The 43,097-nt window shown below is 66.4% G+C and carries 45 protein-coding genes, 1 tRNA gene and 1 pseudogene; 22 read left to right on the forward strand and 25 right to left on the reverse strand.

Annotated features, from left to right (window positions below; all coding sequences use genetic code 11):
- Positions 1-381: 381 nt before the first annotated feature.
- Together HUV06_RS01760 and HUV06_RS16560 are read right to left on the reverse strand one after the other, a co-directional pair.
- Positions 382-999 (reverse strand): hypothetical protein, encoded by a 618-nt coding sequence (locus HUV06_RS01760; RefSeq protein ID WP_174299552.1) that lies wholly within the window; start codon positions 997-999, stop codon positions 382-384.
- A 3-nt stretch (positions 1,000-1,002) separates the two neighbouring features.
- Entirely contained in the window at positions 1,003-1,302 is a 300-nt protein-coding gene (locus tag HUV06_RS16560; RefSeq protein WP_371810951.1) for a DUF2188 domain-containing protein, read from the reverse strand.
- A 1,288-nt stretch (positions 1,303-2,590) separates the two neighbouring features.
- On the opposite strand from HUV06_RS16560, the pseudogene HUV06_RS16500 reads away from it, so the two are divergent.
- From HUV06_RS16500 to HUV06_RS01790, 5 genes and pseudogenes are all read left to right on the forward strand, one after another.
- A pseudogene (locus HUV06_RS16500) lies at positions 2,591-3,382 on the forward strand (IS5 family transposase); the annotation flags it as partial.
- Positions 3,383-3,794: 412 nt separating this feature from the next.
- Entirely contained in the window at positions 3,795-4,178 is a 384-nt protein-coding gene (locus tag HUV06_RS01775) for a hypothetical protein (RefSeq protein WP_174299554.1), read from the forward strand.
- 47 nt (positions 4,179-4,225) lie between these two features.
- Positions 4,226-5,098, forward strand: a complete 873-nt coding sequence (locus HUV06_RS01780; RefSeq protein WP_174299555.1) for a heavy metal-binding domain-containing protein — start codon at positions 4,226-4,228, stop codon at positions 5,096-5,098.
- A complete protein-coding gene (locus HUV06_RS01785; RefSeq protein WP_174299556.1) occupies positions 5,098-5,922 on the forward strand; it encodes a heavy metal-binding domain-containing protein in 825 nt (274 codons plus the stop codon). The genes HUV06_RS01780 and HUV06_RS01785 overlap by 1 nt, the downstream gene beginning before the upstream one ends.
- A gap of 13 nt (positions 5,923-5,935) precedes the next feature.
- Positions 5,936-6,688 (forward strand): PspA/IM30 family protein, encoded by a 753-nt coding sequence (locus HUV06_RS01790; RefSeq protein WP_174299557.1) that lies wholly within the window; start codon positions 5,936-5,938, stop codon positions 6,686-6,688.
- Positions 6,689-7,142: 454 nt separating this feature from the next.
- On the opposite strand, the gene HUV06_RS01795 is transcribed toward HUV06_RS01790, so the two are convergent.
- From HUV06_RS01795 to HUV06_RS01800, 3 genes are all read right to left on the reverse strand, one after another.
- A complete protein-coding gene (locus HUV06_RS01795; RefSeq protein ID WP_174299558.1) occupies positions 7,143-8,525 on the reverse strand; it encodes a hypothetical protein in 1,383 nt (460 codons plus the stop codon).
- Positions 8,526-8,730: 205 nt separating this feature from the next.
- On the reverse strand, positions 8,731-8,892 hold the full coding sequence (locus tag HUV06_RS16565) for a DUF6880 family protein (protein ID WP_371810954.1): 162 nt from the start codon (positions 8,890-8,892) through the stop codon (positions 8,731-8,733).
- 383 nt (positions 8,893-9,275) lie between these two features.
- Positions 9,276-9,737 carry an MltR family transcriptional regulator gene (locus HUV06_RS01800; RefSeq protein WP_174299559.1) on the reverse strand — a complete coding sequence of 154 codons (462 nt, stop codon included), beginning with the start codon at positions 9,735-9,737 and terminating at the stop codon, positions 9,276-9,278.
- A gap of 781 nt (positions 9,738-10,518) precedes the next feature.
- Here HUV06_RS01800 and HUV06_RS01805 point away from each other — a divergent pair.
- Positions 10,519-10,689 (forward strand): superinfection immunity protein, encoded by a 171-nt coding sequence (locus HUV06_RS01805; RefSeq protein WP_174299560.1) that lies wholly within the window; start codon positions 10,519-10,521, stop codon positions 10,687-10,689.
- On the opposite strand, the gene HUV06_RS01810 is transcribed toward HUV06_RS01805, so the two are convergent.
- The 3 genes from HUV06_RS01810 to HUV06_RS01820 are packed head-to-tail and all read right to left on the reverse strand — an operon-like array spanning position 10,686 to position 12,560.
- Positions 10,686-11,636: an IS1595 family transposase gene (locus HUV06_RS01810; protein ID WP_174299561.1), complete on the reverse strand. Its 951-nt coding sequence runs from the start codon at positions 11,634-11,636 to the stop codon at positions 10,686-10,688. The two genes, HUV06_RS01805 and HUV06_RS01810, sit on opposite strands and share 4 nt — an antisense overlap.
- Complete coding sequence (locus HUV06_RS01815) at positions 11,590-11,919, reverse strand: hypothetical protein (protein WP_174299562.1); 330 nt, start codon at positions 11,917-11,919, stop codon at positions 11,590-11,592. The genes HUV06_RS01810 and HUV06_RS01815 overlap by 47 nt, the downstream gene beginning before the upstream one ends.
- 8 nt (positions 11,920-11,927) lie before the next feature.
- Positions 11,928-12,560, reverse strand: coding sequence for a hypothetical protein (locus HUV06_RS01820; RefSeq protein ID WP_174299563.1), 633 nt, complete (start codon positions 12,558-12,560; stop codon positions 11,928-11,930).
- 170 nt (positions 12,561-12,730) lie between these two features.
- Between HUV06_RS01820 and HUV06_RS01825 the strand changes: the two genes are divergently transcribed.
- Genes HUV06_RS01825 through HUV06_RS01835 form a run of 3 tightly spaced genes read left to right on the forward strand, consistent with a single transcriptional unit; the run spans position 12,731 to position 14,642 of the window.
- A complete protein-coding gene (locus tag HUV06_RS01825; RefSeq protein WP_174299564.1) occupies positions 12,731-12,919 on the forward strand; it encodes a hypothetical protein in 189 nt (62 codons plus the stop codon).
- A 2-nt stretch (positions 12,920-12,921) separates the two neighbouring features.
- Entirely contained in the window at positions 12,922-13,344 is a 423-nt protein-coding gene (locus tag HUV06_RS01830; protein WP_174299565.1) for a DUF2924 domain-containing protein, read from the forward strand.
- A complete protein-coding gene (locus HUV06_RS01835; RefSeq protein ID WP_174299566.1) occupies positions 13,344-14,642 on the forward strand; it encodes a recombinase family protein in 1,299 nt (432 codons plus the stop codon). The genes HUV06_RS01830 and HUV06_RS01835 overlap by 1 nt, the downstream gene beginning before the upstream one ends.
- A gap of 252 nt (positions 14,643-14,894) precedes the next feature.
- Here the strand turns inward: HUV06_RS01835 and HUV06_RS01840 are convergent.
- Positions 14,895-14,984 (reverse strand) — tRNA-Ser (locus HUV06_RS01840).
- 169 nt (positions 14,985-15,153) lie between these two features.
- Here HUV06_RS01840 and msrA point away from each other — a divergent pair.
- Both msrA and HUV06_RS01850 read left to right on the forward strand, forming a co-directional pair.
- Positions 15,154-15,807: a peptide-methionine (S)-S-oxide reductase MsrA gene (gene msrA, locus HUV06_RS01845; protein WP_174299567.1), complete on the forward strand. Its 654-nt coding sequence runs from the start codon at positions 15,154-15,156 to the stop codon at positions 15,805-15,807.
- A 98-nt stretch (positions 15,808-15,905) separates the two neighbouring features.
- The gene (locus HUV06_RS01850) at positions 15,906-17,183 is read left to right on the forward strand and encodes a class I SAM-dependent methyltransferase (protein WP_174299568.1); all 1,278 of its coding nucleotides are present in this window, start codon (positions 15,906-15,908) and stop codon (positions 17,181-17,183) included.
- Here the strand turns inward: HUV06_RS01850 and wrbA are convergent.
- Positions 17,161-17,763, reverse strand: coding sequence for an NAD(P)H:quinone oxidoreductase (gene wrbA, locus HUV06_RS01855; RefSeq protein ID WP_174299569.1), 603 nt, complete (start codon positions 17,761-17,763; stop codon positions 17,161-17,163). The genes HUV06_RS01850 and wrbA overlap by 23 nt on opposite strands.
- Before the next feature lie 131 nt (positions 17,764-17,894).
- Here wrbA and HUV06_RS01860 point away from each other — a divergent pair, with 131 nt between their 5' ends.
- From HUV06_RS01860 to HUV06_RS01870, 3 genes are all read left to right on the forward strand, one after another.
- Positions 17,895-18,173 carry a DUF3253 domain-containing protein gene (locus HUV06_RS01860; RefSeq protein ID WP_254600828.1) on the forward strand — a complete coding sequence of 93 codons (279 nt, stop codon included), beginning with the start codon at positions 17,895-17,897 and terminating at the stop codon, positions 18,171-18,173.
- On the forward strand, positions 18,160-19,224 hold the full coding sequence (locus HUV06_RS01865; RefSeq protein ID WP_174299570.1) for an alpha/beta fold hydrolase: 1,065 nt from the start codon (positions 18,160-18,162) through the stop codon (positions 19,222-19,224). Before HUV06_RS01860 ends, HUV06_RS01865 begins: the two co-directional genes overlap by 14 nt.
- A 66-nt stretch (positions 19,225-19,290) precedes the next feature.
- The gene (locus tag HUV06_RS01870; protein WP_174299571.1) at positions 19,291-20,352 is read left to right on the forward strand and encodes a Glu/Leu/Phe/Val dehydrogenase; all 1,062 of its coding nucleotides are present in this window, start codon (positions 19,291-19,293) and stop codon (positions 20,350-20,352) included.
- Positions 20,353-20,418: 66 nt separating this feature from the next.
- On the opposite strand, the gene HUV06_RS01875 is transcribed toward HUV06_RS01870, so the two are convergent.
- A complete protein-coding gene (locus HUV06_RS01875; protein ID WP_174299572.1) occupies positions 20,419-21,192 on the reverse strand; it encodes a hypothetical protein in 774 nt (257 codons plus the stop codon).
- Between the two features lie 352 nt (positions 21,193-21,544).
- On the opposite strand from HUV06_RS01875, the gene HUV06_RS01880 reads away from it, so the two are divergent.
- A complete protein-coding gene (locus HUV06_RS01880) occupies positions 21,545-21,745 on the forward strand; it encodes a NepR family anti-sigma factor (protein WP_174299573.1) in 201 nt (66 codons plus the stop codon).
- Between the two features lie 4 nt (positions 21,746-21,749).
- On the opposite strand, the gene HUV06_RS01885 is transcribed toward HUV06_RS01880, so the two are convergent.
- Entirely contained in the window at positions 21,750-22,373 is a 624-nt protein-coding gene (locus HUV06_RS01885) for a sigma-70 family RNA polymerase sigma factor (protein WP_254600829.1), read from the reverse strand.
- Between the two features lie 104 nt (positions 22,374-22,477).
- Between HUV06_RS01885 and egtB the strand changes: the two genes are divergently transcribed.
- Positions 22,478-23,764, forward strand: coding sequence for an ergothioneine biosynthesis protein EgtB (egtB, locus tag HUV06_RS01890; RefSeq protein WP_174299574.1), 1,287 nt, complete (start codon positions 22,478-22,480; stop codon positions 23,762-23,764).
- 36 nt (positions 23,765-23,800) lie between these two features.
- Here the strand turns inward: egtB and HUV06_RS16570 are convergent, their stop codons facing one another.
- Together HUV06_RS16570 and HUV06_RS16415 are read right to left on the reverse strand one after the other, a co-directional pair.
- Positions 23,801-24,148, reverse strand: coding sequence for a general stress protein (locus tag HUV06_RS16570; protein WP_371810952.1), 348 nt, complete (start codon positions 24,146-24,148; stop codon positions 23,801-23,803).
- On the reverse strand, positions 24,096-24,224 hold the full coding sequence (locus HUV06_RS16415; protein WP_256429987.1) for a hypothetical protein: 129 nt from the start codon (positions 24,222-24,224) through the stop codon (positions 24,096-24,098). The genes HUV06_RS16570 and HUV06_RS16415 overlap by 53 nt, the downstream gene beginning before the upstream one ends.
- Before the next feature lie 279 nt (positions 24,225-24,503).
- On the opposite strand from HUV06_RS16415, the gene HUV06_RS01900 reads away from it, so the two are divergent.
- Both HUV06_RS01900 and HUV06_RS01905 read left to right on the forward strand, forming a co-directional pair.
- Positions 24,504-25,286: a response regulator gene (locus HUV06_RS01900; RefSeq protein ID WP_174299576.1), complete on the forward strand. Its 783-nt coding sequence runs from the start codon at positions 24,504-24,506 to the stop codon at positions 25,284-25,286.
- Positions 25,287-25,339: 53 nt separating this feature from the next.
- Positions 25,340-25,645 (forward strand): hypothetical protein, encoded by a 306-nt coding sequence (locus HUV06_RS01905; protein WP_217433590.1) that lies wholly within the window; start codon positions 25,340-25,342, stop codon positions 25,643-25,645.
- A 16-nt stretch (positions 25,646-25,661) separates the two neighbouring features.
- On the opposite strand, the gene HUV06_RS01910 is transcribed toward HUV06_RS01905, so the two are convergent.
- The 4 genes from HUV06_RS01910 to HUV06_RS01925 form a co-directional block, all read right to left on the reverse strand.
- A complete protein-coding gene (locus HUV06_RS01910) occupies positions 25,662-26,453 on the reverse strand; it encodes a hypothetical protein (RefSeq protein ID WP_174299577.1) in 792 nt (263 codons plus the stop codon).
- 65 nt (positions 26,454-26,518) lie between these two features.
- Positions 26,519-27,790 (reverse strand): ATP-binding protein, encoded by a 1,272-nt coding sequence (locus HUV06_RS01915; protein WP_254600830.1) that lies wholly within the window; start codon positions 27,788-27,790, stop codon positions 26,519-26,521.
- 77 nt (positions 27,791-27,867) lie between these two features.
- Positions 27,868-28,617 carry a response regulator gene (locus HUV06_RS01920; protein WP_174299578.1) on the reverse strand — a complete coding sequence of 250 codons (750 nt, stop codon included), beginning with the start codon at positions 28,615-28,617 and terminating at the stop codon, positions 27,868-27,870.
- A 75-nt stretch (positions 28,618-28,692) separates the two neighbouring features.
- The gene (locus HUV06_RS01925; protein ID WP_174299579.1) at positions 28,693-30,342 is read right to left on the reverse strand and encodes an amino acid permease; all 1,650 of its coding nucleotides are present in this window, start codon (positions 30,340-30,342) and stop codon (positions 28,693-28,695) included.
- 124 nt (positions 30,343-30,466) lie between these two features.
- On the opposite strand from HUV06_RS01925, the gene hrpB reads away from it, so the two are divergent.
- Both hrpB and HUV06_RS01935 read left to right on the forward strand, forming a co-directional pair.
- Positions 30,467-32,926 (forward strand): ATP-dependent helicase HrpB, encoded by a 2,460-nt coding sequence (hrpB, locus tag HUV06_RS01930; protein ID WP_174299580.1) that lies wholly within the window; start codon positions 30,467-30,469, stop codon positions 32,924-32,926.
- 148 nt (positions 32,927-33,074) lie between these two features.
- Positions 33,075-33,833, forward strand: coding sequence for an SDR family NAD(P)-dependent oxidoreductase (locus HUV06_RS01935; protein WP_174299581.1), 759 nt, complete (start codon positions 33,075-33,077; stop codon positions 33,831-33,833).
- A gap of 107 nt (positions 33,834-33,940) precedes the next feature.
- On the opposite strand, the gene HUV06_RS01940 is transcribed toward HUV06_RS01935, so the two are convergent.
- From HUV06_RS01940 to HUV06_RS01955, 4 genes are all read right to left on the reverse strand, one after another.
- A complete protein-coding gene (locus tag HUV06_RS01940) occupies positions 33,941-34,429 on the reverse strand; it encodes a flavin reductase family protein (protein ID WP_174299582.1) in 489 nt (162 codons plus the stop codon).
- Between the two features lie 329 nt (positions 34,430-34,758).
- Positions 34,759-35,541, reverse strand: a complete 783-nt coding sequence (trpC, locus tag HUV06_RS01945; protein WP_174299583.1) for an indole-3-glycerol phosphate synthase TrpC — start codon at positions 35,539-35,541, stop codon at positions 34,759-34,761.
- Positions 35,538-36,566 (reverse strand): anthranilate phosphoribosyltransferase, encoded by a 1,029-nt coding sequence (gene trpD, locus HUV06_RS01950; RefSeq protein WP_174299584.1) that lies wholly within the window; start codon positions 36,564-36,566, stop codon positions 35,538-35,540. Before trpD ends, trpC begins: the two co-directional genes overlap by 4 nt.
- The gene (locus HUV06_RS01955; protein WP_174299585.1) at positions 36,563-37,159 is read right to left on the reverse strand and encodes an aminodeoxychorismate/anthranilate synthase component II; all 597 of its coding nucleotides are present in this window, start codon (positions 37,157-37,159) and stop codon (positions 36,563-36,565) included. The genes trpD and HUV06_RS01955 overlap by 4 nt, the downstream gene beginning before the upstream one ends.
- A 399-nt stretch (positions 37,160-37,558) precedes the next feature.
- Here HUV06_RS01955 and HUV06_RS01960 point away from each other — a divergent pair, with 399 nt between their 5' ends.
- Positions 37,559-39,136, forward strand: a complete 1,578-nt coding sequence (locus tag HUV06_RS01960; RefSeq protein WP_174299586.1) for an asparagine synthetase B — start codon at positions 37,559-37,561, stop codon at positions 39,134-39,136.
- A 9-nt stretch (positions 39,137-39,145) separates the two neighbouring features.
- Here HUV06_RS01960 and HUV06_RS01965 read toward each other — a convergent pair whose 3' ends face one another.
- Together HUV06_RS01965 and HUV06_RS15950 are read right to left on the reverse strand one after the other, a co-directional pair.
- Positions 39,146-40,084, reverse strand: a complete 939-nt coding sequence (locus HUV06_RS01965; RefSeq protein WP_174299587.1) for a Gfo/Idh/MocA family protein — start codon at positions 40,082-40,084, stop codon at positions 39,146-39,148.
- A gap of 78 nt (positions 40,085-40,162) precedes the next feature.
- Entirely contained in the window at positions 40,163-40,642 is a 480-nt protein-coding gene (locus tag HUV06_RS15950; protein WP_217433591.1) for a hypothetical protein, read from the reverse strand.
- Between the two features lie 182 nt (positions 40,643-40,824).
- Between HUV06_RS15950 and HUV06_RS01975 the strand changes: the two genes are divergently transcribed.
- Positions 40,825-42,735, forward strand: a complete 1,911-nt coding sequence (locus HUV06_RS01975; protein WP_174299588.1) for a M61 family metallopeptidase — start codon at positions 40,825-40,827, stop codon at positions 42,733-42,735.
- A gap of 79 nt (positions 42,736-42,814) precedes the next feature.
- On the opposite strand, the gene HUV06_RS01980 is transcribed toward HUV06_RS01975, so the two are convergent.
- The gene (locus tag HUV06_RS01980) at positions 42,815-43,033 is read right to left on the reverse strand and encodes a cold-shock protein (RefSeq protein ID WP_174299593.1); all 219 of its coding nucleotides are present in this window, start codon (positions 43,031-43,033) and stop codon (positions 42,815-42,817) included.
- Positions 43,034-43,097 lie beyond the last annotated feature (64 nt).

The following is a 43,097-nucleotide window of genomic DNA, read 5'->3' on the forward strand; positions in this document are numbered from 1 at the left end:
TCCTCGTTCACCACCTTGAATCAACCCGAGCCGACCCCCGCAAGCCCTCTCGAGTCACGCCCTCGGAGAACCGGTATCAGTGGGCTTTTGAGTCAGGTTCTAACGCGATCTCATCACGACCAGCTAAATTGCCGCTCTGACAAGCGCCCATGCATGGGCGATCCGTCTGGCAAAGGTTGACCGCCAAATCATCTTAACCGGGTGCTCAGGTCTCCTTCAGCCGTGTAGCGAGATGTATGGCCAATTTCCACCCTCGCTACCGTTCAGAAGGTCAGCTCTGCGGCAGGATACCTCAGCCGCAGCGAACGGTGAGTTTCCGGCCGAAGATCAGCGCGGAAGAACGACCCATGTCGGACATCCGTGCCTACCCCTTCGCGGCTTTCAGACTGCCAGTGCTCCCAGCCAATCTCGCATCGCCACAATCAGCTCTCTGACGGGCTGCTTCTCGATTTCGGCGGGCGACCAGCGAGCTGCCGTCAGGCGTAGAAAGTTCGCCGCGTTGAAATCAGTAAATCTAGCCCAGATCAGAGATGGAGGAATTACATCACCGGTCATGAACTGGGCAAGCCAGTTTCTTACCAGAACGGGAACTTGAGATGGATCATTATTGTGAGGCTCAACATCACTTGCGTTTAGGTCAGACAGCGCCTTCTTCAACTCGTGGGCGTCGTCCTCAAGAATCAAAATGCGCTTAGCATCCCAAGGTGGCCCCTTGTACATTCGACAAGCATAATCAATCCCCAACTCGAATGGCATGTTGAGGCGATAGTATTCGCCGACTGATGTGGCTTGCAGCCTCGAAAGGTCGTGGATTCCGAATCGACTTTCTTCAATAAGCTCTACGATTTTTTCGATCCGCACTTCCGCGCCATCAGCGCGTTCTGACGCAATCCTCGGCTCGTAGCCAAGCGCTAGAATAGAGAACAGAAGTGGACGCATCATATCAAGGTAGCCCGGATCGAATGGGCAATTTATGAATACGTTGCGCTCGAAGGCCAAGGCCTACTTGTTGTACGTCTTATGGGATTGGATCATCCCATTAGCACCATGAACGAAAATATCGGCCCGATCTTTCTGCGCATGATCTTTGCCGTACTTTTCAGCCTCCATCTTTGTCTCAAACGTCTTAGACGCGCGCGCCGCACCTTGCTTGCGCACACTCCAGCCGCCCGAAGTGCTGGGCACGACATGTCGTGTGTTCTTTGCCACCGGGCCTCCACGCAGTACGCGCGATCCCACAAATCCGCCAGCGCTCGAAGGACAATGTGCGTCGAGCGAAGCCCTCCTGCAAGCCGGGTTCACTTGCGTTCCAGGAAAAACTTACAGGGTGCATCCTGCCCTCACAACCACCTTTGCCGCTTGGACAAACCCCAGCCCTTGTAAGGTGGCTCAGGCCACCGGCCGAGACCCACCCTTCGCCCGCATTCGGAGCGTCCGCTCCTAGGGCGAAAAGGCTGGGCGGGAGGTGCCGAAGGGTGAGTTTCTGGAGCCGCGCTCATACGTGCTCGCGACCGAGGCCGTGTAAAAACGCGTTGGTGGACGTCGTAGGGCGCGGGTTTAAGGATCAGATCTCGCCTTCCATGCGCGACAGGCTTGATTTCGGTGTTTTCAGCGCAACCAGGACTTTCATCCGAGACGCCCCAAAAGGCCCATTCGGAGTTTTTACACAGCCTGGACCCGTTGCGGACCCTCGGGCTCCGCCGTAGCTTCCTCTATCATGTCGGCCGAACCGCTACCTCGCATCTTCTTCGACACGAACGAGGGCTCCCACGATGGGGGTTACTGGCTGATCCTGGACCGTTCCCGGGCGGATTTGAGGGCGCTAGGCCCCGCGCTCCGAGACGGGCAGGAGGTCCTTATTTGGATGCCAGATGAACTCGAAATGTTGGCGAAGCTGCGCTTCGAGAACGTCGATGACCCTTGGGGGCCTCGCTGGGTGGCCGACCCGATACCTGGCACGATGACATACCTGGATCGGGCTTAATCATCATGCCGGAGGAAGTAGAAGGGTGGGTAGAGCCAGACACTATTCTGGTTGCGCTCGTTCACTTTCGTTCGTCATCCCAGAGCGCGATCAAAGGTCCGCTTCGAACAGTCATGAGGTGTCCCTGCTTCCCCGATGACCAACCTGGGACCGGAGGCTTCTCGGCTGTGTTCGGCTTTGAAGGAGATGTTTGGCCTGGAGAACAAGCTAAAGAGATTTTGCAGTTCCTGAGTCGGAACGCGGTAGAAACACTCAGTCGTTCAGATGACTTCTACCTGGGAAAGCGTGGATACGTCGGGTGAGCTCGTATCCTACGTGACGAGCCCGTCCTCCGCCTGCGTAAGGGATGGGCTCGGCCACCGGCCTGAGGCTAAAGGTTTACCTTTAACCCGCATCGAGGGCGTCCGCTTCCGGGCTGCGACGCTGGTGTCAGAAGGAACGACGATTTGCTGGAGCAAGCCACGCCTGCGCTTTCGACCCGCTGCGGAAGTTCGGGAGGTCCGCTTTTGGGCTGCAGACGGGCGCACCCGTTTCCATGTCCCCCGCCTAGGTCCTGTTGACATAGTGGATTCCAGCGGGGCTCGAACTCTGATTCAAGGCTTCCTTTTGGAGGCTGGCCTTGGCGCGGGGCGATCTGACGGAGCGGGAGTGGGCGATCATCGGGGCGCTGCTGCCGCCTGAACGTGGGCGCAAAGCGCGGCCGGCGCACGACAACCGCTTGTTCCTGAACGGGATGCTGTACGTGTTGCGGGTCGGCTGCCCCTGGCGCGACATGCACGAGCGTTACGGCAAGTGGAACTCGGTCTATGTGCGGTTCCGGCGCTGGGCGCAGCAGGGCGTCTGGGACGCGGTGCTGGAGACGCTGGTCGAGCTTGGGCTCACCGACGACTGGAAGCACATGATCGACAGCACCACCATCCGCGGCCACAGTCAGGCCGCCGGCGCTAAAGGGGGACCTGCAAGGAAGGCTTTGGTCGAAGCCGCGGCGGCTTTACGAGCAAGATCCACGCCCGTGCAGACGGTCAGGGCCGCCCTCTTGGCTTCGTCCTGACGGGCGGCGAGGTCTCCGACCATAAGGCCGTGGGTGAACTCTTCGCGCTCGCGGTCAAGAAGCCGAGGATGATGATGGCCGACAAAGGTTATGATGGCGACAACGTCCGGATCGCCCTGCTTATGAAGGGCGTGCTTCCTGTTATTCCGCCAAAGAGCAACCGTAGAGAGCAGATCGCCTGCGACTTCCACGCCTACAAAGACCGCAACCGCATCGAGCGCATGTTCAACCGCCTGAAGCAGGCGCGTCGCATCGCCACCCGCTACGACAAGACCGCCATATCCTTCCTCGGCTTCCTCAACATCGCTGGCTCACGCCTGTGGCTGAAGCACTATGTCAGCAGGACCTAGCTCAGAGTCTCGCGCGCCTGGGAGATCTCTCCGTCGTTTCGGGCCTGTTGCTGCCCGCCCGTTCCCTTCCACCCGAGTGCTTTCCTGCGGTTCCGCTCGGCCTGTCCGTCCGGCCTGTAGGGTGATGTAGTTGGCCAGGAGCGGAAAGGCTGTCGGCACTCACACTCGGTCAGCGCCACTTGCCGCTCCCGCCTCCCGCCGGTCCCTAATCGGTTTGCTTGACGCGCTGGATCGTAGGCAATCGGTCCTCCTGCAGGGGCTACGCCTACCGACGACCGTCGCAGCCCCTCCGCTCTCCAAATGAAAATTTTTCCGACGCGCTTGCCGCATTGGCAGAGGCTGGGCCACAGTGGTGTCGGACTGACAAGGGAACGCCTTCGATCATGCTTCTGACGCGCCGACGGCCTCTATGAGCGTTGAGCTTGATCCCTTCGACCTGGACGCCGCAGGGGTCCGCCGGGCTCTAAATGACTTTCGGGCCTTTATGGAGGCGCTGGCGGCGCGGTTGCAAGGCGCCCTGCCTGACCGGGTGACTGTAGAACGGCGGCGCGATGGCCTGCTCTCTCGCACCAGCCACGTGCACGAGATCGCGCTCAGAAGCGACGGGGCCGAGTACCGGCTGCGCTTCGACAAGGGGACGCTCACGGCGACAAAGGCCAAGGCAGTGCGCGGCGTGACGATCAGCACCAGCGAGGAGCCCGTGCCGCAGTGGCTGGGCGAGGTGCGCGCGGAAGTGGCCGCCCTGGCCGGGACCATGGGCTCGGCCAGCGACGTGCTGCACGACTTCCTGTGAGGACCCGTTAGATGCCGACGACGCTGCAGGGACCGAGCGGGGGCCCGTTGCCGACCGAAGCTCAAGCGGCTGCACGGGGAGCGGCTTGGGAGAGCGCGCTGGCGGGTGGCCAACTGCCAGAGTTCGTGGTGGAGCGGCTGCAGGCCGCGGCCCAGGGCCGTCTGCCCTGGCTGTCGACCATGACGCCGGCGGAGCTTCGTCTGGCGCGCAGTCACGGGATCAAGCCGATTGCAACCGTGAGCGGCACCTGCTGGTACCAGTACGGACGCAGCTGGACGGAGGGCCACGCGGCGGGGTGGCGCGCCGCGCTGCAGCGCCTGCGCGCCGAGGCCATCGTCTGCGGCGCCAACGCTGTAGTCGACGTGAAGATGAGGACCGTCCACACCGACCTGGGCGCCAGCATGGACTACACCCTGCTTGGTACCGCGGTGCGCATGGAGGGGCTGCCCGCAAGCCCCGATCCCGTGGTCGCCACCGTCCCGGCGCTGGAGTTCGTGCGCCTGCTCGAGATGGGGATTGTGCCTGTCGGTATCGCTGTGGGCGCACGTTACCAGTGGCTGACGGGCTATCTGGGTTACAATGACTTAAGCACTCGACCCCTCCCAACGCTTGGGGAATTCTGGGAGTCAGTCCGCCGACACGCGCACGCCGAACTGCGTGCGGACGCGGCTAGGCAGGGGACTGGCGTACTTGCGCACACCCAATTCAGCCAACTTCTTCGACAGGAAGTGGACAAACAACCGCCCAATTATCTTGGCCGTCATATCGTCATCGGCACGGTAGTGGAGACCCGCCGGGGCGACGGTGTACCCCACCATCTTCAGACCGTGGTGGACATGCGCGACGACGTCTCCCCGCTTCTGAACAAGGCTCGCGGTCCCGCCGCCAACAACCTGCACGACAAAGAGGGAGGCATCTGATGGCCGACACCCAAGACCCCATCCCCCAGCACGCCCTTGAGCGGATGAAGGGCCTGCGCAGCCAAAACAACCGCGGCGGCGTCTTCACCTCCGACTTCTCGGTCAACGAGTTCCTGCTGGTGCGGAAGGCGGGCTTCGAGCCGGTTGGCCTATGCGTGGGCTCCTGCATCTACCACGTAGGCGTCCAGTACGGCGGTTGGTCCAAGAACCAGGAAATGACCGTGCTCTCCCAGGCCATGTACCAGGCCCGCGAGCACGCCATGACCCGCATGCGCGAGGAGGCCCGCGACATGGGGGCTGACGGCGTAGTGGGCGTGCGGTTAGAAGTGAAGCGGCTGGAGTGGGACCAGAACATCCTGGAGTTCGTGGCCATCGGCACCGGCGTGGTCCACGCCGCCGGTCATACCGCCTTCAAGGGGCCAGGCGGAGCGCCCTTCACCTCCGACCTGTCGGGCCAGGACTTCTGGACCCTGCTGCACGCAGGCTACCGCCCGCTGGAAATGGTGATGGGCTCTTGCGTCTATCACGTGGCGCACCGAGGCCTGTTCAAGACCATGGGCTCGGTCGGCCAGAACGTGGAGCTGACCAACTACTCTCAGGCGCTCTACGACGCGCGCGAGATCGCCATGGAGCGCATGCAACACGAGGCGATCCGGGTGCAGGCTGAAGGCGTGGTCGGCATGGACCTGCACGAGGGCAGCCACAACTGGCAGCCGCACGTGATCGAGTTCTTCGCCGTCGGCACGGCGGTGACCCCCATCGCCGCCGAGCTCGCCGCTTCCACCATCCCCGACCCGCAGCTGGTGCTGTCGGTGAACAGCTGAGCGGAGCAGACCCATGAGCATCCTCGGCCGCGTCGCCGACCTCTTCCAGTCCAAGACCAACCGTCTGTTGGACGCCATCGAGGACCCCAACGAGGCGCTCGACCTCTCCTACGAGAAGATGCTGACAGGCCTTCAGGAGACCCGGCGTCACCTGGCCGACGTGGTGGCCCAGCAGAAGTCGCTGGAGCGCCAGATCACCACCCAGGACAAGGAGCTGGACGGCTGCGAGGCCGACGCCCGGCTGGCGGTGCAGGCCAACCGCGACGATCTCGCCCGGGCCGCGCTCGTGCACCGCCAGCGGGTGCTGGACACCCGCGCGACCCTGCAGGAGGCGCTCGACGCCATCCGGCCGCAGGTGGACAAGCTGGCCGGCTACCAGGGCCAGCTGGAGGACCGCATCGAGCGCTTCCGCACCCAGAAGGACACCATGAAGGCGAGCTACGCCGCAGCCCAGGCCCAGGTGAAGGTCACCCAGAGCCTGACCGGCGTTGGCGGCCGCATGGAGAACGTCGGCCGCACCCTGGAGCGGGCTGAGGGCAAGATGCTGGGGGCCCGCGACAAGGCCGACGCGCTCGGCTCCATGCTGGAGCAGGGCCTGATCAACGACCCACTCGATAAGCGCTCGAGCACCGACAAGGAGCTGGCGCACCTGCGCGACACCCACGCGGTAGACGACCAGCTCGTTCTGCTTAAAGCGCAAATGGGCGTCCCCGCTCTTAACGCGCCCTCAACCGCCGCCCTACCGCCAACGGATCCACCGGCTTAGTCAGCGGGTTCTCCTCGCCTGTGTCGGACGGCGAAAACGGGATGGCTCGCTGAAAATCGAGCATGCGCTCATCCGCGATTCGCGCCCAGAACGGACCTTCACCTTCCTCCAGAAACAGGACTCTCACCTGGGCATCTGGGAAGCAGCCGTAGGCCCTGCAGAGTCGCATCTTGGGGGTGAAGCGGACATACATTTAGGATCAGGGCCTCCCGGCGCGACGGTCCGACTCCTGATCTCCGGCACCTGCTGGGCGCCAGCCCGACATCAGCCCAGACCGGCCCTGATCAGATCGACGCCACCCGTCACCGACCCTAATGCCAAGTCGGGGTGACGTGACCCCGCCAGGGCCTCAGAATCGTTCGCAGCGTCCGCCGACTCCACCTCCGGTGTGCATGGACGTTCAGACCTGGACACGACCGCGGCCGCGGCTTACGGGGCTGCGCCCATCTCTAGGTCATGGCAGCAGGGCACCCCCAATGGCTTCCCCGACCGCGACCGCGATCCCCGCGTCCCTAGCGACGCGCTCGGGACGTCCCTGGGCGCGGCGCTGCGCGTCCGCGATGCGGGCGGCGGGAGTGCGCCCATCCACGGGCGTCAGGCGCCACCGGCGCCCATAGCCCCGGATGACGTCAAGGTCGCCGGACTTGAGGATACCATTATGGCCCGCGGGAGAAGTGATGAAGCGCTGCCAACCGACGCAGTCGTTGGCCGGTTGGTAGTTGAGCAGTCCCTTGTCAACGGACATGCTGTCGATGAGCGACCGCATGTAGCGGATCTGGCCTGTCTCTTCATCGCCATCATGATGGACGAACGCCATGAGGCTCAGTTTGTCCAGGATGTCGGCGATGTTAGGACACTCCACCTTGGGCCGGCAGTCCACATAGGGCGCCTTGGCCGACATGACGCGGTAGAGGGTGCGGACGTAGTCGAGGTAGGGCCCCGTGCGCTCGCTGATGAGGTCCGGATCATGGCCCCCGAAGAGGTGGCCATAGCCGTTGCCGTACATGACCGCGCCGTTGCAGTGCGCCCAGGCGTCTCCGAGCGCGTGCAGGCTGATGCCGAACTCCAGCGGGTCGCCGGCGGCCATGGCGAAGCCGATCCTACGCCGGCGCTCCTGCGCGACGGGCGCGCCGGTAAGGCAGTGCAGCCCTTCGACGACATCCCGGCACACCTCGTAATCCTGGGGCCGCACGCCGGTGTCGGCCTTGGTGGTCAGGAACGCGCCGGCGGCGACCGCTGGAACGTCCTTGCCGATCAGGGTCTCAGAGATCGCCGCCTGGGTGATGGCGTCCAGCTCGCTGACTAGGTCGGGCACTTGGCTGAGGAAGGCCATGCGCTGGGCGTAGTACTCGGGCGCTCCCCACACCAGGGCGGTGAGGTAGGTCGTGTAGTAGTGGCCGGCCCGGCTCCAGTGCAGGCACCCGGGTGCGGCAGCCAATTGGACCTGGGGCCGCCCACCCGGCGCCAGCAGCTCAGCCGCGACGTCGTCCGCTTCCCGCTCCAGGAGCGCGACGGCGACGGGGCGGCCCAGCGTGGCGAACTGCCCGATGTGGGCCGCCTCGTGCGCGAGGATGCGCAGGCCGAGCCCATCCGCATCCCAGAAATCGTTCGCCGACACGGGCGGGCGGAGGTGGACGACGCCGGGCTCGCTCCAGCCCGCCGCGACCGCGCCAGGTGGGTGCAGGTGCAGCCGCGCAGCGTCCCAGGGCAGGCCGAGCCGCTCTAAGAAGCTCCCGAGCAGGGCGGCGATCTCCTTAGAAGTCACCGAGTCGGAGCCAGCGCCAGGGTGGGCTGTACTGCTCATCGCGCCGTGCAGCGAGCCCGCCGGTCGACCCATCCTCACGCCCTCCCTGGCGAGCTGAAGGATGATAGCTGCTCGACGTCCCAGCGTCGACTCGCCGGAACGGCTGGGGAGCATGTAAGAACTGCGGGCGCCTCACCTTCGCGGGCAAGCGGCGGGTGTTCACCTGAGCACGCCGGAACCGGGCTTACAGCCTGCTGTTCAGGGGCGGAGGTCTGGTGTGCGCACCTGGACGGTGTCGTCACAGGCCCGCTCGCGCCCAGAAGGCGTGCTTGGACCGGTGGCGGCGCTCCAGGTCGGCGGCGTACGCCTCGTGGTCCGGGTGGTCCTGCCAGTCCGTCACGGCGGCCGCTAGCGAAGCGGAGTCGCGTAGGTGGCGCGCGGCGTGCCGCAGCGGACCGATCGGACGTGGTCGAGCGAAGCGCGCCCGAAGCCGCCAAGAGACTTCTGCCGGAAAGACGACATGGCAGTAAGGTCATGCACGAACTGGAAACTGACACGCGACGTGGCTTGCAGCGCGGTCAACTACTAATGTCCTGAGGCAGGAGATCGGACGCATTGCTGTTGAACAGTTGATTGGACGGAGCGAAAGGGAAAATATTCGGTTGACGTACCGCACACCAGATATGGTAGGTCCGCATGGTGACAGGCCAGCGACGGGCGGTGCGTCTGAGGGCGCGCCGTCTTCGGTCGTGGTTACGCCGGAGATGGTCGCTGCGGGCATAGCGGCGTGGGGCTTGAATGATAAGTACGATCCTGATGAGATGGTCATGGAAATATTTGTCGCTATGATTTTGGCTTCTCCCCCTGTGAGAGGTGGTTCAAGCGATTATGAAACTCTGAACAGTGCGCCATTGCTGTCAGTTTAAAGCGTCCTTTTTCATCCACCCCGTAGGGAGGATCGGCCTTTATCCTGATAATTCCTTCAGGTCCGACTAGGGGAATTCCTTTGTCTATAAAGTTGTTTGCATAGCGCATCTTATTACAAAAGTCAGATATAGGCTCATCGGAAAAGCTGTTGATGTGAATGTTATGAGCGAACCTGTTTCTTACGCGCGCAATGAGGATCAAATCGGCGTGTGAATCGGCGTCCACCACCCCTATCGCTTTGGACAGGTCTATCTTAACTCCGAACTCAGATAATCTGCCGTCCGAACCGAAAAGCTTGTTACTTAGCTTGGGGGTAAGCCCCGGAAGGTGAGTTTGGATAACCTTTCCCCGATAGTCGTCAAGATATGCGGCGGTCACTATTACTCAAACTCTGTCGCTCTCGCCTTCATTAAAAAATGACTTGCCAAGGACTTGAAAATCGTTCGGATCAAAATTAACCGGCATAGGTGATCGCCTTGTTAGAAGTGACCAGCCCGGAAGTCGAAGAAACTTCCGACCAGCGACGCGACGCCATGCTACTTAAGGCGCTACGCACCCCGCCTGAACGCCGCCCCAAGCGAGAGAGACAGCCTCGGGAGGGCGAGTCAAACCAGGGTGACAAGACCGCCGTTTGAGGGCAGGTTGAGACTGTCTCCGGGACTGTGACAGGAACCGGGGGCCGCATTACGCGCCCACAGGGTCCCCGCATGTGTCGGGCGGCCCACGGAATACAACACCCCTCGTAAGCGCTCGGCTGATCACTGGGCATGGGAAATACGTGGGCGCGTATCCCTGTGTGCGCGTGTCACCCGCCTGGCTCCCGCCGGGCTACGCAGGGGCGTGGACATTGCAGCAGAGCGTTCAGACGCTGTTGGCGCGAGAGGGCGTCGCTAATGAGGCGTGCCGTGGAGGATCCGGCGACAATCCAGCTACACAAGTCGCGTGCGGAAAGCGGGATCGCCTAGACACAAAACTCCAGGCTAGGGGCTGGTGCTATGGCGAGAACGCGACATCCGGAGCAGACTCGGTATGGGCTCCCTGTGGCCATCCTGCTCAAATAACAAGCCAAACCGCTCAGGAGCCCGCGAATACCACAGCCGAGCCAATCAACCATACAGCCATTGGAGCGGGCGTTGGCATCGGCATTGCAATCGTACTGATGTATTTCGTTCCCACTATAGTTGCGTTCAGGAGGAAAGACCGTCAGCGGACGGCGATCTTTATCCTGAACCTATTTCTTGGGTGGACGCTAATCGGGTGGGTTGGCGCGTTGGTTTGGGCCTATATCAGGTCTTCCGCAGCGCCCTTATCTTCCGCACCTTCTGCTTAAGCGTGCGCGGCTCCCTCAGGCTGTCGATAGGTAAGCCGCCTGCCCTTCGCACCGGCTAGCAGCGGCTCGGCGCGCTCCACATCGGCCAGCTTGCGGGTGCTCCAGCGGAAGTCGAACTCCACCAGATAGCGGTGCAGGTGCGCCTCGCTGATTGAATGGAAGGAGCCGTACACGCCGCGCTTCAAGATGGCGAAGTAGCTTTCTGCCGAGTTGGAATGGATGAAGCCATCGCCCCGGACGTACTCGCCCTTAGCGTGATCTGTGCTGCCGTGGCCCGCGTACTCGCCGCCGACGCCGAGATAAACAGTCGCGCCGTCCGTCATGAGGTGCGATTTACGGCTGGCGTTCGTCACCAGAACGTCGCGCACCGTTTTGGCGGTCACGTTGGCGACGTGGAAGGAGCGAGCCTCCCCGTCGCGGTCCACCAGCACCATGACGGGTTGCTTGGCATCGGCAGACAGATAGCGAGGCAGGCGCTTGTTGGAGTGCTTGTTCTTTTCTTTGCCGCCCACGTAGGTCTCATCGGCTTCCACGGCCTTGCCCTCGCCGCCCATCGGGCCGCGCTCGCCCTTGGGGCACTCGCGCAGGCGATGGAACAAGAACCAGGCCGTCTCATAGTTCGTGCCCAGCATCCTTTGCAGTTGAAGGGCGCTCATCCCCTTTTTGCTGGCCGACATGAAGTGAGCCGCCAGAACCCACTTGTGCAGGGGCAGGTGCGAACGCTCCATAACCGTTCCAACGGTCACACTGAACGGCTTGCGGCAGTTCTTGCACTTGTAGACGCCGGGGCGGGTGCTCGCGCCTTGCAGCTTCGTGATCCGGTCGCCCATGACGCCACAGCGCGGGCACACCGCGCCTTGCGGCCACAGGAGTGCTTCGAGGTGCGCACGGGCGGCGGCGTCATCGTGGTAGATCGGATCGGCGAGGTTGGTTTTGCGAGCGGTCATCGGATCGGCCTTTCAGTAAGGCCAATCTATATGCGGTAGCGTGGTACGTCAACCGGATAGTTCCCCCGATCAGTATCGGCGCGACGAACCCGAACTGCTTGATCGAACTTTTCAGCAAGTCGATCTGGCGCGGCGGATGCTTGCGCGCGTTGGCCGGGTTGGCGATCAGCGCAGCCACCGGCCGCATGCGGATATGCAGGTCCGGCTGGTGGGTCTGGATGTTTCGCTTCGTCATCTGGCTGCTGCCGTCGAGGAACAGCCGGAGTGTCGCGCGCTTCGCCAAGTCGCGGTTTAGGGACTTTGTACCTGACTGCCGGGGGCGAGCTTCGCCTTGACCGACCGAGCCTCTTTCAGCTCCTGAAGATAGGTGCAGATCAGCGTTTCATGTACGCCGGGCTCGATCGTCTGCATGACAGCGTAAACGAAGCGATCGCACGCCCAGTGTAGCCGCCCGTTGTAGTCACCTCTGTCAGTCGGATTGTGGGTGAACGTCTTCTTGGTAACGCGCTCGTAGAGATCCACGAGCTGCTCCAAGGTCCGGCCGAGATTGCCATCCTTCAAACGACCTCGCTTCGTGCTGAGCGAGGCGTCACAGGCGGCGGCGAGGAGCGACCAGTCTGCGTCGTCCACGTCGATGCCGGTGTAAGGCTCGATGCTGGAGCCGCTCGCGCGCAGCTGGCACATCAATCTGAGTCCCGGCCCACTGGCCAGCCCGGCAATTTCGCCTTGAAGGGCGACTAGGGCTTCTTTGAGATTCGCCATGGTGGGTGTGATCGCACGGGCATCAGTCGCAATCTCTCTAAGTTGTCTGTTGCCGGCCGCCGTTCCCAAGGCAAGCTTTTGCTGATCACGCCAAGTGAGATGATCCTGGCATATTCCGATAAGATAGAACCTATAATCAGACGAGTTGAGAACCTGCTTCATCACCTTGGTTCAAAGTTTTGTGAACGGCTGTAGAACTTCCCACACATCTTCGGTGCGATGCTGGAGCATCGCCTGCTCACCACTCCCAGTGGCTTGGGACATCGCGCGACATGGGTCTTTCCGCTGCAGCGGGGGCCGACAAACGCTGCGTCCGGAGCGTCTGTCTGGAGATGACGATACCCGCCACGCCAAGGCAAGCTGCGCTGGACACCCTCCTCGAGCTTGTCACCTCGCGCCTGGAAGCTGCGCTGGATCTCACCGCCACGGCCGCCCGCGAAGAGGGCCTCGCCGAACTCGCCCGCCTCTGCGCCGACCTGCAGGTGCTTACTGCCGCGGCGATCCTCGTGCGGGAGCGCTGATCATGGCCAATTCGCACCGCTCCCAATTGCATGATGAGCTGAACGCCCTCGTCGGGCTCGACCTGCGCGAACTTTGCCAGGTCTGGGCTGGGCGCTACGGGGCGCCTCCGCCGCTGCGCTCCCCGGGCTTCCTGCGCCACCTCCTCGCATGGCGCATCCAGTGCGAAGCCGAAGGCGGGCTCGACAAGCAGGTGCTGAAGGTGATGACCGCTTCTGCGGCGCCGAAGACGAAGGCGTCGGCAGTCCGAGAGGGCTCGCGGCTTACGCGTGAGTGGCAGGGCCGCGCCTATGAGGTGGAGGCCGTCGAAGGCGGCTTCCTGTGTGACGGCGCGAGCTACGCCAGCCTGTCCGAAGTCGCCCGGGCGATTACCGGCGTTCGCTGGAACGGCCCGCGGTTCTTCGGCCTGCGCGACGGAGCGAAGTGATGATGGCCGCCTCGATGGGCAGGCTGACGCTGAACGTGCTGCTCTCGTTCGCCCAGTTCGAGCGCGAGGTCACCGGCGAGCGCATCCGTGACAAGATCAAGGCGTCCAAGCAGAAGGGCATGTGGATGGGGGGCATCGCGCCGCTCGGCTACGATCCGCCCAGCGACAAGAGCCATCGCGCGCTTGTCGTCAACGAGGCGGAGGCCGAGCAGGTCCGATCGATCTTCCGCCGCTATCTCGAACTCAGGTCGGTGCACATCCTGCGCGCCGAGCTTGCCGCCGCTGGTGTCCGCTCCAAGTCCTGGACCACCAGCAACGGCCGCTGCATGGGAGGGGCCTCCTTCAGCCGGAGCGCCCTGTTCCATCTGCTCAAGAACCGCGTCTACCTTGGCGTGGTCAAACATGGCGGTGAAGCCTACCCGGGCCTGCATGCCGCGATTGTGGACGCACAGCTCTTCGCCGCCGTTCAGGCAAGCCTGAAGGCCAAGGCGGGCGTGCGGAACGTCCGCAACACACATGCTCGCGAGAACGCGCCGCTGACCGGCCTCATCTTCGACACCGCCGGGCGGCCTATGTCGCCGACGACCGCCTACGGCAAGGGGGGACGACGCTACCGCTACTACGTCACCAGTGACCTGCAGCAAGCCTCGGTCAGTCCGTCCATCTCGGCCATCCGCCGAGTACCCGCAACCACGATCGAAACGCTGGTGGCCCGCCGGCTGCGCGGGCTGTTGGCGGATGAGGGCCTTCAATGGGAGCAGCTCCGTCGCTGGCTCGCAAAGGTCGAGCTGAAGGCGGCGAGCATCCAGATCCTGGTTCACCATCCCGCCGACGACGCCGATCCTGTACCGCTCATGCAAGGCCGGCTGCCTGCGGGCGACGCCCTCTCCCGCGAGGGCGATCTGCTGAGGCTCACCGTGAGCGTACGGCCGGTGTTCCGCGGTGGGCGCACCTGGCTGATCACCCCCGACGGCTCCGATGGCGTCCGTGCGGGCGCCGGCGACCCGGCGCTCGTCACCGCGCTCTGGCGCGCCCACCGTGAGCTCGCCGTCAGCAACTGCGGGCCGCTCACTGCGGATGAAGACCTCGCCCAGGCGTCCAGCCCCGTCGACTCCTACCGCCGCAAGCTCGGCGCGCTCGCCTTTCTTGCCCCGGACATTCAGCGGGCGCTCCTCGAAGGCCGCCAGCCTGCCGGCCTGACGCTGCAGGCCCTGCTCGACTGTGAGCTGCCGCTCTCCTGGGTGGAGCAGCGCGCCAGACTCGGCTTTCCGCCACAGGTCACGGTACTCGCCGCTTAGGCCGGCAGCGTCACGCCACGCGCGCGCAGAAAAAGTTGCCCCTGTTATTGCCCCTGTTATCATGAATAACAGGCGCAAACCGGAGTCGGAAAGTCGGCCCCGGAGACAGGCGTCGAAACGGGCTCGCCAAGGCGACCTTTTTGGATCGAATTTCAGGGTTCAGAGCACCGCTTCGAATGCGGTCAACGGCTTACAGGCGCTCAGCAAGCGCGGCTAACGTAGGCCTCGGAGTAAGTTGGGGGCCTGACTAGTTGGCGGTGGGAGAGGGATTCGAACCCTCGATACGGTTTCCCGTATACACACTTTCCAGGCGTGCGCCTTCAACCACTCGGCCACCCCACCACAGGGTTGCGCCCTAGGCGCCGTCCGCGGCTTCAAGGACCGGGTGGGCGCGACATATACTGGCCTTCCGCCTCGCCGCAAGGCCCCGCGCTTCGGTGGCGGCGGGCTGCGCATTGGCCGGCCCGCACCTATCTTAGCCCCACCCCGTTCAAGCCCTGAGAGCCGCACCATGCTGTTCAGCCGCAAGCCCGCCGACCTGCCGACCGCCCAAGAGGCGCTGAAGGGTCGCGCCGAGCCCATCCCCACTGCGTCCGCCCACTTCGTCAACCAGCGGGCGCTGAAGGGTCCCTATCCGGACGGGCTGGAGCTGGCGCAGTTCGGCATGGGCTGTTTCTGGGGCGTGGAGCGCATCTTCTGGAAGCTGCCCGGCGTGTGGGTGACCGCCGTGGGCTATGCGGGGGGCGTGACGCCGAACCCGACCTATGAGGAAGCCTGCAGCGGGCGCACCGGCCACACGGAGGCGGTGCTGGTAGTCTTCGACTCCAAGCTCATCAGCTACGACGCGTTGCTGAAGACCTTCTGGGAGGGCCACAACCCCACCCAGGGCATGCGGCAGGGGAACGACACCGGCACCCAGTACCGCTCGGCCATCTATACCTACGGCGAGGATCAGGCGAAGGCGGCTCAGGCCTCCAAGGCCGCCTACGAGGCGGCGCTGAAGGGGCGCGGCTTCGGGCCGGTCACCACCGAGATCAAGCCGGCGGGGAAGTTCTATTTCGCCGAAGAGTATCACCAGCAGTACCTGGCCAGGAACCCGGGCGGCTACTGCGGCATCGGCGGCACCGGCGTGACCTGTCCGATCGGCGTGGCCATCGAGGCCTGATCCAGCTTACCGCGGGAGCGGCTCGAGCCTAGGCTCTGGCGTCTTCCACCCGGCGTGGCCATTATGACCGCCGAGGTGGAGGATAGCGGAGCGTCAGCGTGCTTGAGGCCTATCTCCAGCGGGTGGTGGATGTCGGCGACCTGACGGTGGCCGTCGGCGCGGGGCGGCCGCGCACCTATGGCGACGGCTCGGGCCGGCCCATAGCCATCCGCATGAAGCCGGGCTCGGGCGTCAAGCTGGCCATGAACCCCGAGCTGAAGCTCGGCGAGTGCTTCATGGACGGCGAGCTGGTGTTCGAGCAGGGCGACATGTTCGACCTGCTGGAGCTGGTCGCCAACAATCCGCGCTTCTGGAAGAAGCCCCGCACCGCGGCGCTGCGCATGCGCGAGACGGCGCTGCGGCGGCTGCAGCAGATCAACGACCGTCGCGCCGCGCGGCGCAACGTGGCCCATCATTACGACCTGTCCCATGAGCTCTATGCCCGCTTCCTGGATGCGGACATGCAGTATTCCTGCGCCTACTTCACCGCGCCCGGCGACACGCTGGAACAGGCCCAGGCGGCCAAGAAGGCCCACATCGCCGCCAAGCTGAACCTGCCTCAGGGCGGTCGGCTGCTGGACATCGGCTGCGGCTGGGGCGGGCTCGGCCTGACGCTGGCTCACATGGCGCCCGAGCTGGAGGTGACCGGCGTCACCCTCAGCCGCGAGCAGCATGCCGTAGCCGAGCGGAGGGCCCAGGCGCAGGGCGTGTCCGGGCGGGTGGACTTCCAGCTGCGCGACTATCGCGACGTGCGCGGGCCCTTCGACCGGATCGTCTCGGTCGGCATGTTCGAGCATGTCGGCCAGCCGCGTTTCCAGGAGTTCTTCGACACGTGCGGCCGGCTACTGGCCGACGATGGGGTCATGCTTCTCCACGCCATCGGCCGGCATACGCCACCGGGCCGCACCCAGCCCTTCATCGCCAAATACATCTTCCCCGGCGGCTACATCCCCTCACTGTCGGAAGTGCTGCCGATGATTGAGGAGGCCGGGCTGTGGGTCACCGACCTGGAGGTCCTGCGGCTTCACTACGCCGAGACGCTGCGGGAATGGCGCCGCCGCTTCCAGGCGCAGCGGGCGGAGATCACAGCGCTCTACGACGAGCGCTTCTGCCGGATGTGGGAGTTCTACCTGATCTCCAGCGAGGCGGGGTTCCGCTGGTTCGGCATGATGAACTTCCAGATTCAGCTCGCCAAGCGCGTGGACGCCCTGCCGATTACCCGCGACTACATGTTCGCCGACGAGCAGAGGCTGGCCCAGGGCGGAACGACGGCGCCAACGAGGGGTGGGCGGCCGCAGGCTAGCATGCGCCTGCTCAGCCATGCAGCTTGGCGGTGACCTCGGCCACGTGGCGGCCCTGAAAGCGCGCGGCGCCGAGTTCGAGCTCGGTCGGGTAGCGGGAGCCGTCGCCGCCGGCGATGGTGGTGGCGCCGTACGGCGTGCCCCCCGCCACCTCGGCCACCTGGAGCAGCCCTTGGTAGCTGTAGGGCAGGCCCACGATCACCATGCCCAGGTGCATCATGTTGGTGATCAGGCTCATCAGCGTCGTTTCCTGGCCGCCGTGCTGGCTGGCTGTGGAGCCGAAGGCGGAACCCACCTTGCCGTTGAACGCGCCCTTGGCCCAGAGGCCACCGGTCTGGTCCAGGAAGTTGGCAAGCTGGGAGCTGATCCGGCCGTAGCGGGTGCCGCAGCCCATGACGATGGCGTCGTAGTCGGCCAGCTCGTCCACCTTTGCGAACGGCGCCGCCTGGTCGAGCTTGTAGTGAGAGGCGCGGGCCACGTCCTCGCTGACCAGCTCGGGCACGCGGCGGATGTCGACCTGTACGCCTGCGGCTTCGCGGGCGCCCGCGGCCACCGCCTCGGCCAGGGTTTCGACGTGGCCGTAGGCGGAGTGGTACAGAACCAGTATCTTGGTCATCGGGAGGCTTTCGCTGTCAGACGCTGCAGGTATGCGCCGCTAATGGAACTTCATCTGTTACAGTTTGGCGGGTTCTGGCGCAAGCGCGTTGCGCGAGGGTCGACGCGCTTCATGGACCATCGGAACGCTGCGTGAGGTCTCCCGTCGAGATGGCGATCTTCGAGCTGCTGGCCAGCGGCGCGCCCGGGCGCAGCGTTGCGCCGGAAGCCGTCGCCCGGGCGGCGGCCGGCGAGGACTGGCGGCGGGCGCTGCCGCAGGTGCGGGCGGAGGCGGTGGGGCTGGCGCGGCAGGGCAGGCTGCTGATCCTCAGGCATGGCAAGCCGGTCGATCCCAACGGCTTCAAGGGCGTCTACCGGCTAAGGCTGCCGGATACGGACACGCAGGTGGCTCCGCCCCATGCTCAGGCCTGAGCCGCCGCGTTCGGATCGCCGGCGCGCGCTTCTGGGCTTGATCGGCGCCGGCGGCGTGGCGGCCTGCCAGCCGCGGGTGCAGGGTCCGGGCGTCCTGCCGGAGAGCTTCAGGGGCCCGCGGCTTGAGCTAGACAGCCTGGTGGCCAGCGACGGCGCCCGCCTGCCCATGACGGTCTGGGACGCCCGGGACGGCGGTGGGCGAGCGACGCCGCCCTGGGCGGTGATCGTCGGCCTTCACGGCATGAACGACTACTCAGCCGCCTTCGGCCTGGCCGGGCCGTACTGGGCGACCCAGGGCGTCACCACCTACGCCTACGACCAGCGGGGTTTCGGCCGTGCGGCGCACCGGGGCGTCTGGGGTGGCGAGGCCCTGATGGACGCCGACCTTCGCACCGCCGCGGCCCTGGTGCGCGCCCGCCATCCCGGCGCGATCGTGGCCGTGGTGGGCGAGAGCATGGGGGGCGCGGTGGGGATCAGCGCCTTCGCCTCCGACGCGCCGCCCGTCGCCGACAGGCTGGTGCTGGCCTCGCCCGCGGTCTGGGGCTGGCGCGAGCAGGGCCTGCCGAACAGCGCGGCGCTCTGGGTCTCGGCCCACGTGGCGCCCGGATCGCGGCTGACCGCGCCGAACTGGCTGGCGCGGCGCATCCGGGCGTCGGACAACATCTCGGAGCTGCGGCGCATGGGATTGGACCGCAACATGATCTTCGCCACCCGCATCGACACCATCTACGGCCTGGTGGAGCTGATGCAGCACGCCCAGGACGAGGTGGGCGAGACGCACGTCCCCACCTTCTACCAGTATGGCGCCCACGACGACATCATCCCCAAGCACGCCGCCTTCCGCGCCGCCCGCCGTCTGAAGCCCGGCGACCGCAGCGCCTATTACGCCACGGGCTATCACCTGCTGCTGCGGGACCTGCATCGCCAGGTCGTGCTCGACGACGTGCTGGCCTTCGTGCGCGATCCCACTGGCCCGCTTCCCTCTGGCGCGCCGCCCATCCCGCGGCGCAAGACCCGTGATGCCCGTATGTCCGCCCCGGTCAGCGGCTGAGCTTGCGGCGGGGAGGCGTTGCGGCTACCCCGCGCGCCTTCCTCGCCAGGCCGGGCCGCTCCAGACATGACCTTGTTCGATTCTCCCGCGTTCGAGGGCCATGAGAGCGTTCAGGCCTTCCACGACGAAAAGACCGGCCTCAGGACCATTATCGCGGTGCATTCCACGGTCCGCGGCCCTGCGGCCGGCGGCTGCCGCATGTGGCCCTATCCGTCGTCCGAGGCGGCGCTGGAGGACGTGCTGCGGCTTTCAAGGGCCATGTCGTACAAGAACGCTATGGCCGACCTGGAGCTCGGCGGCGGCAAGTCGGTGATCATCGGCGACAGCCGCACGGAGAAGTCGCCCGCCCTGTTCGAGGCCTTCGGGCGCGCGGTGGAGCAGGTCGGCGGCCGCTACTGGGCGGCGGAGGACGTCGGCACCTCGCCGGCGGACATGGTGCACGCACGCAAGGCCACGCGGTTCATAGCCGGGCTGGACGGCCATCGCGCCGCCTCAGGTGATCCCAGCCCGGTGACCGCGGAAGGCGTTTTCCGCGGTCTCGTCCTGGCGGCGCGGCGCACGTTCGGCGGAGGGCTGGACGGGCTGACAGTGGCGATCCAGGGCGTCGGCCACGTCGGCGGCTTCCTGGCCGGGAAGCTGCATGCAGCCGGCGCAAAGCTTGTGATCAGCGACGTCAACGCAGAGGCATCGAACGCTGTGGCGGCCGCCACCGGCGCCAAGGTGGTGGAGCCGGACGTCATCTTCGACGCCCCGGCCGAGGTGTTCGCGCCCTGCGCGCTCGGCGGGGCGATCACTCTGGCCACGCTGGAGCGCCTGAAGGTGAAGGTGGTGGCCGGGGGCGCCAACAACCAGATCGCCAGCCCCGAAGCCGGCAGGGTGCTGTTCGACAAGGGCCTGCTCTATGCCCCCGACTATGTCATCAACGGCGGAGGGATCACCAACGTCGCCTCCGAAATCCGCGCTCTTGACCGCAGTGAGGCCTTCGATCCAGCGTGGGTGGAGACCAAGCTCGCCCGGCTGATGCAGACACTGGACGAGGTGTTCGACCGCTCGATCGACGAGCGGCGTCCCACCCACGTCGTGGCCGACGAAATGGCCCGCGCGCGGATCACGGCGGCGCGGGGCTGACATGCGAACGCCCCCGGCATGACGCCGGGGGCGAAGCTGGAACAGGCCCGAGGGGCCGGGCGGGCGTCAGTGCCGGGCGGGATCCTTGTCGGGGTCCGCCTTGTCGACCACGTCAGGGTGCCGATGGCCGGTTTCGCCCTCGGCGATCCGGGCGAGGGTGGGATTGGCTCCATGAGCCGAGCCCTGCTCGCCCGTGGATGCGCTGGCGCTCGCCTGGCCGTAGGCCGAGCGCTCCGACGGATTCACGACTGTGGACGACGCCACCGAGCCGGCAGAAGGAGCGGACTGGGCCGAGGCGGGAACACCCGACTGTCCCCCGCGACCCGCGCGCCAGCCTTCGAACTCCTTGCTGAAGGCGGAGTGGCGTTCGTTGCGCCAGGAGCCATAGTCCTCGTCATAGCGGCGCGCCTGCTCGTCGCGCCAGCGGGCGTAGTCCCGGTCATGGGACGAGAGCTGGGTGTCGCGCCAGTGATGATAGCTTGCGTGATGAGGGTCATGAGGCTGCTCGCCCGCGGCCTGGCGCCCTCGCCCCGGGCGGGAAGACGGCCCGTAGGCCGAGGCGTCGAACCCGGCGGGGTTGAAGCGCCCGCCGTCCTGGCCGTAGTCCAGCCCCTGGTTCAAGGGCGCGTAGCCGCCCTGGCCCCACTGGGAGTTCAGGTTGGGCTGGCCCCAGCCGCCGACATCGGCGCCTCCATAGCCACCTAGCCCGCTGTCCGAAGACCCGCTGGCCATCTGGCCATAGGCGGTGTCTCCACCCTCCTGGTAGCTGCGCTCGCCACCGTTCTGTCGACCCGGGCCGGCGCTGCGATCACGCGGGCGTTCGTCACGGGCCCGGCGCATGTCACGCTCTCCAGGGTCCTGAAGCTGGCCTTGATCAAAAGCCCGCGATTCGGACGGGCTTGGCTGCCCCCGGTAACGGCTGTCAAAAGGACCGCGGCTGGTCTGATCGCGCCAGTCGCGACCGCCGCGCCAGTCGCGTTCCGAGCCGAGGCTGCGTTCGCCCACACCGTCGCGGGTGTCGTTATCATGATGCCGATCAGCCATTTTCATTGTCCTCGATGGAGGTTGCCCGATTGAAACCGCGGCGGCCAAGCCACGGTTCCCTCCGCTGAGGCGCCGGGGGCTTTACGGTCCCGGTCGAGGTTGCTAGGACCGGTGAGACAATTTGTCTCTGAGAGCACCGTATATGTGGATGCAGCCGCCTGCGGCTCAAATCCCCAAAGAGTCTTCGGCGTTCCTGGAACAGCCTCTGGGAGACCAGCTCAAGACCTACTTCGACAGCCTGACCTCAGGCCCCGTCCCTGACCGGCTGCTGCGACTGACCGAGGCCCTGGAAGCGGCGTTCGAACGCGGAGACTTGCAGTGCGGCGGCCGGCCGGCCCCGCGCAAGTGAAGCCTCACTCCGGTTGGAGCGCCGCCCCGAGCATCTCGCCGGCGAAGGTATCCTCCGCAACTTCGGCGTCCATGATCCGCAACAGCCGGGCGCGCGCCCGGTTGACCCGGCTTTTGATGGTGCCCAGGGCGCAGCCGCAGATCTCGGCGGCCTCCTCGTAGGTCATGCCGGCAGCACCTACCAGGACAAGGGCTTCGCGATGCTCGTGAGGCAGCTGCTGGAGGGCGGCGCGAAGCGAGTGGACGGCGACGCTCCAATCCTGCGTGGGCGCTGCGCTGAGGGTGGCGGCATGCTTTCCATCCTCGTCGGCGACCTCGCGCCGGCGACGCACGACGGCGGTGTAGTAGGTGTTGCGAAGGATGGTGAAAAGCCAGGCTCGAAGGTTGGTGCCAGGCTCGAACCTGGCCCGGTGCGTCCAGGCCTTGATCAGGGTGTCCTGCACCAGATCATCGGCGTCGGCGCTGTTGTGGCTGAGCGACCAGGCGAAGGCGCGAAGCGCGGGGATCAGGGCGATGACGTCTTCGCGCCACCTGCTGTCGTCGTTGCGTCCCGCCTGTGGCGGCTCTGCATCGCGTCGCATATCAGACCGGGCGGGCTGAACGACGTTGCAGGCTTGGGGCTCCGCCATCCGAACTCGACCGACACGCACCCCCACGATCGGGGCGCCGGGGAAACGTGCGCCCTATCTATCCGTTCCGCTTCGGGGCGGGGGCTCCAAGGGCTTTTGCCACCATGACTCCGTTCGATCTTGGGCCGTGTTCCAATGCTTCCGCCGAGACCCACCCGGACCCCGATCAGGTTCTGCTGAAGCGGTTCGAGCATGTGCGTGAGACGACCCGCCGACTGGCCCATCCACTGACGGCGGAGGACATGCTGGCCCAGTCGATGCCCGACGCCAGTCCGGCCAAATGGCATCTGGCGCATACCAGCTGGTTCTTCGAGACCTTCCTCCTGCTCCCCAGGGGTTTCCCGCCCTTCGATCCTGCCTTCCAGTACCTGTTCAATTCCTACTACGAAGCGCTGGGTGAGCGTCAGCCGCGGGCCGCTCGCGGACTGATGACGCGGCCCTCCGCCCCAGAGGTGATGGACTATCGCCGCCATGTGGAAGCCGGGATGCGCAAGGTGCTGGCCGGCGCCACGGATGCCGAAACGGCGGCCCTTGTCACCCTAGGCCTCGCCCACGAGGAGCAGCACCAGGAACTGATGCTCACCGACATCCTCCACCTCTTCGCCCAGAACCGGCTGAAGCCGGCCTATCTCACGCCGCCGACTGAACCGGGCGGCTTCGGACCGACGAGACCGTCGACCTTCACGGCCTTAGGGGGAGGGATCGTCCCGATCGGTTCCGACGGGCATGGGTTCAGCTTCGACAACGAATTTCCGCGGCATGACGTGCTGCTCGGCCCTTACCGCCTGGCGGACCGCCTCGTCACCAATGAGGAGTGGTTGGCCTTCATGGAGGACGGCGGCTATCGGCGCGCCGATCTCTGGCTATCCGACGGGTGGACCTGCCGGCAGGCTGAAGCGTGGGACGCGCCGCTCTACTGGGAAGGTCAGGGCGGCGATTGGGTGGCCTTCGGTCTTCATGGCCTCCAGCCTCTCGTGCTCGACGCCCCTGTCGTGCATGTGAGCTTCTACGAGGCTGACGCCTTCGCTCGTTGGGCTGGCGCCCGCCTTCCCCTTGAAGCCGAGTGGGAGCACGCTGCGCACGGGTCTAGCCAGCGCGGCGCCCTGTTGGACGAAGGTGACTTCACCCCTCGTCCTGCAGCATCCGCACCGCTGGCCCAGATGATCGGAGACGTCTGGGAATGGACCGCCAGCCCCTATGTGGGCTATCCCGGCTTTCGTCCCGCCACGGGTGCGGTCGGCGAGTACAACGGCAAGTTCATGGTCAACCAGATGATCTTGCGGGGCGGCTCGTGCGTGACACCATCAGCCCACATCCGGTCCAGCTACCGTAACTTCTTCCAGCCTCACCAGCGATGGCAGTTCAGCGGCCTGAGGCTGGCTCTCGACTGAGACACGAGAGCCGCCTTGAGAATCTGCCGGCCCGGTTTAACTCGGGCGACGTCGAGCGCCCTGGGACGCTTCCCCGCCCTTGCGGCCTGCGGCGGCTGCAAGTTCCCGGTTCTGCGAAAAGCTGCGCTTTTCGTTGGGCACGCTCTCACCGCCTTTCCGGGCGATTTCACGCTGTTTGGTCTGATCCATTGAGGCGAAGCCCCGGCTAGACTTGCCTTGAACACTCTCGGATGGCTGGGACATCTGTCTCTCCCGCTGTCGCGTGGTCGAACGTCCGGGTAACCTAAGGCGATGTGGCAGAGTTCCGCTGCGCCGTGGCTCGCCACCGAACTCAATCGTAGGGCCGGCCGTCATCGGGAGCGGGCGTGCCGATCGGCGCTTCATCCGGCGAGGCTGGAGGATCGATCTCGGGATAGGGCTGAGGCGTGGGCGTCGTTTCAGGCGGCGGAAGGTCGGACACTTTCACTCTCCTCATCTGACCAATGGAAACGGGCAGGACCTGAACGGGTTCTCTGACGTTTTTGGAGTGAGTCTCCCAGACCGGCATGTAGTGAGACAAGTGATCCCTGCGACGCATTGCGCGGAGAGGTTAGGTCCGCAGGGTCATAGGCTGTTGGAGGCCGCCCCGCGCAGGCCCTCCGCCCGGACCGGAACCTTGGACTTTAGGCGTCGTTCCAGCTCTGTCGGGACCCAAGGTGCGGACGAAGCGCGTCTGGCCGTCCTGGGCGAGGGAAGGTCCATGTCCAGGCAGATCGGCCGGCACGCCCCTTATCTGAGGCGTTACGCCCGCGCCCTCACGGGATCGCAGGCCAAGGGCGACAGCTTGGTTCAAACGGCCATGGAGGGCCTGCTCTCCGGTGAGATCGTGCTTGAAGAGGCGCTCGCCGTGCGACCGGCTCTGTATGCCGCCTTGCACAATGCGTGGTCCCGGCGCTCGGATGGCCCTCGTCCTTCGAACGTGAACGGCGCCGACCTCCACCTGCAGGAGCTGAGCGATCAGGAGCGGGCGACCTTGCTGCTGACCACGATGGAGGGCTTCAGCGCGTCCGAGGCGGCGGAAGTCCTGCGCTGCGACCGCGGCCAAGTCGATGCGCTGCTACAGTCGGCGGAGACGGCGCTGCGCCACCAACTGGCGGCCCGCGTGCTGATCATCGAGGACGAACCGATCATCGCGCTCGACCTCACTCGTGTCGCACGCGAACTCGGCCACACGGTCGTAGGCGTGGCGGCCACGCGCACGGAAGCGGTGGCGCTGGCCCATGACGCGAGGCCTGGCCTGGTGCTCGCCGACGTGCGGCTCGCCGATGGCTCCAGCGGCATGGATGCGGCGGCTGACATCCTGCAGGACTTCGACCTGCCGGTGATCTTCATCACCGCTTTCCCGGAACACCTGCTCACGGGCGACCGTCCGGAGCCGGCCTTCCTCATCACCAAGCCGTTCCGGGAGGATACGGTGAAAGTGCTGATCGGGCAGGCCCTGTTCTTCCATGGCGCCGCACCGGTCGAAGCCGTCGCCAGCTAGGAACCGCCGGCGCGCGGGGGTGTTGAGAAGGTAGCGTAGCCGTGGAGCTTGGGATGACCGACACAACCCTGAACGACAAGGCCGGTGCCGTAGCTGATCAGGCCGACAAGGATGTGAAGGACGCCGGCCGCAGCCTGGCCGACACGGCGGACCAGGTTAAGAAGACGGTCACAGAGAAGGCCGGAGTCGCCAAGGACTGGGCGGTGGATCGTTCCGGCGTGGCGCGTGACTGGGCGCTGGACCAGTCCGATGTGATCCGCGACACGGTCCAGACCAAGCCTTTCATTTCAGTAGGGATCTCCGCAGCCTCCGCTTTCGCCGCTGGCCTTGTCCTGGGTGTACTGCTCACCCGTCGCTGATCTCTGGACGGTGCGCCTATGGCGGCGGTACAGGCGGCTGCTCGGCCCGCCGTTTCGCGGCCTGCTTCTCACGCTTCAGGATTGCGGTCTGGAGCGGCGTCTTGGGCAAGGCGGCCTCGGTCAGGTATCCGGCTGATGTCTTGTCCAGGAGATCGAACCTGCGATCCGCCGCAGCGGCGAATTCGGCGCGGGTGATGCGGCCGTTGAACTCGGTATCCGCAGCCGCCACTGGTTCGGGCGCGTTGATCAGGGAATAGACAGCCGCGCCCTGTACGCCGATGCCTCTCGCCGGGGCCGGAGCTCGGGCTTCGCCTCGCCGATGCGGACGAGAGTCGTCCGGCCTGTTGTCCGTATTCCGCGGGTCGCCGAAGGTGAGGCTCGGATCCATGCCCTCGTCGGCATGAAGGCTTTCGATCTTGGGGAGGATCTCCGGCGCGACCTCCTGTTCGTATCGGGCCAGTTCAGCGCCATCGATAATGCCGTCGTTGTTCATATCGAGCTTGCCGAAGAAGCCGAGGGCGTCGGCCCGGAACTCGTCGCGGGTGAGCCGGCCGTCATGATCGGCGTCAGCCCGTCTGAACCATGCCACGACCGGATAGGGCGCTTCCTGCGCGGCGCGGAACGGTTCTCCGGCGGGACTGATGAAGATGTTGGGGAGCCTGCGGGGCGCACCGCTCCCATGACCATCGCCCCGTTCGTCGCCGCTCAAGCCCGGCCCGCCCCCCGATGGAGCGCCTTCGTCGCTGGCGCAGGCGCAGAGCGTCGAACAGGCCAGGATGAGAACTGAGCGCTTTAGAAGGGCGAGCATCAGCCGATCTAGGTGCGGCGAGGCCGCCGAGGCAAGCCTGACGGAACGATCAGGCCTGGCACGGGTCAGAGGGGCAACCGGGCGCAGGCGCGCAAGCCGCCGCCGTTCCGGTTGACGAGTGCGGCCTCGCCTCCGTGGGCCCTGGCCACTGAGCGGACCACCGCAAGACCTAGACCCGCACCACCGGTTTCGCGGGAGCGGGAGGGCTCGCCTCGATGGAACGGCTCGAACACCCGCTCACGGTCGGCCTCGGCGATCCCTGGACCGTCGTCATCCACCTCGATCACCGCCGCGCCGCCTTCGTGGTAGACGCGGGCTCGAGCGCACGAGCCGAATTTTACCGCATTGTCGAGCAGGTTGGCGACGAGCCGGCGCAAGGCCACCGGATCGCCATTGATCACGACGGGCGCCGGACTGTCGGCGCTGACATCCAGCCCTGTCTCCGCCATCTCCACCGCGACGCTGTCCACCAGAGAGGAGAGTTCGAGGCGGGATCGTTCGCAGGGCTGGGTCGCGTCGCGCACGAAGGCGAGAGCCGACGATATCATGGTGTCCATCTGGTCCACGTCAGCGATCATCTTCTCGCGAAGGCCCGGCGGCGCGCCTTCCACCCGGAAACGCAGGCGCGTCAGGGGCGTGCGGAGGTCATGGGCCACCGCCCCCACCATGGCCGTCCGATCGTCGACGTAGCGACGCAGGCGCTCCTGCATGTCGTTGAAGGCATTGGCCGCCTGCTGCACCTCCGGCGGTCCCCGGAGGCGGAGAGGCGAAGCCCGGGGGTCCCGCCCGAGCCTTTCGGCCGCCGCCGCGAAACCTCCAATCGGCGCGGCGAGCCTGCGGGCGAACAGGTAGGCGATCGGCGCAAGCGCAGCCGCGCTGAGCACGAACCAGAGCAGGATGCGCCGCTGCCATGCGGTGGGGACGCGCTCGCGCGCCATGGCCACCAGCCAGTGACCGTCCGCCCGCTTAACGGCCACCTTGAACGGCGCCATCAACAGGTGCTCGTCTCGCGGGTGCAGGTGCGGACCCGGGCCACCCCGGGGCGGTCCCAGGCCGAAGGGCAGGGGTTCGCGCGAGACCACCACGTCCTGCGGGCCAAGGTTCATGCGCCGCTGGATGTCGGCCAGGGCGTCCAGCGCCTGATGGCCTACGAAGTAGGTCGGAGGAGGGTGGTCGACCACCTGAAGGGTTAGGGGCACACCCTCCGCCGAGAGCGTCGGATCGCCTTGCAGCGCCGACACGATGTCGCTGACCCGGAAGAGGATAGGCTGCGGCGGAGGCAGGCTGAAGATGATGGCCAGGTTCACGGCCTGAGCCGCCACCAGGCTGACCAGCACCAGTGTGAGCACCTGGACGAACAGCGAGGGTCTAAACCCAGGCGACCTTGAACCGTCCGGGCGCGCGGCCGCGCCAGTCACCGCCGCGCGACCTTGGCCATGAACATGTAGCCCTCGTTGCGGATGGTGCGGATCAGCTCCGAGCCGCCGCCATCGTCCAGCTTGCGGCGCAACCGGCTGATCTGTACGTCGATCGCGCGATCGTACGCGTCGCTATCCGGGCCGCGGGCGAAGTCGAGCAGTTGGTCGCGGGTCAGCACCCGCTGGGGATGCTCCACGAAGGATCGAAGCAGGGAGAACTCGCCACCCGATAGGTTGACGATCACGCCCTCAGGGGCGCGCAGCTCCCGCCGCACCATGTCCAGCCGCCAGCCGTTGAACTCGCAACGCGCGCCCATGTGGGCTGCGGGATCCGGCCGCTCGCCGCGGCGGCGCAGCACGGCGCGCACCCGGGCCAGGAGCTCGCGCGGGTTGCAGGGCTTGGGCAGGTAGTCGTCGGCGCCGAGCTCCAGGCCGACAATCCGGTCGGTCTCCTCGCCCATGGCGCTCAACATGATCACCGCTGGGCCCTCTGCTGAGGACAGGCGACGACAGATGTGCAGGCCATCCTCGCCCGGAAGCATAACGTCGAGCACGACCAGGTCAGGCTGGCCGAGCGTCATCAGCCGGTTGAGCTCCGTGGCGTCGGCTGCGGTCTCCACCTCGAAGCCGTGACGACCCAGGAACTCGGCCACGACGTCGCGAATGCCGGGATCATCGTCCACCACGATGATGCGGCCGCAGGCCCCGGCGGCTTCCAGGTCGGTGTCAGACATGGCGAGGCTCATGATCTCAGCATGCCAGCGGAAGTAGGCGGCGCGATGTCCGCCTCGACACACGCGTCGAAGAGCGCAGGTCGTATCCTACTGGTTCAAGGTATCGCCATGCCCGGGCGCGATCGCCTCGTTCGGTCCTGGGCCGATGTCCAGCACGTCCAGCCCCTTCGCCAGGCGGGAGTTCCGGTAGCCATAGCCAGCATAGATCGCTGCGCCGACCAGGCAGTACCCGACGATGATCTCCAGCGGCAATGGCTCGCCGCTGAGCGCCTTCTGCACCATCGGCAGAAGGTTGAAGACGGCCAGCGCCAGGCAGAAGATGATTCCAAGCACTGCGGTCGCGATCCCTCCCGGCACCCGGAAGGGCCGGTGCATGTCCGGGTGGCGGCGGCGCAGGTAGATCACCGACAGGCAGACGATGGAGAAGGCCAGCGCGGTGCCCAGCGACACAAGGTCGCTCAGCACGTCGATGGGCAGGAAGGCCGATACCGCCGCGATGGAGCCGCCAAGCAGGAGGGTGCCGATCCAGGGCGTGCGGAACCTGGCGTGAACCACGGCGAACACGCGGGGCAGCAGGCCGTCCCGAGCCATGGTGTAGAAGATTCGCGTCTGGGCGTAGGTGAGCACCAGCATGACCGACGACAGGCCGGTGAACGCGCCCACCTTGATCGCCAGCGCCACCAGATTGAGCTGGCCTGCGGCGTTGCCGCCGAAGGGCACGATGGCCCAGGTGGGATTCATCCGGTCGATGGCCACAGCGATCGGCGCCGGATCGGCCAGCTGCTTGTAGGGAACGACTCCAGTCATCACCGCCGCCACGGCCATGTAGATCAGGGTGCAGATGAACAGCGAGCCCAGGATGCCGATGGGCACGTCCCGGCTCGGGTTACGGGCCTCTGCAGCCGCCGTGGAGACCGCCTCAAAACCCACATAAGCGAAGAAGATGATCGCTCCTCCCCGCAGCACGCCGGACCAGCCGAAGTCGCCGAAGGCGCCGGTCGTGTTCTTGGGGAGGAAGGGATGCCAGTTGGCCGGGTTGATGTAGGAGACGCCGATCCCGATGAAGGCCAGAAGCACCACCACCTTTATGACCACGATGACGTTGTTGACCTTGGCGGACTCGCTCACGCCCAGGACCAGCAGCCCGGTCACCGCAAGGATGCCGACGGTCGCCAGCAGGTTCAAGGTACCGGTCATCTGGAAGCTGAGGTGGCCGAGCGCGTCCGGCAGGGCCTGGACCAGCGGCGTCGCGAAGGCCGGCGCCATGTGGCCGCCGACCAGGATGTTGGGGAAGTTGATGCCCAGATCATGCAGGAGCGAGATGGTGTTGCCCGACCAGCCGACGGCGACCACCGCGGCGGCGACCCCGTACTCGAGCACCAGCAGCCAGCCCATCACCCAGGCGAACACCTCCCCAAGCGTCCCGTAGGCGTAGGTGTAAGCCGAGCCCGACACCGGCATCGCAGCCGACAGCTCCGCATAGCAGAGGCCGGCGAAGGCGCAGGCCGTGCCCGCCACTAGGAAGGACAGCAGGATGGCCGGCCCTGCATTGGCGGAGGCGACTTGACCGGTCAGCACGAAGATGCCGGCCCCGATGATGCAGCCGACGCCCAGGCTCACCAAGTTGAAGGCTCCCAGGGTACGCTTCAGGCCGTGGTGTGCGGCCTCGGCCTGGATCTGAGCGATGGACTTCTTGAGGGTGAGCCGATTGGTGCGGCCCACGGTGATCGACGCCATCTGCCGCTTTGTCCCCATGTCGACGCCTTGGACTGCGTCGGCTTGGGTGAGACGTTAGAGAGGGTGCTTGCCAGGTGCAACGGGGCGCGGCGTTTGCGCCCCGGCCAGCTTGAGACCGCATGACATGCTGCCGATCCATCACATCCTGCCCAAGCTTCAGGTGATGCTTCAGGCGCGCAACGCCGCGGTGCTCGTCGCACCACCAGGCGCCGGCAAGACCACCGTGGTCCCGCTGGCGTTGTTGGAGGCTGCCTGGCGAGAAAACGGACGCATCCTGGTGCTGGAGCCCCGTCGTCTCGCCGCGCGCGCCGCGGCGGACCGCATGGCTGGGAGCTTGGCCGAGCCGGTGGGCCGCACGGTCGGCTACAGGGTGCGGCTGGACGCCAGGGTCTCGGCTCATACGCGCATCGAGGTGGTCACCGAAGGCGTGTTCACCCGCATGATCCTGGACGACCCAAGTCTCGAAGGCGTGGCTGCGGTCCTGTTCGACGAATTCCACGAGCGCAGCCTGGACGCGGACCTCGGGCTTGCGCTGGCCCGCGAGGCGCAGAGCCTGCTTCGTGAGAACCTGCGCCTCCTGGTGATGTCCGCAACGCTCGACGGGGCGCGGGTGTCGGCCCTGCTCGGCGATGCGCCGGTGGTGGAGAGCCTCGGCCGCGCCTTTCCGGTTGAGACCCGCTATCTGGGCCGTGATCCGGCCGCCCGTCTGGAGCCTCAGGTGGCGCGTGCGGTGCTCACCGCATTAGCCGAGGAGTCCGGCGGTGTTCTGGCCTTCCTCCCTGGAGCGGCGGAGATCCATCGGGTGGAGGCGACGCTGGCGGAACGGCTGGCGGGACGGGCCGACGTGCAGGTCCACCCGTTGTATGGCGCGCTCTCGCCCGAGGCTCAGGATCGCGCCATCGCGCCCGCTCCAGCAGGTATGCGCAAGGTGGTCCTGGCGACCTCCATTGCGGAGACCAGCCTGACGCTTGAGGGTGTGCGGGTGGTGGTGGACGGCGGCGTCTCGCGCGTGCCGCGCTTCGATCCGGCCAGCGGGCTGACCCGGCTGGCCACCGTGCGGGTGAGCCGCGCGAGCGCCGACCAGCGCCGCGGCCGCGCCGGCCGCACCCAGCCTGGGGTCTGCTACCGGCTCTGGGATGAGGCGGAGACCCGCGCCCTGACCGCCTTCGGGCGACCGGAAATCCTGGATAGCGACCTGTCGGGTTTCGCCCTGACACTGGCCCAGTGGGGCGCGAAGTCCACTACGGGATTGGCGCTGCTCGATCCGCCACCGCCGGCGGCTTTCTCCGAGGCGCGCCGCTTGCTGCAGGACCTCGGCGCCCTGGACGAGGCAGGCGAGCTGACTGGGCATGGACGCCGCCTGGCGGCGCTGCCCGCGCCGCCACGGCTAGCGCACCTGATGGTGCGCGGCGCGGAGTTGGGGACCGCCCGGCGGGCCGCCCACATAGCCATGCTCCTGACCGAACGGGGGCTCGGGGGCGAGTCGGTCGATCTCGACGAGCGGTTGGGGCACTTCGCCCTTGACGGCTCCGCACGCGCCCGCGAAGGCCGCGCCCTTGCGGAGCGGCAGGCGCGCCAGGCCTCGGCGGGGACCGCGGACGGGCGGGGCGGTCCCGTCAGCGACGGTGTCCTGCTGGCCTTGGCCTACCCAGAGCGGATCGCAAAGGCGAGAGGCGCCGACGGCGTGTTCAACCTGACCACAGGCCGGGCGGTGCGCGTCGATCCCTCAGACGCCCTGGCGCGGGAGCCCTGGCTGGCGGTGGGTGAGCTCGGCGGGGGCGCCGCCAGCGACCGGGTGCGGCTCGCCGCGCGCATCGATCGGGCGGAGCTCGAGCAGGCGTTTGCCGAGAAGATCGTCGAGGAGACCCGCACCGAAGTCGATCCGGACGGCCGGGTCCGAGCGCGCCGCATGCGCCGTCTGGGGACACTGGTGCTCGACCAGCGCCGGCTCGACCAGCCGTCGCCGGATGTGCTGTGCGACGCCTTGGCCCAGCACCTGCGGTCGCAGGGACTTATGGCCCTGCCGCTCGGCGAAGACACCCAGCGCCTGCGAGACCGCATCGCCTTCCTGGCTAGGCTCGATCCTGAGGGCGGCTGGCCCGACCTTTCGGACGCCACCCTGCTGGCCACGGCGGAGGATTGGCTCGGCGAACAGCTCGGCAGGGTCAGCCGACTGGCCGATCTTGCGCCCGGCGATGTGCATCAGGCGATCATGGCGGGCGTCGACTACGCCCACCAGCGACGGTTGGACGTTGAGGCGCCGGTGCGGCTGACGCTTCCCACCGGCTCCAGCCCATCGATCGACTATGCGGCCGAAGGCGGCCCGCGGGTGGAGGCGCGGGTGCAGGAGCTGTTCGGCATGAAGGCGCACCCGACGGTGGCTCAAGGTCGCGTGTCCCTGACCCTGGCCCTGCTGTCGCCGGCGCGCCGCCCCGTGCAGGTCACTCGCGACCTCCCGGGGTTCTGGGCGGGATCTTGGAACGCTGTCCGATCCGAGATGAAGGGACGCTACCCCCGACACCCCTGGCCGGAAGACCCGTCAAATGCCGCTCCTACAACTCGGGCGAAGCCGCGGGGGACGTGAGCACGGATGGGACGCCTCCTCAGAGATACCCGCCGAAGGTTTTTCAGGATGACGGCGTGTAGGCTTGCACAACTCTGCATCATGTTGAGTAAGGCTTCGCTGAGAGCCGGTCTCGACACACGCAGGCAGGTCCGACCGCAGAGGTTCCATGCGCATCGATCTCAGCTCCAAGACCGTCCTGATCACCGGCGGTAGCCGCGGGATCGGAGCGGCGGCGGTGCGGGCGTTCGCTGCGTCCGGCGCGCGGGTGGCGGTGCACTGCGGGCGCAATCTGCACGTCGCCCAGGCGCTGGCGGCGGAGGTGGGCGGCGGTGCAGAGGCCTTCAAGGCCGAGCTCAGCGACCCGGAGGCCTGTACGCCGCTATGGGATGCGGTGGTGGCCCGGTTCGGTCGGGTCGACGTGCTGGTGAACAATGCCGGCGTCGCGATGGCTGCGCCGGTGGCAGGTGAAGAGGCGGCATGGCTAGACGCCTGGACACGCACTATGGCGGTGAACCTGACCGCGATGGGGCTGCTCTGCCGGGCGGCCATCGGCCACTTCCAGTCACAGGGAGGTGGCCGGATCATCAACATCAGCTCTCGGGCTGCCTTCCGGGGCGATACGCCGGACTACATGGCCTATGCCGCCTCCAAGGGTGGAGGGGTGGCGCTGACCCGCTCCATTGCGCGCGGGTTCGGCAAGCAGGGGATCGTGGCCTTCGACGTGGCGCCAGGCTTCACTCGGACCGAGATGGCCCAGGACTTCATCGACCAGTACGGGGAAGCCTACGCCTCCAGCGACATCGCCCTGTCGCGCCTGACTGAGCCGGGCGACATCGCGCCTATGCTGGTTTTCCTGGCCAGCGGCCTCGCCGATCATGCGACCGGGACGACGATCGACATCAACGCCGGCTCCTACGTGCATTAAAGGCGGCCAGCCGGCCGCCGGACATGCGCGCCTGGACGCGAGCTGCCAGAAGACGCCTATGCTCCACAACCTGCGACAGGCTGGCCCGCCGCCAGCGGCCGTCGCTATCAGATGATCGTGGCGTCCGCGTCCATGGCGCGGGTGTAGCGGCCATCGACGTAGACCAGGGGCTCGGCCAGCCCTTCCATGTACACTTCGACCACATCGCCGATGAAGATGCCATGAGTGCCATAGTCGACCTGCTTGACGTTGCGGCACACTATGCTTGCCTGCGCTGCGCCAAGTCGGGGGACGGCGAGGTCGGTCTCGGGCCAGTCGCCCGTCGCGAACCGCGCCTCGCCCTTCAGCCGGCCCGCGCAGATGGCCGCGATATCGCTTTGCGAATGATGCAGGATGTTGATTGCGAAGGGCGCTCCACCCGCAAGCGGAGCATAGAGGGAGGCGGTACGATTGACGCAGATGAGCATGGAGGGCGGGTCGAAGCTCAGCTCGCTGACCGCCGTCGCCGCCATGGCGTATCGCCGGCCCTCGTAGCGGCTGGTGATCACCACCACAGCTTTCGCCAAGCGTCTCAAGGCCTGCTTCAGCGCATCCATGCAGGCTCTCCCGGCAGCCTCGGCTGGCCCTTGGAGGTTCTAGCCTCCAGATCGCCGGACCACCACCAGGCACACTGTACGCTTCTCCCACCGGGGTGGATCGCCACTTGGCCAGTCCAGCTGGTGACCGGACGCAACTGGCGCGGCTCGGCCTTCGCCAGCGCCAAGGGGCGTACCGACGTGCCGAAGATCGTGGACCGGTAGATGGACGGCAAGATCGTCATCAACCGCACGATCACCGTGTCCTCAGCCGGACGAGATCAACAAGGGTTTGGAATTGATACACGTGGGCGAGAGCATCCGCCACGTGGTGGTCTACTGACCGCGGCTCAGCTGGCCATCAGCCTGCGTGTCGCCCTCGCCACGTCGGCCTGGCACATTAGGCTCTCGCCCACCAGCAGCGCGCGCGCACCGGCGACCTGAAGGCGGACGGCATCGGCGGACGTGGCGATCCCGCTCTCGGCCACCAGCAGCGCGGACGACGGTGCGAGAGGAGCCAGGCGTTCGAACACGGCCAGGTCTGTGACGAAGCTCCGCAGGTCGCGGTTGTTGACGCCGATCAGGTCGGAGCCGAGAGCGACCGCGCGCGCCAGCTCCGCCTCGTCATGCACCTCCACCAGGACGTCCAAGCCGAAATCCCGCGCTGCCAGCATCAGTCGGCTCGCCAAGCCGTCATCGACCATGGCGAGGATGACCAGGATGCAGTCCGCGCCCAGCGCCCGGGACTCGGCCACCTGCCAGGGATCGACCAGGAAGTCCTTGCGTAGCGCAGGCAGCCCTACCGCCTCACGCGCGGCAGCCAGATAGGCGTCCTCGCCCTGGAAGCTCGGCTGGTCGGTCAGCACCGACAGGCAGGTGGCGCCTCCCTCGGCATAGGCACTGGCCAGCGCCGACGGGTCGAAATCCGCCCGGATCAGGCCCTTAGAGGGGCTCGCCTTCTTGATCTCGGCAATCAGAGCCAGACCGTGCGTGATGGCGAGCGCCGCCCGAAATCCGCGGGCAGGGCGGGCCGCGACGGCCAGCCGCTCGATCTCTCCCTGAGGCGTGCGCACCTTCCGTTCAGCCACGTCCTGGTGCTTGTAGGCTGCGATGTGGGCCAGGATGTCGGTCACGCGAAGGTCTCGAGCGAATTCGTAATCGTCACGAGCCGCTCCAAGGCAATGCGGGCGCGCCCCTCGTCGATGGCCGAGGCGGCGCGGCGCAGGCCGGCCTCCAGCGTCTCCTCAACCTCGGCCACCAGGAAGGCGGCGGCGGCGTTAAGCAGGACGATGTCGCGATAGGGCCCCGGCGCGCCCTCCAACAGCGCCTGCAGCGCCCGCGCGTTGTCGTCCGGGTCACCGCCACGCAGGGCCTGGGGAGCGACCCGCGGCAGTCCCACTGCTTCCGGCGTGATGCGGAACAGGCGCACCGCCCCATCACGCCACTCCGCGATGTCCGTCGCGCCGGTGGTGGTCAGCTCGTCAAGGCCCGCACCGTGCACCACCCAGGCCCGTTCGCTGCCCAGCGCTCCCAGCACCCGCGCCATCGGCTCTACCAGGCGCAGGTCGTAGACGCCAAGCACCTGGCGCTGCGCCCCGGCCGGGTTGGAAAGTGGACCGAGCAGGTTGAACACGGTTCGGAAGCCAAGTTCGGCGCGCACGGAAGTGACATTGCGCATGGCCCCATGATGGACGGGGGCGAACAGGAAGCAGACACCGGCCTCTTCGAGCGCGCGCCGGGACTGGTCGGGCGTTGCGGCGAGATTGACGCCCATTGCGGCCAGCACGTCCGAGGAGCCGGAGCGCGAGGACATGGCGCGATTGCCGTGCTTGGCCACCTTCAGCCCGCCGCCGGCGGCCACGAGCGCGGCTGCGGTGGAGATGTTGAAGGTGTGCGCCCCGTCGCCTCCGGTGCCACAGGTGTCGATCACCTGGAAAGGGTGGTCCAGTAGGGTGGCTGACCGGCGCATGGCCCTGGCGCAGGCGGTGATCTCGCCGACCGTTTCGCCCCGCAGCCGCATGGCGGTCACCGCGGCTGCAACCTGGGCGGGACTGGCCTCGCCCTGCAGGCAGGCGGTGAAGAACTGCTCCGCGTCCGGCTCCGACAGGGTCGCCCCGTCGGCGAGCCGCGCGAGCAGCGGCTTGAACGCTATGCTCACGCAACGTTCGCGATGCGGGACGGGCCGCCGGCCATGGACAGGAAGTTGGCCAGCAAGCGGCGGCCGCCTTGGGTGGCGATGGATTCGGGGTGGAACTGCACGCCGTGGATTGGGCGTGAGGCGTGGGCCAGCCCCATGATCTCGCCGTCCTCGGTCCATGCAGTGATCCGCAACGCTGGCGGCAGGGTGTCCCGTCGAACCGCCAGGCTGTGATAGCGGGCGGCTATAAAGCCGTCCTCGGCGCCTTCAAACACGCCCTCCCCGGTGTGGTGGACGGGGCTAGTCTTGCCATGCATGAGGCTCCGGGCGCGCACGACCTCGCCTCCGAAGGCCTGCCCGATGGCCTGGTGGCCCAGGCAGACGCCGAGGATCGGCAGGTCTGCAGGCGCCGAGGCCAGCAGGGCCAGGCAAACGCCTGCTTCGCTGGGCGTGCAGGGGCCGGGCGAGAGCAGCACGCCGTCCGGCCGCAGCGCCAGTGCAGCTTCCGCGCTCAGCGCATCGTTGCGACGCACGAGGGTCTCGGCGCCCAGCTCCTCAAGGTAGTGGACGAGGTTGTAGGTGAAACTGTCATAGTTATCGATGACCAGGATCATTGGGACCGAGCGCGCTTGTCCCCCGTTCTTAGGCGTTCGTCGCCCAGGCTCCAAGCGGCTGCTCACCGGGCGTTAACGGCTTGGGGCGCCACTGCTGCAATCATGCTGATGCTGAGAGCGAAGGCTGGCCCGTCCATCGACGACGCCCGGTTGCACCTGCAGCCGCCAGGGCGGCGTGAGGCGGTCTTGCCGGCGTTAGGCGCCGCGGCGTTCGCGGCCGTCAGCGCCATGACGCTCGCTGGGGCCGTGATCCTGGGCCCACCCGGGGAAGCGCGAGCAACGCCGGTCGCGGTCCAGTCGCCATGGTGAAAGCTAGAATAATGTAACCACCTGGAAACCTTGATCGCGCTCCCGTACGCATCAAGGCGCAGCCCCGCTGCTCCCAGGAGTGTGCGCCGCATGTGCGGAATCGCCGTCGCCGTCGGCATTGAGGACGCTGCAGACGTCGTCACATGCCTGATCGCCGGACTGGAACACCGGGGCGACGTCAGCGATCCTGTCGCTTCACCCGCAGCCCGTATCGCCATGGCCACACGTCGGCTCAGGGTCGTGGACGGGGTGCAAGGCGTGCAGCCGCAGCTCTCTTTCGACGACCGCATCGCAGTGGCCATGAACGGGGAGATTTACAACCACCGCCAACTGCGGCGTGAGCTTGAAGGGTTGGGCGCCCGCTTTACGACCGACAGCGATACGGAGGTGCTGGCGTGCGCGCTCAGCATCTGGGGCGGAAAGGCGCTGCGGCGCCTGAACGGCATGTTCGCCTTCGTGGCTGTAGACACCGCCTCCGGCGCCTTCATCGCGGCGCGCGATCCGCTGGGAGTCAAGCCGCTCTACGTGATCCAGCAGGGCGAAAGCTTCGTTTTCTGCTCGGAGATGACGCCGCTGCTCGACGTGGTCGAAACGGGCGAGGTGATGCTGCTGCCGCCGGGCTATGTGCTGTCAGGGAGCTACTGCTCGCCTTACAAGTCGGCGATCTCCGATCTCCAGCCCATGTCGCGGGCAGCTGATCCTCGGGCTCTAGACGCCATTCTGGCGGCGGCAGTTGCGCGGCGCATCCCTCCGGACCTGCCCTTCGCCTTGATGTTCAGCGGTGGAATAGACAGCACCCTGGTCGCCCACTACGTCCGGCGGGCCGGTTATGAGGTCCCTGGCTACTTCCTGGGTGATGAGAGCGCCCCGGACTTCCGCTTTGCGCAGGCGTATGCGGAGCTGACCGGGCTGGACCTGCGCCTTGTCTCCTTTGACGAACCGAGCAGGATAGACACCCAGATTGCCGACACCGTGCGCTTTTGCGAGAGCTTCGAGCCGGCGGTGGTGCGCGACAGTTACTGTACCGGGCTGCTCTCCCGTCAAGTCCATCATGACGGCTATCGAGTGGCTTTGTGCGGAGAGGGGGCTGACGAACTGTTCGCGGGCTACCGCCCGCTGGAACTCGGCTTCATGGCGGGGGAGACCCACGGCGCGGCTTTGCGGGACCAGTGCCTTGGCGGCATGCACCGCGGCAACCTGCAGCGGCTGGACCGGGCGAGCATGCGTTGGGCGGTGGAGGCCCGCGAGCCGTTCCTCGACCCTAACGTGGTTAACCACGCGATGGCCCTCCAGGCGAGCGCCTTCGTCAGCTCCGAGGGCGTGGGCAAAGCGCCGTTGCGCGCACTGTTCGACTTCTATCCTGGCGAACTGCCCGCCTCGATCCGTGACCGCACCAAGCGGCCGATGAACGAGGGCACGGGGCTTGACGCCAGTCAGGCCGACTCGCCTTGGGCCAGGCGGGCCGACGCCGCGCTCAGCGATCGCGAGTTCGCCGAAGGGCGACGGCGGTTCGACGCCTTCGACCTGCGGTCGAAGGAGGAACTGCTCTACCTGCAGGTGCTGGCGGACCGGATCGATGTGGAGCGTGCGCCCCATCTGAAGTCACGGCTGAGGCTGGAAGCTGCAGACCTGCCGGGGATTGAGCAGCTCTCAGAGTACCGGATATAGCCCATCGCCTCAGAAGCTGAACGGCTCGACCTGCTGGCGTTCGCCACACATGAAGGCGTCGGCGACGAGTTCCAGTGGGCGGAGGTCCGCATCGGAGGCCCCCTTCGCCAGAAGCTCGGCAAAGCGGGCGTAGAGATCAGGATATTCCCTCGACGGAGCGGTCTTCACCGTCTGACCATCGACCTCCAGCTTCGCGCCGCCTTCGGTCAGTAGCAGCGTCCTGCCTGAGCGGGTCTGGATCTCTATGTTCCAGGTCTGCGGCCCGGTCTGGCGCCAGTCGAAGATCGCGGTCAAGATGTCGCCCGGCGGTTCGGACCCGAAGCCAAGTTCGACCGCGATCGGGCTCTGTCGATTTGAAGGGATGCTGAGCTTGGCGGTCCGCACGAACACCTCGGCGGGCAGGATCGCCGTGACGATGGACAGGGCGTTGATTCCTGGGTCGAAGACTCCAAATCCGCCGGCGTCCCAGACCCACTCCTGTCCAGGATGCCACTTGCGGACATCCTCCTTCCAGGTCACCGAAAGAGTCGCAACCTGCTCGCCTTTCAGCCGGGCGGCCGCCTCGACCACAGCCGGGTTCGCCCGCGCGTGCCAGGCGCCGAACAGCGTCAGCCCATGGCTTTGCGCCAGGTTCACCAGGGCGCGAGCTTCACCCAGGGTGGCGGCGGGCGGCTTCTCCAGCAGCACGTGCTTGCCGGCGAGAAGGGCCCGGCGCGCAGCGTCAAAACGCTTCGCGGGAGCGCTGCAGATGGCGACGCACGCCACCTCGGGCGCTTCGGCGTACATCTGCGCATCCTTGGAGAACACCTTTTCCACACCAGGGATGGTCTTGGCGTGACCACTGGTCACGGCCGCCAGCTCGAAGACGCCCGAACTCTGAATGGCGAGGAGGTGCTGGTCCTGCGCGATCTTGCCGTAGCCGATTATCGCCAGCTTGTATGGAGGCATAGGACGCTCACCGACGCTGGAAGAAAGCGCAGCCGTGCGGCCGCGGTTCCGCTCTAGGTCTCAGCTGGGGTCAGCCGATCAGCAGCCGCTGTCGTCCCAGTGATAACGGGACTGGGCCGCATTCCAGACGTACCGGCCACAAGGCACGCCTCCTGAAGATGCGGCCATGGCCGGAGCCGCCGCCTGCGCCCCGGACTCCTGCGACCAGGCGTCTCCGCCATAAGCTGGCCCGGCGTCACCATCGTAGCCATCGCCATAGCCATAACCGCCGTACCCATAGTCCGCATAGCCGAAGCTCGACGGATAGTAGTAGTACCACGGAGAGTAGAAGTCGTAGGCGTACAGCGAGGCCAAGCCGAACCCCAGGCCGAAGCCGTAGAACGGGAAGAAGCCCCTGTAGCCAAAGCCATAGCCGCCGCGGTAGAAGCCTCCGCGGTAGCCGTATCCTCCATGATAGCCGCCGTAGCCACCATGGAAGCCGCCTCCGTGGAAGCCTCCACCTCCGTGGAAGCCACCGCCGCGCTGGGCGGAAGCTGCTGCCGGGATGATCAACGTCAAGGCGCAAACTGACGCCGCCAAGGTTCTCAATCGCATGTCCAACTCCACTGGCGCCGGGCTGCGGGCGACGCCGGCCGACGCGATATCTTTAAGATAGGCAGCTCTTTCCTGAACCCAAGCTGAACTGTATGGCCTCCTTGCAGGCTTCGGCGCCGTGCTGAGCATCTTGCCGCGAGTGGCGTATGAAGCGTATCCTCCTTACTCTAAGCGCTCTGGCGCCCCTCTCAGGCGCCGCCTGGGCCCAGGACATCCAGCCACAGCCCAGCCCCATGCCTCCGTCGATCGAGGCGCCCCGGGACATGGCCTTTCCGGGCCAGATCACCCTGCAGGTGGACGCGAGCGACGTCACCCGCCGCATCGATCAGGTGCGCGAGACGATCCCGGTGGCGGGGCCTGGTCCCATGGTCCTGCTGTATCCCAAGTGGCTGCCCGGCAACCACTCGCCGAGCGGTCCGCTGGACCAGCTCGCGGGCCTGGTGATCACCGCCAACGGCCAGCGCCTCGAGTGGACGCGCGATCCGGTGGACGTCTACGCCTTCCATGTGGACGTGCCGGCGGGAGCAACCAGCCTGGAGCTCCGCTATCAGTATCTCACGCCCACTGAGGACCGGGTGGGGCGGATCATGGCCACGCCCGAGATGCTGAACCTGGAATGGAACACGGTCGCGCTCTATCCCGCCGGCTATTTTTCGCGGGACATCACCTACCGGCCGAGCGTCACCCTGCCGACAGGTTGGAAGTTCGCCTCGGCCCTGGATGGAGCAAGCCGGGCCGGCGACACGGTCAGTTTCGCGCCCGTTTCCCTCAACACGCTGGTGGACTCTCCGCTGCTGGCGGGTCGCCACTTCAAGCAGGTGACGATCAGCGACAGTCCCGTGCCCGTGCGTTTGGACATTGCCGCTGACAGTGAAGCCGACCTCGCCGCCAGCCCTGAGCAGATCGAGGCGCACCGCAGCCTGGTCCGCCAAGCCTATGCGCTGTACGGCTCCCACCACTACGACCACTACGACTTTCTGCTGTGGCTCAGCGACGAGATGGGCGGGGAGGGGCTGGAGCATCACCGGTCCAGTGAGGACGGAACTGAGCCCGGCTACTTCACTGATTGGACCCACTCCGCCAGCGAGCGCGACCTGCTTGCGCACGAATTCACCCACTCCTGGAACGGCAAGTTCCGCCGCCCGGCGGATCTGTGGACTCCAAACTTCAACGTGCCCATGCGCGATTCCCTGCTCTGGGTCTATGAGGGCCAGACGCAATACTGGGGGTATGTGCTGGCCGCTCGCGCGGGGCTGTGGACGCAGCAGGAGGCGCTGGACGCCATCGCCGCCACAGCCGCGGCCTACAACGAGCGCATCGGGCGGCAATGGCGCGCAGTGCAGGACACCACCAACGATCCCGTCATCTCCGAGCGCCGGCCGCTGTCCTGGCGCAGCTGGCAGCGGAGCGAAGACTACTACTCCGAAGGTCAGCTGATCTGGCTCGACGCCGACACCCTGATCCGCGAACGCACCGGCGGCCGCAAGTCCCTGGACGACTTCGCCCGTGGTTTCTTCGGGGTGCGCGACGGCAGCTACGTCACTGACACCTACAGCTTCGAGGACGTGGTGGCGGGGCTGAACGCAGTGACGCCCTATGACTGGGCCAGGTTCCTGCGCACCCGGCTGGACGGACACGGACCGGGCGCGCCGCTCGATGGGCTGGCGCGTGGTGGATATAAGCTCGTCTACACAGACACGCCGACAGGCTTCTTCAAGGACAATGAGGCGCGCCGCAAGATCACGGACCTCAGCTACTCGCTGGGCGTGATCCTCAACAAAGACGGCAAGCTGACCGATGTGCACTGGGGCGGCCCGGCCTTCAACGCAGGGCTGATCAGCGGCGCCACGATCTTGGCCGTGAATGGACTATCCTACGACGGAGACAAACTGAAGGACGCGATCAAGGCCGGTGGCCAGCTGGAGCTCCTGGTGAAAATCGGGGACCACGTCCGCCCAGTCCAGGTCGCTTACACGGGGGGGCTGCGCTACCCGCACCTGGAGCGGATCGCGGGAACGCCTGCGCGACTCGACATGATCCTAGCCGCCAAGAAGTAGGCAAGAAAGCGGCTCCGTCACTGCCGTGGCGGAGCCGCTCTAACTACGATGAAGAGGCCGCAAGAGCGGCCTCGCCGGATCAGCCAATGACTCGAAGGTTGCCGGCCGAAGTCTTGCCGGTGCGACGGTCCTGCTCCAGGTCGTAGGATACGGTCATCCCCTCATCCAGGCTGTTCAGCCCGGCGCGCTCCACCGCCGAGACGTGCACGAAGATGTCTGGCCCACCCTCGTCGGGCAGGATGAAGCCGAAACCCTTGGTGGCGTTGAACCACTTCACCTTACCGCTGCCGGAGCCCATGACCTGACCTGCCCCGCGAGCTGCGCCGCCGCCAGCGCCGAAGCCGCCGCCGCGATCGCCGCCG

Origin of the sequence: Caulobacter sp. S45 (assembly GCF_903642205.1) — a bacterium.
Lineage (GTDB): Bacteria > Pseudomonadota > Alphaproteobacteria > Caulobacterales > Caulobacteraceae > CAHJWH01.

Coding starts and splice junctions, on each gene's coding strand:
- HUV06_RS01775 (WP_174299554.1), top strand. CDS start 3,795: ATGAGCGTTGAGCTTGATCCCTTCGACCTGGACGCCGCAGGGGTCCGC.
- HUV06_RS01785 (WP_174299556.1), top strand. CDS start 5,098: ATGGCCGACACCCAAGACCCCATCCCCCAGCACGCCCTTGAGCGGATG.
- HUV06_RS01790 (WP_174299557.1), top strand. CDS start 5,936: ATGAGCATCCTCGGCCGCGTCGCCGACCTCTTCCAGTCCAAGACCAAC.
- HUV06_RS01795 (WP_174299558.1), bottom strand. CDS start 8,525: ATGGGTCGACCGGCGGGCTCGCTGCACGGCGCGATGAGCAGTACAGCC.
- HUV06_RS01805 (WP_174299560.1), top strand. CDS start 10,519: ATGTATTTCGTTCCCACTATAGTTGCGTTCAGGAGGAAAGACCGTCAG.
- HUV06_RS01810 (WP_174299561.1), bottom strand. CDS start 11,636: ATGACCGCTCGCAAAACCAACCTCGCCGATCCGATCTACCACGATGAC.
- HUV06_RS01820 (WP_174299563.1), bottom strand. CDS start 12,560: ATGAAGCAGGTTCTCAACTCGTCTGATTATAGGTTCTATCTTATCGGA.
- HUV06_RS01825 (WP_174299564.1), top strand. CDS start 12,731: ATGACGATACCCGCCACGCCAAGGCAAGCTGCGCTGGACACCCTCCTC.
- HUV06_RS01830 (WP_174299565.1), top strand. CDS start 12,922: ATGGCCAATTCGCACCGCTCCCAATTGCATGATGAGCTGAACGCCCTC.
- HUV06_RS01835 (WP_174299566.1), top strand. CDS start 13,344: ATGATGGCCGCCTCGATGGGCAGGCTGACGCTGAACGTGCTGCTCTCG.
- msrA (WP_174299567.1), top strand. CDS start 15,154: ATGCTGTTCAGCCGCAAGCCCGCCGACCTGCCGACCGCCCAAGAGGCG.
- wrbA (WP_174299569.1), bottom strand. CDS start 17,763: ATGACCAAGATACTGGTTCTGTACCACTCCGCCTACGGCCACGTCGAA.
- HUV06_RS01865 (WP_174299570.1), top strand. CDS start 18,160: ATGCTCAGGCCTGAGCCGCCGCGTTCGGATCGCCGGCGCGCGCTTCTG.
- HUV06_RS01870 (WP_174299571.1), top strand. CDS start 19,291: ATGACCTTGTTCGATTCTCCCGCGTTCGAGGGCCATGAGAGCGTTCAG.
- HUV06_RS01875 (WP_174299572.1), bottom strand. CDS start 21,192: ATGCGCCGGGCCCGTGACGAACGCCCGCGTGATCGCAGCGCCGGCCCG.
- HUV06_RS01880 (WP_174299573.1), top strand. CDS start 21,545: ATGCAGCCGCCTGCGGCTCAAATCCCCAAAGAGTCTTCGGCGTTCCTG.
- HUV06_RS01885 (WP_254600829.1), bottom strand. CDS start 22,373: ATGGCGGAGCCCCAAGCCTGCAACGTCGTTCAGCCCGCCCGGTCTGAT.
- egtB (WP_174299574.1), top strand. CDS start 22,478: ATGACTCCGTTCGATCTTGGGCCGTGTTCCAATGCTTCCGCCGAGACC.
- HUV06_RS16570 (WP_371810952.1), bottom strand. CDS start 24,148: ATGAAGCGCCGATCGGCACGCCCGCTCCCGATGACGGCCGGCCCTACG.
- HUV06_RS01900 (WP_174299576.1), top strand. CDS start 24,504: ATGTCCAGGCAGATCGGCCGGCACGCCCCTTATCTGAGGCGTTACGCC.
- HUV06_RS01905 (WP_217433590.1), top strand. CDS start 25,340: ATGACCGACACAACCCTGAACGACAAGGCCGGTGCCGTAGCTGATCAG.
- HUV06_RS01910 (WP_174299577.1), bottom strand. CDS start 26,453: ATGCTCGCCCTTCTAAAGCGCTCAGTTCTCATCCTGGCCTGTTCGACG.
- HUV06_RS01920 (WP_174299578.1), bottom strand. CDS start 28,617: ATGAGCCTCGCCATGTCTGACACCGACCTGGAAGCCGCCGGGGCCTGC.
- HUV06_RS01925 (WP_174299579.1), bottom strand. CDS start 30,342: ATGGCGTCGATCACCGTGGGCCGCACCAATCGGCTCACCCTCAAGAAG.
- hrpB (WP_174299580.1), top strand. CDS start 30,467: ATGCTGCCGATCCATCACATCCTGCCCAAGCTTCAGGTGATGCTTCAG.
- HUV06_RS01935 (WP_174299581.1), top strand. CDS start 33,075: ATGCGCATCGATCTCAGCTCCAAGACCGTCCTGATCACCGGCGGTAGC.
- HUV06_RS01940 (WP_174299582.1), bottom strand. CDS start 34,429: ATGGATGCGCTGAAGCAGGCCTTGAGACGCTTGGCGAAAGCTGTGGTG.
- HUV06_RS01955 (WP_174299585.1), bottom strand. CDS start 37,159: ATGATCCTGGTCATCGATAACTATGACAGTTTCACCTACAACCTCGTC.
- HUV06_RS01960 (WP_174299586.1), top strand. CDS start 37,559: ATGTGCGGAATCGCCGTCGCCGTCGGCATTGAGGACGCTGCAGACGTC.
- HUV06_RS01965 (WP_174299587.1), bottom strand. CDS start 40,084: ATGCCTCCATACAAGCTGGCGATAATCGGCTACGGCAAGATCGCGCAG.
- HUV06_RS01975 (WP_174299588.1), top strand. CDS start 40,825: ATGAAGCGTATCCTCCTTACTCTAAGCGCTCTGGCGCCCCTCTCAGGC.
- HUV06_RS01980 (WP_174299593.1), bottom strand. CDS start 43,033: ATGGGCTCCGGCAGCGGTAAGGTGAAGTGGTTCAACGCCACCAAGGGT.